The following is a 57,671-nucleotide window of genomic DNA, read 5'->3' on the forward strand; positions in this document are numbered from 1 at the left end:
GTGGTCGCCGTCTTCGGCGTCGTGCGGACCGGTGCGGCCTACGTCCCGATCGATCCGGCCTACCCCAGCGATCGCATCGCCTACATGGTCACCGATTCCGCTGTGCGACTGGGCATCACCGACACGGCGACCCGTCCGCGGCTCGGTGAGTCGTCCTGCGAGTGGCTCGAGCTCGATGCCCTGGACGACCCGGCGGTGTCCGGGGCGCGCATCGAGGACGACGAACGTCGTGCCCCGGTACGGCTCGACGATCTGGCCTACCTCGTCTACACCTCGGGCTCCACCGGCCGTCCCAAGGCCGTCGGCGTCACCCATCGGGGCGTCGCGAACTTCGTGGACGCGCTGGCCGAGGTGACCGGCACGCCCGCGCAGGCGCCCGACACGCGTGTCCTGCACGTCGCGTCGCCGAGCTTCGACGCCTCGGTGCTGGAGATGATGTGGTCGATCGCGTTGGGGCACACTCTCGTCGTCGCGCCCGCCGCCGAGTACGCCGGAGACGCACTCGGTCGCATCCTGGAACGCGACCGGGTGACCGACACCCTCATCACCCCCACGGTCCTCGCCAGCGTGGACCCGATGCGCGGGCGGTTCATCCGCAATCTCGTCACCGGTGGGGAGGCCTGCCCGCCGGAGCTGATCGCACGCTGGGCCGGCGAGGACTCGTCCCGCCGGATGTTCAACTTCTACGGGCCGTCGGAGACGACCGTGTGGGCGACCACCGGGCGTTCCGAACGCGACCGCCCGGTGACCATCGGCCGCCCGGTGCGCGGCTTCGCGGCCTACGTGCTCGACGGTCGCCTGCACCCGGTCCCGCAGGGCGTCGTGGGCGAGCTCTACCTGTCGAGCCCGGATTCCCTGGCGCGCGGCTACCTCGGGCGTCCCGACCTCACCGCGACGTCGTTCGTCGCCGATCCCTTCGCCCGCGAACCCGGTCGCCGGATGTATGCCACCGGCGACCTCGTGCGGATCACCGCGGCGGGCGAGATCGAGTTCGCCGGCCGCGCCGACCACCAGGTCAAGATCAACGGCCAGCGTGTCGAGCTCGGCGAGATCGAGACGGTTCTCGGTGACCAGCCGGGCGTCGGATCGGTCGTCGTACTCGGCGTCGACGACGACGCCCGACGCACCCGCCTCGTGGCCTACCTCGTCGGCGACGACACCGTCGCACCGACCGGCCTCGACGCCGACGCGGTGCTGGCCGGCGCCGCGGATCGTCTGGCCGGGCACATGATCCCGCATCATGCCGTCGTCCTCGACGAATTGCCGGTGACCCCCGGCGGCAAGCTGGACCGGCGTGCTCTGTCCGCACCGGAGTTCACCACGCCCGCCGATGGATACGTCGCACCCGCGACCACGGGCGAGGAGACGCTCGCGGCGATCATCGCCGGGCTCCTCGGCGTCGACGCCGTGTCGGTCACCGAGTCGTTCTTCGCGCTCGGCGGGGACTCGATCATGTCGATCCAGCTCGCGTCGGCGGCCAAGGCCGCCGGATTGTCGTTGTCGCCGCGGGAGATATTCGAGCAGAAGACCGTTCGCGGAATGGCGCGCGTGGCCGCGGCCGGCGATGCCCGTCCGCCGATGCTCGACGAACCCGACGGCACCGGGGACGTGGTGCTGCCGCCGATCGTGTCCTGGCTCGTCGAGGCGGCGCCGTCCCCGGCCGACCTCGCCGACTTCAACCAGTCGATGGTCCTCGCCGCGCCGGCCGGTCTGACCGCCGCACGCCTGGGCGAGGTGCTCGGTGCCGTCGTCGCCGCGCATCCGATGCTCTCCGCGCGGCTGACGATCGGCGACGGGACACCGGCTCTCACCACGGGTACGCCGTTCGACGCCGCAGCCTCGATCGCTGTCGTCGACGTGGAGGCCGCGGCGGGCTCGCCCGAGTTCACCCGGGCGCTGACCGCAGCCCATGCCGACGCGGCCCGACGACTCGACCCGGCCACCGGACGCCTCGTGGCCGCGACGATCGTCACCGACCAGGCCGGCGCCGGACGCGTCGTCCTCGTTCTCCATCATCTCGCGGTGGACGCGGTGTCGTGGCCGATCCTCATCGAGGATCTGCTCACCGTCCACGCACAACTCGACGCGGGCCTACCCGTGGCCGTGCGCGCCGAGGAGACCTCCCAGCGCGCGTGGCAGGCGGCACTCGCCGGACAACTCGGGGCACGCCGTGCCGAGGCCGCGTACTGGCTGGACCGGTCACCTGCAGACGTGACCGGCTTCGGTGCGCGGCTCGACCCCGAACGCGACCGTTACGGTACGTTGTCCTCGATCGTGCACCGCATCGATCCGGCGATCGTCGAGCCACTGACGACGACTGTCCCCGAGGCATTCTCGGCGTCGGTCGTCGACCTGCTGCTGGCCACGCTGGCGCGCGCCGTCCGGTCGTGGCAGCGTGACCACGCGATCTCCGACGACTCCCCGGTCACAGTGCTCACCGAGGGTCACGGTCGCTACGAGGACGTCCTGCTCGACGGCGACGACCCGCGCCGCGCCGACCTGTCGCGCACCGTCGGGTGGTTCACCTCCCTCGCGCCGCTGCTGATCGATCCCGCGGCCGACGTCGTGCACGCGGTCAAGGCGGCCAAGGAAGAACGACTCGGGATGCCCGGGCACGGCATCGGCTACGGGCTGCTGCGGTCCGGCGATGCGAACGAGCCTGACGAGGCCGCGGCGCACCTGCACTCGCGTCCGCTGCCGTCCATCGCGTTCAACTACCTCGGGACGCGCGGCCGGACCGGTCGCAGCGACGAGGCCCCCGGAACCGAGGTCACGACTCCGGCCGCCGAGACCGCTTTCCTGCCGGCTCCCGACGCCCCGTTCCTGCCGGCCACCGTGTCCGCCGGGGTCGCCGCGATGAGCGTCCTGACCGTCAACGCCAGCACGGGCACCTCGCCGCAGGGCCGGATGCTGTCCGCCGATCTGCAGTTCCCCGAGGCGATCCTGTCGCCCGACGACGTCGGCGACATCGCGCGCCGATGGACCGGGGAATTGGACGATCTGGTGCGGCTGGTCGCCGACGGTGCCGAGGTCGGCCAGTCGCCGTCCGACGTCCCGGGCGCCGACGTGACCCAGGACGACCTCGACACCGTGGCGCAGCGCTACCCGGGTGCGAGGGTCTGGGCGCTGTCACCGCTGCAGCGCGGCCTGTACTTCCAGTCCCAACTGGCCGGCCACGACGAGGTGGACGTCTATGTGACACAAGCGGTTCTGCACCTCGAGGGCGACGTCGACCTGGACCGGTTGCGCAACGCCGTCGTGGCGCTGCTCGATCATCACCGGACGCTGAAGTCCGGCTTCGTGCGGGTACCGAGCGGTGGCGTCGTGACGGTCGTCCCGCCGACGGTTCCGCTTCGCTGGCGTGTCGTCGATGCCGGGGCGTCGACCGAGGCGGAGCTGCGGGCGGCGGTCGACGAGGTGTCCGCCGCCGAGCGCACCGAACCGTTCGACCTGGCCGATCCGCCGCTGCTGCGGGCCGTGATCGTCCGGCACGCACAGGGTTCCAGTGTCGTCATCACCAACCACCACATCCTCTTCGACGGCTGGTCGGGGCCGCTGGTGCTGGCCGACCTGCTCGCCTTGTACGCCACCGGCAACCCGTTCACCGGCCGCGGGACCGGGGAACGGACGGACTTCGCCGACTATCTGGCGCGCATCGCCGAGACCGACGTCGCCGCCGGTCTGGAGGCATGGGGTCGCGTTCTCGCGCCGGTCGACAGCCCGACGCTGGTCGCCCCCGGCCTGACCGGGATGTCGGCCGACCCGCACGCCGGTGACACCGCCGCCGGAGACACTGCCGCCGGAGACACTGCCGCGCAGCACCTTCCGCGTGAACACCGGTGGGTTCTCGACACTGCGCTCGTGTCCGGTCTCGAACGCACGGCACGGCAGTCCGGTTCCACCGTGGCCACCGTCCTGCAGCTCGCGTGGGCCGTGTTCCTCTCGCGGCTCACCGACAATCGTGTGGTGACCTTCGGCGAGACGGTGTCTGGTCGACCGGCCGGTCTCGACGGTGTCGAATCGATGGTGGGCCTGTTCATCAACACCCTGCCCGCCGTCGTCGACGTCGACCCCGACGCGACCATCGGTGAGGTCCTCGGACGCCTGCAGGCCGACAAGACCGCCGTCCTCGACCATCAGCACATCGGCCTGCCCGAGATCCTCACGCACGTGGGCCGTCCCGCCCTCTTCGACACCCTGACCGTCCACGAGTCGTATCCCGTCGACAACGACTCGCTGGCCGCCGGTGCATCGAGTGCCGCTGTCGGGCTGGCGATCCGCGACGTCGAGGTGTCCGACGCAACGCACTACCCGCTCAACCTGGCAACCTCGCCGTCGCCCGCCGGGATCGCGGTCCGGCTGACGTATCTGCCCGACGCATTCGACGACGACGAGATCAACGTCTTCGCCCGCTCGCTCGTCCGCATCCTGCAGAGGATCGCCGACGACGCGCACTCCCGCATCGCCGACATCCCGCCGATGTCCGAGCAGGACCGGGCCGTCGTCGACAGGTGGGAGGCCGGCCCGCAACTGGCCCTCACCGGTTCGCACGTCGCCGACCTGCTGCTCGATCGCGTTGCCGCGTCACCGCACGACACCGCGGTGGCGACGACGTCGGGAACACTCACCTACGCCGAACTCGGCTCCCGGGTCAGCGTTCTCGCGCGTCGTCTCGTCGAGCTGGGTGTCGGCCCGGAAGTGGCGGTCGGGGTCTGCCTGCCGCGGTCGGTCGAGATGATCGTGGCCGTCCACGCGGTGCTCGTCGCGGGCGGTCAATTCGTCCCGATGGATCCGCAGGCCCCCGCGGACCGGATCGACTACCTCGCGCGGACCGCCGACGTCGCGGCCGTACTCGTCGCGGACGGTCCGGCACCCGCCGGGATCGAGGCACTGGGCGTCGGCGTGCACGTGCTCGCCGTCGAATCCGGCACCGTTACGGCCGATTCCGTCGAACTGTTCACACCGTCCGAACGACTGGCCGATGTCGCCGGCGACAACCCGGCCTACACGATCTTCACGTCCGGGTCGACGGGACGGCCGAAGGGCGTGACGGTGGGGCACACGACGCTGCGCGGGCACCTCGAACACGACCGGGCCGACTACGAGTTCGGTGCCGACGACGTGTTCCTGCAGGTGCTCGAGCTCACGTTCGACCCGTCGGTCGGCGAGATCCTGCGCCCGCTCGTCTCGGGCGGACGTCTGGTGGTCATGGAGCCGGGGGAGCACCGTGATCCCGTCGCGGTGCTGCGGTACCTCGTGGACTTCGGGGTGACCTCGGCAACGCTGGTGCCCTCGATGCTCGCGGTCCTCACCGAGGTCGCCGATCGCGAACAACTGCAGGGACTCTCGCGGCTGCGCTATCTGCACACCGGTGGTGAGGCGCTCCCGCGCAGCGTTGCGCGGACCGTCCGCGAACTCATCCCGCACGCACCCGTCAGCAACCAGTACGGCCCCACCGAGGCGACGATCTACGCGACCGTCGCGCGCGTGACGGGCGACGAGGTCACCATCGGGCGGCCCGTCGCCAACACCTCTGCGCTCGTGCTCGACCATCGGTTGCGACCGGTGGCACCGGGGTTCACCGGCGAGCTGTACCTCGGCGGCATCCAGCTGGCCCGCGGCTACACCTCGCGGCCCGCCCTCACCGCCGAACGCTTCGTGCCGAACCCGTACGGCGCGCGGGGTTCTCGCCTGTACCGGACCGGTGACCTGGTCCGCTGGCGAGCCGACGGCGAGCTGGAGTACCAGGGACGCACCGACTTCCAGGTCAAGCTCCGTGGCCAACGGATCGAGCTGGGGGAGATCGAGTCGGCCCTCACCTCGGCGCCCTCGGTGGTGCACGCCGCGGCCGCCGTCGTCGAGACCCCCTCCGGGCAGCAGCTCGTCGCCTACGTGGCTCCCGCGGACGTTGATCTCGATGCAGTGAAACGTTCGGTGGCACATGCTCTTCCGGAGTTCATGCGTCCCGGTATGTGGGTGGTGCTGGAGGAGATGCCGCTCAGCAGTGCCGGCAAGATCGTGCGGCAGCAACTGCCCGCCCCGACGGTCGACACCGTTGCGGTGGTGCCACCGGTCGGTTCGCGTGAGACCGCCGTCGCCGACGTCTTCGCGGGGTTGTTGTCGCTGTCGCCCGGCACCGTGGGCGCCACCACGAACTTCTTCGACATCGGTGGCAACTCGCTGTCGGCGATGCGTGCCGCGGCTCGCGTCGGCGACGCGCTGGGAGTCGAGGTGACGGTCCGCGACGTCTTCGAGGCGCCGACGCCGCGCCTGCTGGCCGAACGCCTCGGTGACCGCACGGGCGGACTCCCGCCGATCGTCGCGGCGACGCCGCGTCCGGACCGCATCCCGCTGTCGTATGCCCAGCAGCGGATGTGGTTCATCAACCGCTTCGATCCGACACTGGCGGCGTACAACATCCCCGCGGTGATGCGCCTGAGCGGTGATCTCGATCCCGCGGCGCTCGCCGCCGCGATCGCCGACGTCGTCGCGCGGCACGAGATCCTCCGCACCACCTATCCCGAGGCCGGTGGTCAGGCGGTGCAGCTCATCGCCCCGGTAACCGAGATCGCGGCACGACTCGATCACGAGTTCGTGTCGGCGACCGACGATCGCGATCGGGGCGAGGCCGTACTCTCTGCGGTCACGACCGGTTTCGACCTGACCGTCGACTGGCCGGTGCGGACCAGGCTTCTCGAGGTCGGGACCGACTCCGGGACAACGGAGTACATCCTCGCCGTGGTCCTGCATCATGTGGCCTCCGACGGCGAATCCCTCGGCCCGCTCGTCACCGACCTCACGACCGCCTACCTCGCGCGGGCGGCGGGAGAGGAGCCGCGGTTCGAGCCGCTGCCCGTCCAGTACGCCGACTACGCCATCTGGCAGCGCCGTGCCCTCGGCGATGTCGACGACGCGGCGTCGGTGATGGGTGCCCAGCTGGAGTATTGGACAGCGCACCTGGCCGGCATGCCGGACCTGCTCGAACTGCCGACCGACCGGCCGCGCCCGGCGGTCGCCTCACAGCGCGGCGCGCGCGTGGCGTTCACCATCCCGGCGGACGTCACCGCACGGATCGACATCGTCGCCGACGAGTTCGGGGTCACTCCGTTCATGGTGCTGCACGCGGCGCTGGCGGTCCTGCTCGGCGACCTGTCGGGGACGGACGACGTGACGATCGGCACGCCGATCGCCGGCCGTGGTGCCGAGGTACTCGACCCGCTCGTCGGAATGTTCGTGAACACGCTCGTGCTCCGCACCGCGCACGCGGGCGGTGACACGTTCGCCGATGTGCTGGGTCGGGTCCGTCGCGTGGACCTCGACGCCTTCGCGCATGCCGACCTGCCGTTCGAGACCCTCGTCGACCGGTTGAACCCGGTCCGTTCCGAGGCGTTCGCCCCGCTGACCCAGGTGTGGCTGACTCTGGACCAGAGCGTGGTGCCCGAACTCGCCGGACAGTCGCTGTCGGCCGATCTCGGCGACATCTCGGTCACTCCGCTCGACGTGGGTGAGGTGCCGGCGAAGGTCGATCTGCTGTTCTCGGTTGCCCAGGCCGGCGCGGGCGAGACATGGTCGGCTGCACTCCAATACGCCACCGATCTGTTCGCGGAATGCACCGCGGCCGGGTTCACGGCCCGCTTTGTCGGCCTGCTCGATGCGCTCACCGCGACCCCGAGCGCTCCGGTGGCCGCGGCGCCGATACTGCTGGCCGGCGAAGCCGAGTCGCTGGTGCCGGTGCGCGGCGGCGAGGCCGCCGACGCCGTGTTGCTCGGCGATCTGTTCACCGAGGCCGGCACGCGGTACCGGCGTCGTACCGCGGTGGTCGACGCCTCCGGCGCGACGTTGTCGTACTCCGCGCTCCACGCCCGGTCAAACCGACTGGCGCGCTGGCTGATCGGCCGCGGCGTCGGGCCGGAAACCCTCGTGGCACTGGCGATTCCCCGCTCCGTCGATCTCCTGGTCGCGATCTGGGCGGTCGCCAAGACCGGCGGCGGCTATGTCCCGATCGATCCGGACTACCCCGCCGAACGGGTGGCGACCATGGTGGAGGACTCCGGCGCCCGGATGGGTCTGTCGGTCACCGCCGTCGGGGAGTTGCCGGACGAGGGCTTCGAGTGGCTCCGTCTCGACGACACTTCGGTGGTCGTCGAACTCGACGCCACCTCCGACGCCACGGTGGAGCCGGGTGAGCAGGCCGGTCCGGTCCGCGCGGACAACGTCGCCTACGTCATCTACACCTCGGGGTCGACAGGTCGCCCCAAGGGTGTCACGGTGTCGCACACGGGACTACGGAACTTCGCCGTTGCGAAGTCGAGCGCGATGGAGATCGAGGACGGGGCGGTGGTGCTGGGGTTCGCGTCCCCGAGCTTCGACGCCTCCGTGCTGGAATACCTCCTCGCGACCATCAACGGTGGGACGCTCGTCTACCGACCGTCGAGCGCGGTCGGCGGCGCGGAGCTGCAGGAGTTCATGCAGCGACACGAGGTCGCCACGACCTTCCTCACGCCGTCGGTGCTGTCGACGCTCGACCCGGCCGCACTGCCGAGCCTGCAGGCGGTGTCCGCCGGTGGTGAGGCGGTCCCGCAATCGGTGATGGACGAGTGGGCACCGCACACCCGCATCCACAACGGCTACGGCCCGACCGAGACGACGATCATGATCGCGGTCGGCGAGGCGGCGACGCCAGGCGATCCCGTCCGCCTGGGCGGTCCGCTGCCCGGCGTCGAGTTCCTGGTGCTCGACGCACACCTGCGGCCGGTACCGGTCGGCGTGGCCGGGGAGCTGTACGTCCTCGGACCCGCCCTCTCGCGTGGCTACCTCGACAAGCCGGACCTGACCGCTTCCCGGTTCGTCGCCAGTCCGTACGCGGGGGCCGGACGTCGGATGTACCGGACGGGCGATGTCGTGCGGTGGCGCGAAACGCGTTCGGGCGCGCTCACCCTCGAGTACTCCGGTCGGAGCGATGACCAGGTGAAGCTACGGGGACTGCGCATCGAGCTCGGCGAGATCGAGGCGGTGCTGCGCGCGGTACCCGAGGTGCGTTCCGCGGTCGTCGTCGGCGTCGGTGCGTCGGGAACGCCGAGTTCGGTGGCCTCGAGCCTCGCCGCATATGTCGTCGGTGACGGTGTACAGGTGGACGTACTGCGTGGCCTGCTGGCCGCACAGCTTCCCGCGCACATGGTGCCCGCATCGATCACGGTGCTCGACGAGTTCCCGCTGACCCCGGTCGGCAAGCTGGACCGCGCGGCGCTGCCCGCACCCGAGGTGACCTCCAGCGAGTTCGTCGCCCCGGGCACCCCGGTCGAGCAGGCGATCGCCGATGCCTACGCCGAGATCCTCGGCGTCGAGCGGGTCGGAGCCTCGGACAGCTTCTTCGACCTCGGCGGCAACTCCCTGTCCGCCACCCGGGTCGCCGCCGCGCTGCGGGACCGCAACGGCTTCGACATCGAGCTCGCGTGGCTGTTCAACGATCCGACCGTGCGTGGTCTGGCCCGCCGCCTCGCCGAGGGCAACGCGGTGAGCAGCGACGTCGTGATCACTCTCCGCGGCGAGGGATCGCGGCCACCGCTGTTCTGCGTACACCCGGCCGGCGGCCTCGCCTGGTTCTATGGCGGACTGGCCCCGCACCTGCGGGACCGGCCGATCTACGGAGTGCAGGACCCGCACGTGGTGACCGGCGAACCGAGCGTCACCGACGCGCGGGCGCTGGCCCGGCGCTATGTCGAGGAGATCCGCCGCGTCCAGCCACACGGCCCGTACCACCTGCTCGGCTGGTCGGTCGGCGGAGTCATCGCGCACGCCATGGCCACCCACCTCGTCGACCTCGGCGAGGGGGTCGCGTACCTGGGCATCATGGACTCGCGACCGGAGGACGAGCCCGTGATCACCGGGCACGACCGTCCGTCGACCGACGGCGACGCGTCCGTGGACGTGGCCGGGGTGGCTACACCAGGATCGACCGTCGCCGAGACCATCGAACCCGACGCGTCGACGGTGGTCGACGTCCTCGGCGGCTGGCGCGATCTCTTCGATCTCGGCGACGACGTGCAGGCGTCCACCCCCGAGGAGGTCACCGCGATCATCCGTCAGCAGATCTCCGGGATGGGACTGCTGGCGGAGGATCAGGTGGAACGGATCATGGACAGCTTCGATTCCTCGACCCAGGTGGTCCTCGACTACCGGCCGGATGTCTTCGCCGGCGACATGCACGTCTTCACCGCGACCGAGGACAAGGACGACCCATCCCTGCTGGCCGGTGCCTGGCGCCCATTCGTCACCGGCGCGATCGACAACGTCGACGTCGCCACACACCACCTCGGGATGGCGAACGCCGACGCGCTGGCGATCATCGGGCCGACACTCGACGCCCAGCTGACGCAGGTCGACGGCGCCGGCGGCCGGGGACCGGAATGAGGGGATTTGCGTGACATCATCGACCTGACCTCGCCGCTGTCCCGGCCGAGAGCCGCTACGTTCGACAACAACAAAGCAGGCGGGTGACGACAGTCGCCGCGTCTATGGAGAAAGGACACCCATGACGAACCCATTCGACGACGAGGACGGCCGCTTCTACGTACTCGTCAACGACGAGAACCAGCACTCGCTGTGGCCGACCTTCGCGGACATCCCCGCCGGATGGACCAAGGTCTTCGGTGAGGACAGCCGTGCTGCGTGCCTGGAGTATGTGGAGCAGAACTGGACCGATCTACGGCCCAAGAGTCTCATCGAGGCGATGGAAGCGGACAAGAGCAGCGACGCCTGAGCTCGGTTCTCTGCCGACACTCGCGGTCGGCAGAGTGGGACTTGCTTGAATGTCGGGACAGTTGCATGTGGATAACAGGTAAAGAATCAACCCACTGGTGCCCTGTTGCAACTACAGTCGCAGCCGTAACATCGAAGTGCAGCATAGTTACGGGAATTGTTGTGGAATATCCCACACATGTTGAGCCAGTGTTCTACTACTTGAATGAGGTAGGGCACACTGGGTTGAAGGATCGCTAGGTACCAACGTCAGGGGAGGCGGGGACACAGCGGTCGACGCTCCACGGGCGGGAAGGCAGTAATCATGGACCAGCTACTTCTGGACGACATCCAGAACCGAGGGGCGATCACGCCCCATCTGACAGCTGTTCGGCTGGGCGATGACGCTCTCACCTACGGTGAACTCGCCGATCGCGTCGAAGACTACGGAAGCGTGTTGTCCGAATTCGGGATGTCGCCGACGTCGGCCTTCTACGCCGCCCTGATGCACTGCATGCCGTCTCTGGTGGACATCGACCCGGTGGACGCCCGGCTGCAGGTGATCGGCGAGATCCAGGCCTGGCTCGGACGCGAACGCGGCGAGGTGGCCTCGGTCAGGCCGCGGCTCCGGGCAGTCAGCTAGCCCCGACACACGAACACCACACAACGAGACCCGTCATCTGGCGGGTCTCGTTGTGTTTGTCTTCGAGCGGGAACTTCTGCGGTGCTAGCGGTCCTCGTTGCTCCCTAATCCGAAAGAACCGCATAACCCCTGCTCCCTAATCCGCAAGAACCGCATAACCCCTGGTCCCTGAGGTGCGAGGAGCGCAAGCGACGAACCTCGAAGGGCCTGGTGAGACACGTTGCGAGACCCTTCGTGGCTCGCTGCGCTCGCACCTCAGGGAGCAGAGGGGGGTCTTTCGTGGTCCACGACGGCCGCCACGCCGCAGATACTGAGGTGTGAGCGGCTCACTGGATCTCTGATGTGCGATCGGACCTCTCGTGCTCCCTGAGGTGCGAGCGGCCCTCTCTTGCTCCCTGAGGTGCGAGCGGCCCTCTCTTGCTCCCTGAGGTGCGAGCGAAGCGAGCCTCGAAGGGCTCGTGACCTTGCGTGGCCCGCCCTCCGAGGTTCGCGCCGACTACAGCCCTGCGAGGAGGAGGACGAGAAAGAGGATCGGGCCGCCGACGACCATGCTGCCGGCGCCGGTCACGATGCCGGTGATCGCGCGGCCGGTGCCCTTACGTTCTGCGGGGGCTCGTCGGACCTGTTTCACGGCGACCACACCGGAGACCACGGCGACCACGCCGAGGATCGCGCCCAGACCCAGAACAAGGGTCAAGGGAATCGAGATCAGGCCGGTGGTCAGCGCCAGCGATGCAGCCGGGGCGACGGGACGGCCGCCGACCGGCCGGGTCAGGTAGGGCGCGGGACGCGGCGGGAACACGCGCGCCGGCACGGGCATCGCAGCCAGGGGTGCGCGCTCCGCGTTCTTCAGGTCCCAGAAGTCGCCCACCGGCGGGAGCGCGGCATGTTCACGCGCGGGCATTCGGGTGTCGACGCGAGTCGCCGTACGCGGCGCGGGTCTTGCAGCCGTCTCGACCCTGGTCGGCAGCATCGGCGAGTCCGGCGCCGAAGCGCTCACGTCGAGTTGCGGGCCGATGGGTTCGGCCGCGGCCGGCAACTCGGTGTCGTCGAGATCGTTGACCAGCGGCCACCGCTCGTGGCGTCGGGTCACCGGCGGAGCGAACGGATGGGTGGGATGGTCGGTACGCACGTACACCTCCTCGCCGCTGCGCTCCGGGACGGAACCGCACCCGTTCGAGTGTAGGCGAGGAGGCGACGTGGGCCTGGGGACTAGTTACCTTCTTGCTGGCCGCTGCCCATGCTGATCAGCTGATTGATGGCGTCGCCGCTGAGCTTCCAGTCGCCGTCGACCTTCACGAAGGCGAGCTGGATGTCGACGGGCGTCGACGAGTGCGGACTCTTCACGGCGACGGTGGCCGTGGCCTTGTCATCCCCGTTCTCGGTGACCTTGGTGACCGTGAACGCATCCGGGGTGTAACCGGCTGCGGACGCGCCCTTCGCGAAAGCGATGGCGGCCGGCTTGGTGGCGGGGTTGGTGACATCGACGACCTGGTCGATCTCCTCGGCGGAGGTGTTCGGGTCGATCGCCTGGCGCAGTGTTTCCGTCGCGTCGTCGTTGTCGAGACCGGTGACCTCGTCGACTGCGTCGCTGGCAGCGGTCTCGACCTGGCTAGCGGCGGACTCGACCGCGGTCGACACCACACTCGTCGCCTCGTCGACGGTGTCGGTGGACTCCGAACAACCGGTGGCGACGAACAGAGCGGCCCCGGCGAGGGTGACCGCGGCGACGGACTTCCGGATCTTCATACGACTCTCCTCGATGCAATGGTGTCCGGCCCGCTCGCTTCGCTCCCGGCGCCGGTGCTTCTGTCGGCCCGCTCGCTTCGCTCCCGGCGCCGCTAAACTCCCGCGGCTACTCCGCAGTAAGCCAACACTAACTCACCGGGCTCCGGAATTAATCGGACCGCGGTCCGGTTATGGTGGGTGTAACCACGATCAGGAGGCGCGACATGCAGTTCGGACTCTTCAGCGTCAGCGACATCACCGCCGACCCCACCACCGGCACGACGCCGACGGAACACGAGCGGATCAAGGCGATCGTCGAGATCGCGAAGAAGGCCGAGGACATCGGACTCGACGTGTTCGCGCTCGGCGAGCATCACAACGAGCCCTTCTTCTCGTCGTCGCCCACGACGACCCTGGCGTACATCGCGGCGCAGACCGAGCGTCTGCAACTGAGCACCGCGACCACACTGATCACCACCAACGACCCGGTGAAGATCGCCGAGGACTTCGCGATGCTGCAGCACCTCGCCGACGGTCGTGTCGACCTGATGCTCGGGCGGGGCAACACCGGTCCGGTGTACCCATGGTTCGGGCAGGACATCAGGCAGGGCATTCCGCTCGCGATCGAGAACTACCACCTGCTGCACCGGCTGTGGACCGAGCACGTCGTCGACTGGGAAGGGCAATTCCGTACCCCGCTGACGTCGTTCACCTCGACGCCGCGCCCGCTCGACGGCGTCGCACCGTTTGTCTGGCACGGTTCGATCCGCAGTCCCGAGATCGCCGAGCAAGCCGCGTACTACGGAGACGGCTTCTTCGCGAACAACATCTTCTGGCCCAACGAGCACTTCCAGCGACTCATCAACTTCTATCGGGAACGGTACGAGCACTACGGCCACGGCAAGGCGAACCAGGCGATCGTCGGTCTCGGCGGACAGTTCTTCATTCGCCCCAAGTCGCAGGACGCGGTGCGCGAATTCCGTCCGTACTTCGACAACGCGCCTGTCTACGGACACGGCCCGTCGCTCGAGGACTTCTCGGCGCAGACGCCGCTGACCGTCGGTAGCCCCGCCGAGTTCGTCGACAAGACGCTGACCTTCCGAGAAACGTTCGGCGACTACCAGCGTCAACTGTTCCTCGTCGATCACGCCGGCCTGCCGCTCAAGACCGTGCTCGAGCAGCTCGACCTGCTGGGTGAGGTGTTGCCGGACCTGCGCGCCGGATTCGCCGAGGGGCGTCCCGCCGATGTGCCCGAGGCGCCGACGCACGAATCGCTCGTCGCCGCCCGAGACGCGGCAGGCGACGGTGTGGCGAAGGAGAACGTGGAGGTGTCGTCATGACCGCACTGCGGATCGTCGCTGTGAACGCGGGTCTGTCCGAGCCGTCGTCGACGCGACTGCTCATCGACCGGATGGTCGGGGCGGTCACCGAACAAATGGGGGAGGGGCGCGTCGAGGTCGAGATCGTCGACCTGCGTGACCTCGCCGTCGACCTCGGCCAGGCGATGACCGTTGGCTTCGCATCCGGTCGGGCGCGCGCTGCGCTCGATGCGGTCGAGGGAGCCGATGCCCTGATCGTGGCGACCCCGGTGTTCAACGCGTCCTACAGCGGACTGTTCAAGATGTTCTTCGATCTCGTCGACATCGATGCGATGGCAGGTAAGCCGGTGGTGATCGGCGCGACCGGCGGGAGTCCGCGGCACTCGATGGTGCTCGACCACGCATTGCGGCCGCTGTTCGCCTACCTGCGTGCCGTCGTTCTGCCGACCGGTGTGTATGCCGCGTCGGCGGACTGGGCCGGCGCGGACGGCGACACCACCTCGCTGAACGACCGGATAGCCCGTGCGGCAGGCGAACTCGTGTCGCTACTGACACCCCGGCGCGGCGCTGCGGTCACAGACGTGACCGTCGACGGCAGGCAATTGTCGAGTGCGTCCGCCGTGACCGACGGTCGGCGGCAGGCGGTCGAAGCCGCGGGGATCGCGAACTTCGCGAAGCTGCTCGGCACGGCGTGATCGCCTGACCGAGATACCGCCCGTGCTCCTTGAGGTGCGAGCGGGGTGATCCGCCCGGTGCTCCCTGAGGTGCTCAGCCCTTCGGGGCTCGTCGCTATCGCTCCTCGCACCTCAGTAGCTGCGGCCTAGCGGCCTTCGTGGACCACGAACACTCGTGAGTGTCCGAAATCCATGCTCCCTGAGGTGCGAGCGAAGCGAGCCACGAAGGGTCTCGCATCGTGTCTCACCAGGCCCTTCGAGGCTCGTCGACCTCGACGCGCTCCTTCGTCGCTTGCTCGGCCCGGCGGCTTGCGCTCCTCGCACCTCAGGGAGCAGGGGTTATGCGGTTCTTTCGGATTAGGGACCAATGGGTGTGTTGTTCTCTCGGATCAGGGTGCAGGGGGTTCGTCGCTTGCGCTCCTCGCACCTGAGGGGGCAGGGGATTCTCGCGGGACTTTCGGATCACGCGCCTCCAGAGATCAGGGGACCGCGCGACCGGGTGTGTTGCTGCGGGCCCGGAGCCGGGAGTGCGGCAGCGTCGGCGCGGGCAGGTGCTGGGTCGGGCCGACGTAACCGCGGACCTGTCCGAATCGTTCGCTGTGGGCTTCCCACTGGTCTCGGTAGGTGACGATCTCCTCGTGCGTGCGCCCGATGAAGTTCCACCACATGACGATGTCCTCGGAAAGCGGTGCACCGCCGAGGAATACGACGCGGGCATCGGTCTCGGCGACATTGGTCAGCGTGATCCGACGAGCGCCCAGTCCTACGTAACCCAGCTCGGTGCGGGACAGGGGTGCCGCGGCGTCGTTGCCGGCCACCGCGACGGTGCCGGTGTCGACGAGGATGCCGTGTTCGTGCTCGGGATCGACGTCGATGTCGACCGTGGCGCCGGGTGCGAAGTCCAGCTGCGCGCCGGTCAGCGGCGTGAACGTGTGGACCGGCGAGCGCGTACCGAACAGCTCTCCCAGGAAGACCTTGGCGGTGACCCCGCCGAGGTCGAGCTCGTCGGGCCGATGGTGCGCGAAGTCGCGTGGGGTGTCGGCGTTGTCGGCCGGCAGTGCGACCCACAGCTGGACCCCGTGCAAGGTGGTGGTGTCGGGTGTCGAGACCTCGGTGTGCGCGATGCCGTGTCCGGCGGTCATGAGGTTGATCTCGCCGGGGCGGACCATCGCATGGTTGCCCATCGTGTCCCGATGCTCGACCTCGCCGGTGAACAGCCAGCTGACCGTCTGGAGTCCGGTGTGCGGGTGCGGCGGGACGTCCATCCCGCCGCTGCTCGCGACGTCGTCCGGACCGTAGTGGTCGATGAAGCACCAGGCCCCGATGAGCGACCGGGCGCGTTGGGGGAGTGTCCGGTGCACTGTCATCGCGCGGGGGCCGCCCAACGGAACGTCGCGGGCGGTGAGTACGTCCATGTGGAGTAGGCCAGAACCCGCGGCGATGCCGGCGTCGGCATGGCACTCGACCTCGACGGGGTCCGTTTCCAGATTGCTCATGAGCTCATTGTCCGCCGCCCGCGGCCCGGGCGTCCTCCGGCCGGCGTCATCAGCGAGAACCTGCCTCGTCAGACGAGCGTGGGGTCCTCGAAACGCATCGTGATCCGATCGACCGAGCTCGACATCAAGGCGTGCCGGCCGAGGCGCAGGGACCGCAGTTCGTCGGCGATGGGATGGTCGCCGAGTGTGAGGCTCGCACCGCCGATCCGGGTGCGGGTGCCGGTGGTCGACGTGAGCCGCCACGGTGTCATCCGGGTGATCCCGTCGAGCTGTGAGTAGGCGTGCAACACGGTGTCGGCCGTGGAATCGGGGACCTTGACGCCCGGTTTGACGCTCAGTTCCGCGACCAGGGCGCCGTCGGAGACGAGGCGACCGTGCTTGGTGGCCGACGAGTGGTCGACGTCGAACTCGGCGAGGGTCTTGGGGAATCCCCAGATGCCGCGACCGGCGGCCAGGGTGAAGTCGCCGTCGACCGGGAGGCGGTGCACGAGCGCACGTGCGTCTCCCTTCAGCAGGGAGCGCAGTGCCCGGATCGGCGAGGCGGGCGGGGTCGTCGGGTCCTCCACGAGGAAGCACACCCCGAACTCGTTGTACGGTCCGAGGTCGCCGTCGACGTAGTCGACGAACACGACCATGCACATGGTGCGACCTGGCCGGATGCGCAGCGGCCGGAGTGTCCCCGGCTGCGCCGACTCGGCGTCGATGGCCCGCGCGACGGCTGCGGTGTCGGCGGTGAAACCGGCGACGAAGCACCGCGCGTGCCGGATCTCGACCGGCATCGTCACCGGAGTGCCGAGGACGTCGTGGGTCGAAGGTGCGCTCACCTGTTCTCCTTCTGCGTGTCGGGTCGGGATCGGTTGCCGGGCCAGGCCGGCATGCAGTCACGATTTCTAGAACGTGTTCTAGTCTCGCATGCGACCGTCTCGGGTGGGGTCGCTGTGGACGATGTCCCCCAGAATGTGGACACAACTGCATTCAGATTGGGACGGATCGTCGCTGGTGACGTCGACGACGAGGCGCGGTGTCCGACTCGTCGGATACGTTCGCTGAGTAAGCGATTGAAAAACACTGTGTAATTGCTGAGAACCGTGATTGCTGAGAACCGTCGACGCTGCGATGCCACCACAACGGTCGGGGTAGATGGCGGGGCCGGGTTCCGAGGGGGTGGGCGCGATGGCTGCAGAGGCTTCGGCGGATGGGGTGTCCCTCGTCCGTGTGGGGATGGTGGACGACCATCGCTCCCCGATCTGGGGGATCGAGCGTGTGCTCGACCCGATTGTGGACATCTCTCTCGTCTGCGCGGCCTCCACTGTCGACGCGGTGCTGGGCGGGATGCCTCTCGACGTCGTCCTGCTGGATCTGCGTCTCGACGACGGCACGACGCCACGCGAGAACGTCAACACGCTGTCGGCGGCCGGGGTCGCCACCGTTGTGTACACCTCCGGGGAGCATCCGTCACTGTTGAGATCGGCCGCGCGGGCCGGAGCGCTCGGCGTGGTGCTCAAGTCAGCCGACGAGTCGGTCATCATCGATGCGATCCGGGCGGCTGCCCGCGGTCGGGCGGTCCTCACCACCGAGTGGGCCGCAGCCATCGACGGTGATCCGGAGCTCGCCGCCGTGGATCTGTCGCCTCAGCTACAGAAGGTCTTGGCGCTATACGCATCCGGGGAGACCTCGGCGCGGGTCGGTGCCGCACTGGGGGTGTCTGCCGAGACGGTCAACGAGTACCTCAAACGGATCCGCCAGAAATACGCGGACGCGGGGAGGCCCACGCGCACCAAGGTGGACCTGTTCAAACGCGCCGTCGAGGACGGTTGGCTGCCGGTGCCGCAACGACTTCGACGCGCCACCGGGGTGGCGTCCGACGACTTTCGCGGACGCCGGCGGTGAGCGGGTGCGAACCGCGGACGAGTCGCAGTGGCGTGAACAAGAACTCGGACATGAGGAGGGAAGCATGGGGAACCGGGTGTGCGATCGCTTCGGGTGGCGCCGTGGTCCCCAATTCTGGGTCTACCGACCAGTACCTCGGCCGACCTACCGTTGGACAACGATGAGAACGCGTGGAGCGTGCGGCGTCGGGGACGTGAGTAATGCGCCGATCGAAAAGGGGATGGATCAATGACGGCGACGACAGAAATCTTCACGACGGGGGCGTCGTCGGCACCACGCCGTGCTGATGCACCGAACATGTTGGCGCGCAAGCCTGTTGCGCGTCTCGCCGACTATCGCGGCAATGCGGAGGTGGCGGCCGTGATCCAGCGACCGAGCCTCTCCGACCGCGAGGTCGAGGTGTTGCTGGCGTGGCTCGCCGCCGACTCCAAGGAAGACGCCGCGGGGCGTCTGTTCATCTCGGCCTCGACGGTGAGTACGCACCTTGCACGAATCCGTGCCAAATACACCGCCGTCGGTCGGGGCGCTCCGACCAAGACGCATCTGTTCGCGCGCGCCCTCCAGGACGGTTACACCGGCCTCGACTCGTGGTGAGTCCCCGGCCCGCGGGGGTCGGATCACGACCGGACGAGGGGTCGGATCGGTGTGTGAGCGGATGTCAGCGCAGGTCGCGTTCGATTCTCGGCCAGGTCTGGTAGAGGTCGTCCTGCCAGTAGCCCCATGAGTGGGTGCCGGTCGGCCGAAAATTGACGTGCACCGGGACGTCGAGGGAACGCATGCGCTCGACCATCTGGCGTGTGCAGATGTCGATGGCCACCTCTATCCCGCCGCCCAGGATCGCCTGATTAGCCAGGGTGAAGCCGTCGCCCCCGATGCTCGGGTCGGTCAGCTGCTCGTGGACGCCCGGTGCTCCGGTACCGGTGGTCATGTAGACCTTGCTGCCGCGGAGTTTCGCTGCGTTCAGGTACGGGTCGTTCGCGCGCCAGCCAGGGCCGTCGAGCGGTCCCCACATGTTGGTCATGTCGGCCTGCCCACGGTCCTCGACAACCAGCCGTATGTACTGCTGACCGGCAGGATCGCTGGTGCGGGCGCAGCCGCTGAAGGCGGCTACGGATCGGTACAGCCCAGGGGCGGCGATGGCCAGGTTGAGTACCGACGTCCCGGCCATGGAGATCCCGGCGATCGCGTTGACCCCGGTGGTGTCGAATTCGTCGTCGATGAGCGGCGGGAGTTCCTTCGTGAGGAACGTCTGCCACTTGTTGCGGCCGAGGACGGGGTCGTCCCGCTGCCAGTCGGTGTAGTACGAGTAGGCGCCGCCGATCGGGGTGACGACGTAGGTGTGCTTGTCGGCGAAGTACCGCTTGTAGGTGGTCCGTGCGTCCCAGGTCGCGGAGTCCTCGCCGCCGCCGGCGCCGTTGAGCAGGTACAGCGTCGGGGCCGGCCGTGAACGGTTCCGTGGGGTGAGGACCGTGACCGGGACAGTGCGGTTCATCGCCGCCGAGTGGACGAGCAGCGTCACCTGCTGCGGATCGTCGGTGTAGGTGTCGATGATGCGGGATCGGTCGGGGGCCGACGCCGGTGCCGCAGACGCCGGTGCCGCAGACGCCGGTGTCGCGGGAGCGGTCCCGAGGCCCGCGACGACCGCGCCCACCGTCACCAGACCCGCAATCAGTTTCCATCCGCCGGACCGTCCCTGCCGCTGTTCCCGACGACCGATTCCGTTCACACCGCACCCACTCGTTCTCGAGACGCACTCGTTCACCGACGCACCGACCGGCTCCTCAGTCTATGGATCGCCTGGGCTGTGGAGAACGCTACGACTGTCACCCGATGGAGTGAATCTGCGCTGGTCTACAGGGCGACCTGGGCGAGGATCGGCGTCGTCGGCTGCGGTGAGCCGCCGGCCGGCTCGATGGTCACCGCGAGCACTTTCGACCCGGCCACGTCGTTCACCACCACCGGGGCGGTGTCGTCGCCGGGGATCAGACCCGCGGGCACGGGTTGGGCGGCAGCACCCACCAACCACAGCTGGTAGGTGCTGTCGGCGGGGATCGGCGTGCGCAGATCCCGCAGGAGTGCGACCGCCTGGTCGGCGGACTCGGAGGTCACGACCGCGATGGTCCCGCGGTCGCCGGCGAGGGGTTCGACGCTCACCGACGCGTCCGCGGCGGTGAGCACCCCGAGTACCTCCCGCTGGGACTCGCTGAGCGCTGTCGTCGAGGTGGACGTATCGGGTGCGGTGGTGCGACCGATGAGCACGCCGGCTCCCAGCGCCACGGCCACGGTCACTGCTGCCGCCGCCAGGATCGCGGTCGCACGTGCCGGGCGCCGCGCGGTGCGATCGGCCCGGTGTTGCCCGTGCTGTGCGTCGCGGGGCCGCAGTTCGATGGGGGGTGGCGCGAGGTCGGTCTCTCCGGATCGGTCCGTTCCGGCCGGCGCCGCGGGGTGCGGCGCCATCGGCGCGCCGACCGGGGTCTGCAGACCGGGGTCGGAGCCTGCGGGCACGTACGCATCCGGGGTCAACGCCGCGCCCTCGAAGACGTGGTGCAGCACCCGGTCGCGTAGTTCCGGCGGCGCGTCGAGCGCGTAGGTGGTCGCGAAACCGGCCATCGCCGCCTGGATGTCGATGATCTGCGCGTCGTAGTCCGCGCGCTCCTGCGGTGCCAGGGCGGCGAGTTCTGACTCGACGCGAGTGGTCTCGTCGGGGGTCAGCGCACCGACGGCGAAGAGTTCGACGTGATCGTCGAGCCAGGTGGCCTCGCGGTCCCCGGATGTCGTATCGGGTGTGGTCATTGTGGGATCAGGCGTCCTCGTGCGTCCTCAGGCAGGTTCTCAACCGACGCAGGCCATCTCGTATCCGAGATTTGATGGTGGGTAGGGGGGTATCGGTGTGCCGGGCGACCTCGGGATAGGTCAGGCCCCCGAAATACGACATCTCGATGCAGCTCCGTTGCAGTTCCGTGAGCGTACCGAGACATGTTCGTAGCGTACGCGCCTCGTCGGTCTGCACAACGACCTCGAGCGGTATGTTTCGCGGGGTCTCCACGGACAACGCGCCGTAGTGCGACATCCGCTGTTGCTGCAGCTCTTCGGACCGCACGCGGTCGACGGCACGCCGGTGGGCGATGGTCATCATCCATGTGATGACCGAACCGCGCCCGGGCTGGTACTCGCCGGCCTTCTGCCAGTACTGCAGGTACGCCTCCTGGACGATCTCCTCGGCGTACTGGCGGTCCCGCACCACCCGGAACGCGAGTCCGTAGATGCGTGAACTCGTGCGGTCGTACAGATTGGAGAACGCGGTTCGGTCGCCCGTCGCTGCTGCGGCAAGCAACTCCCGCAACATCTGTGCTTCGCCCCCGCGTCCGTGGTGCGCGTCGGCGGCCGCGCTGCCATCGTCCGGTGTCACTGTTCCACGGTAACGAACACATGGGGATTTCTCGGCCTATCGTCGATCACGGGTATTCCGATCGCGGATTCGCGGATGACTGACTTGCAGGTCACCGGTTCGCGGACCGGCGGTACAGGATGAGCGAGGCAGGTATGCACACCGCCAGTATGACCAGGGCCGAACCCACCGAATACCCGACCGCATGGTCGGCGACCCATCCGGTGGCCTCGGGGAAGGTCGGCGGAGCCTCGTTGCCGAAGAGCTGGCGAGACGCGGTCGCCACGGCCGTCACCGGATTCCACTCGGCGATCGTGCGCAGCGGCCCCGGCAGGCTCTGGGCGGAGATGAATGCGCTCGACAAGAAGGTGACCGGGAACATCCACAGGAAGCCGATGCTCTGCGCGGCTTCGACATTCGGTGCGGCGAGGCCGGTCACCGCACCCACCCACGCCATCGCGAGTGCGAACAGTCCGATGATGCCGAAGGCGAGGGCGGCGTCGCCGGCGCTGCCGTACACCCGCCAGCCGATCGCCAGACCGCAGGCGACCATCACCGCGAGACCGACGATGCCCAGCAGCATGTCCGAGGTGACCCGACCGCTGATGACGCCCAGCCGGGACATCGGCAGCGACCGGAGCCGGTCGACGATGCCGTCGGAGGTGTCGTTCGCCAGGCCGACGGTGGTGAAGGCCGCGTTGAACACCACGGTCTGGGTGAAGATGCCGGCCATCAAGAACTCGCGGTAGGAGCCCCCGCCGAAGGTTGCGCCGAAGACGTAGGCGAACAGGAAGACGAACATCAGCGGCTGGATGGTGGCGCTGATGAGCAGGGTGGGAATTCGCTTGACGGTGAGCAGATTTCGCTCGACCAGTACTGCGGTGTCAGTGAGCATGAAGTCGATCCGTTCGGGTCGTCGTGGTATCGCGCGCGTCGTCGGCGCCGAGTGCGTTGCCATCGGCGTGCTCGGTCGACGCACCGTCGCGGCCGGTATCGGCGTCGTCGTCGAGCCGGTCCGTGCCGGGATGGGGGTTCCGCTCGGTGAGGGCGAGGAACACGTCGTCGAGGGTCGGCGTGGTGACGGTGGCGTCGACGACGTCGATGCCCGCGGCGGCCAGCGCCCGGACGGCGGCGACCGAGCTACGCGTCCCGTCGTCGACCGGGATCGACCACGTCGAGCCGCTGGTACCGGCCAGTTCGGCTGGGTTCGTTCCGGAGGAACCCGTACCGAGTCGTTCGGGCATACCGAGTCCGATCTCGGCGAGCGTCGTGGCGACGAGCTCGTCGTTCCGGCTGTCGTCCGAACGCACCGCGATGGTGAGGATCGATGCGCCGGTGGACGCCTTGAGATCGGCGGCACTGCCCTGCGCTCGGATGGTGCCGTGGTCGATGACGGTGATCTCGTCTGCCAGCGCGTCGGCCTCTTCGAGGTACTGCGTCGTCAGCAGTACCGTCGCGCCGTTTGCGACCTGTTCGGTGATGACCTCCCACATCTGCCGGCGACCGCGGGGATCCAACCCGGTGGTGGGTTCGTCGAGGATCACCAGGGACGGCCGGTTGATGAGGGCTCCGGCGAGATCCAGTCGCCGCCGCATACCGCCGGAGTAGGTGCGCATCGGCCGGTCGGCGGCGTCCTCGAGAGCGAGGTCGGCGATCAGTTCCCGTGCCCGCGCGGAAGCCTCGGCCCGGGAGAGTCCGTACAGCTGCCCGACCATCCGCAGGTTCTCGAAACCGGTCAGGTTCCCGTCGACCGCCGCGTACTGACCGGAGACACCGATGATCTTGCGGACCGCGCCGGGGTCGGCGATGGCGTCGACGCCGTCGACGACGACAGAGCCCTCGTCGGGCCTCATCAGGGTCGCGACCGCGCGGACGGTGGTGGTCTTGCCTGCGCCGTTGGGACCGAGCAGCGCGTGCACGGTGCCGGAGGGCACGGTCAGGTCCAGTCCGTTGAGGGCGTGGACGCGCCGACCACGGCCGAACAGGCCCGTACGGAACGTCTTTCGCAGTCCACGCAGCTCGAGTGCATTCGGCGCAGGGGTGATCGCGTCGAGTGCGCCGCGGGGAGCCGTGGCCGGTGCCGTGTCTGCCGTTGCCAAGTCTGCCGACATCGTGTCAGCCGATGTCGTGTCATCCATACTGTGCCGCCCCATGTGTGACCTCCCTTTCACTGTCCTGCGAACGTTCCATGGTGCGGATCAGGCTGGCGGGCCTCATGTCCCGCCAGTTCTCCTCGACATACTCGAGGCACTCGTCGTGTCCCGACGGGCCGAACACGACGTGCCAGCCGTCGGGGACGGGCGCGAAATCCGGCCACAGCGAATGCTGATTCTCGTGGTTGACGAGGACGCGGAAGGTCCCCTCGGTGTCGTCGAACGGGTTCGTCATGATTCCTCCTCCTGTGCTGCGATTCCCGGTGTGGCCGGGACTGCTTCGATTGCGGTCATCCACTCGGAGACGTTCTCCGGCAACAACATGCGTGCGTGGGTACTGGTGGCCTCGACCTCGACGACGCGACCGGTGACCTTGGTGTGCCAATCGGCGACGGCCGGTGGACCGTCGTGCGCGTCCACGGTCGCGGTCACGAAGGTGAGGTCACCGTCGAAGACCCGGGGTTGCCAGTTCCGCGCCAGCGGGGAAGCGTGCCGGAACACCTCGTGCACGGTCGTGAGCGTGTCCTCGGAGAGTCCGCCCAGTGCTCCACCCGCGGCCGAGATGACGCGGAACGCGTCCGCGACCGAGAGTTCGGCTGATTCGCCGGTGCCCGCTGCGGTGATCTCGTCGGGAACATCGAGCCCGAATTCGCGCATCAGTTCCGCGATCGACGCCTCGGTGTCGAGGTCGGGCCGTTCCGCGACGACGTAGCTGTCGAGCACGACGAGTTGCTCGACCGTCTCGCCTGCCTCCTGCAACTGCACGGCCATCTCGTGGGCGATGAGTCCGCCCAGCGACCACCCGAGCAGGTGGTACGGCCCCTCGGGAGAGACCGTTCGCAGCCGTGAGACGTATACCTCGGCGAGGTCGGCGATCGTGCGGGGGCACGGATCGCCGGCGAGTGCCGGATGCTGCAGGCCGTAGACCGCGCGGTCGGCGGGCAGGTGCGGCAGCAGCGAGGTGAAACTCCAGGACAGGCCGATCGCCGGATGCACCACGAACAGCGGTGCGGGGGCGTCGTACCCGGTGTGTCGCGGGGCTCGACGCAGCGGCAGGAGAGTGCCGAGACCCGACGCCGACGCCGACTGTCCGTCGCCCCCGTCGACGTCTGCGCCGCCGTCGAGCAGGTCGGCGAGTTCGGCGGGACTCGGTGCCCCGAAGAGGGTCTGCGCCGCGACGCGGTGCCCGGTGAGCTCACTCAGCTTGCTGGTCACCGTGGTGGCCATGAGAGAGTTGCCGCCCAGGTCGAAGAATCCGTCGTCGGCACCGACGGCGTCGACCTCGACCTCGAGCACCTCGGCGAAGACGCGGGCGATGGTCGCCTCGGTCCCGGGTGCCGGTGCTCTGCCCGATGCGGACACGACCGGTGTCGGCAGCGCCGCACGGTCGAGCTTTCCGGTCGGGGTCAGCGGGATGTCGTCGAGCACGGAGACCGAGACGGGCACCATGTGCCGCGGCAGGCGGCGCGCCACCCGGCGTCGCAGATCGGTGGGCTCGGGGTCGGACCCGCGCGTCGCGGTCACGTAGCTGCGCAGGGTGGCCTGTGTCCCGCTGCCGTCCACCAGCGTGACGGCGAAGTCGACGTCGGGTTCGGCGGCGAGTGCGTCGTCGATCTCACCCAGTTCGATGCGGAACCCGCGGACCTGGACCTGCGTGTCGCTGCGTCCCACATAGACGATCTGCCCGTCGCCGGTCCAGCGGACCAGGTCGCCGGTGCGGTACATCCGCTGGCCGGCGAACCGCGGCCCGGTGACCATGGGTGCGGGGACGAACCGCACCGCGGTGAGCCCGGGCCGGCGGTGGTACCCGCGGGTGAGCTGGACGCCCGTCAGGTACAGGTCGCCGGTGACGCCGGGCGGGACCGGGTGCAGTCGCTCGTCGAGGACGAGCGCGCCGACACCGTTGTTCGGCGTGCCGATGGTCAGCGGCGTGTTCGGGGTGAGCGAACGGCTGCCGGTCGTGATGATCGTCGTCTCGGTGGGCCCGTAGACGTTGATCAGCGTGCGCCCCGGCGACCAGCGTCGGACCAGGTCGGTTCCGTAGGCCTCGCCACCGACCGCGAGCACGCGCAGTGACGGCACTGCCGCGGGGTCCATGCTGGCGACCGCGGCCGGCGTGATGAACGCGTGCGTGGCCTGCCGCGCGTCGATGACGTCGCTGAGCGCGGTACCACCGTAGACGTGCGGTTCGACGATGGTCAGTGCCGACGAACCGGCCAGTGCGAGAAGCATTTCCAGTACCGAGGCGTCGAAACTCGGGGACGCGAAATGCAGTACGCGCGAAGTGGGTCCGGGATTCATGCGTTCAGCGAGCTCGTCGTGTACGGCACGCAGTCCGCTGTGCGGGACCAGGACACCCTTGGGCCTACCGGTGGAACCGGACGTGTAGATGATGTACGCCAACTGATCCGGGCGGATGGTCGACGCCCGCTCGGCATCGGTGATCGGTGCCGGCGACGAGTGCTTCATCCGGGTCCTGGTCGACGCGGCGTCGAGTACCAGGGTCGGTACGTCGTTGCCGGTCGAGCTCTCCTGGATGCGGTCCCAGGAGGACGAGGTCGTCACGACCAGTTGCGCGCCGCTGTCGTCGAGCATGTGCGCGATGCGGTCGGCCGGGTATTCCGGGTCGATCGGAACATACGCGGCGCCGGCCTTCACGATCGCCCAGATCGCGACGAGAGAGTCGAGGGAGCGGCCGATCGCCATGGCGACCACCGGTTCCCGGGACGACCGGACGTCGGGACCCTCGGTGCCCGAGTCGTCGTCCGTACGTGTGAAGGCGCCGACCCCACGCCCGAGCAGAACACGTGCGAGCCGGTTCGAGCGGGCGTCGAGCTCGGCGTAGGTGAGAGTCTCCGGGCAGTCGCCGTCCCCGGCGGGCTGCCCGATGGCGGCAACACCATCCGGGTGACGTCGCACGGCGTCGGCGATCAGCACGTCCAGCGTCGTCGGCGTCTTACCCCGCGGTCCCAGGGCGGGGGTGCGTTCGGCGACCTCGAGGGGGTCGGTGATACGGATGTCGCCGATCGCGCGCCCGGGATCGCCGAGCATTCCGCGCAGCACGCGCATGAGCCGCGTCCCCAGCATCTGGGCATCGTCGTGGCCGTATCGCGCGGCGTCGTAGGTGATCTGAACGGCGGCGTCGGTGTCGGCGTCGGTGACGCCCAGCCCGGTGACGGTGAACTGCAGGTCGAACTTGGCTGCGAGCGAATCGAATTCGGCAACCTCGGCGAGGAGCTCGTCGTCCATCCGGACGGCGGTCCCGGCCAGGGAGTCCGCGCCACCGACCGGGGTCGGTGCGGCACCGGCGAAGTCGTGCACCGACAACGCCACCTGGAAGATCGGGTGGCGTCCGTGCGCGCGTTCGGGATTGAGTGCGGTCACCATGTCGTCGAACGGGACGCCCCGGTGATCGAGGGCGTCGATGTCGGCGTCGCGGGTCCGGCGGACGAGCGCGGCGACGGTCTCCGCGCTGCGCAGGTGACTGCGCAACGGCACCATGTTCACGAACATGCCGACGACGCCGCTGTAGTCGCGGTCGACACCGGTCATCCCGGTGCGGTTGTCGACGGGGCTGCCGATGACCAGGTCGTCTCCTACGCCTAGACGGTGCAGCAGGATCGCGAGTGCGGTGTGCATGACGGAGAACGGTGTCGTCGACTGTTCCCGGGCGAAGGCGGTCAGGCCGGCCCTGGTGTGTGCCGGGAGCGGCAGGCTCACCGACCGCGCACCGGATTCGCGTCGCCGGCCCGATTGTCCCTGTCCGCCCGACTGCCACTGTCCACTACCGACTGGTTCGACCGTGCTCTCGGCGGGCGCCCCCGCGAGGTGCTCGGTCCAGAACCCCAGTTCGGCGGCGATCGCGGGCGCATCCGCGCTCTCGACGGCGTGGTCGCGGTAGTCGAGTTCGGCTGCGGCCCAGGCTCCGATGCGGCCGGCGCGTCGTTCGCGATAGGCCTGTGCCAGGTCGCCGACGAGGATCGGCAGCGACGCACCGTCGGCGGCGATGTGGTGCACGACGAGCATCAGGACGTGGTCGGCCGCACCGTCATCGGTGCCGGGATCGACGAGGAGTGATGCGCGTAGGGGCGCCTCGGTGGTCGGGTCGATGGGAGTCGACGCGAGGCGTGCGACCTCGCTCATGAGTGCGTCCGGGTTCGCGGGCGTGACCGGGGTCAACGCGCCGATGATCGCCTCGGGATCGTCGAGAACCCGGCCGGACGGTGTGCCGTCAACGGCCTCGAAGACCGTCCGCAGGCTCGTGTGTCGTGCGACGACGTCGATCAGCGCACCGCGGAGGGCGTCGACATCGACGTCTCCGGACAGTCGCAGGACGAAGGGCATGAGGTACTCGGTCGATGCGGGGTCGGCGGCGGCCATCGACCAGAGGCGACGCTGGACCGGCGCGAGCGGGAACGCATCCCGTCTAACCGGGCGGCTCGCCGAGTCGTCGGCGTCGGCCTCCCAATCCGCCGGCAGCCCGACGAGGTCCGCGAGGGCTTCGGCGGTCGGGTTGTCGAACACGTCCCGTACCCGCAGCCTGCCCTCGGTGGACAACCGGTTGATCCGACTGACCAGCGTGGTCGCCTGCAGTGAGGTACCGCCCAGCTGGAAGAAATCGTCCGTGGCACCCACCTCGGCCTGGGCGAGACCGAGGACGTCCGCGACGATGCCGACCAGTGCGGTCTCGGCGTCGCTGCGCGGCGCGCGGCCGGTGGCGGCCATGCTGCTCGCCGATGGTTCCGGCAGCGCCCGACGATCGAGTTTGCCGTTGCCGGTCAGCGGGATCTCGTCCAGCACGACGATCGCGGAGGGAACCATGTGGCGGGGCAGCCGGCGACGGACGGACTCGAGCACCGTCGCGGGATCCAGGGTTCCGGCGTCCGGAGTCTCGTGGCCGGGAGCCTCGGGGTCGGGAGTCTCGGAGTCGGGAGTCTCGGCGGGGTCTGACGTCGCGCCCGACCGGGTGACGTATCCGACCAACGTGGCCGATGCGCTCTCGCCGCGGACGACGGTGGTGGCGAAGTCCACTCCGTCCACGGCGGCCAGTGCGGCGCTCACCTCGTCGAGTTCGATGCGGAACCCGCGGACCTTCACCTGGTTGTCGCTGCGGCCGTGGTAGATCAGGGCGCCGTCGGCGCCGCGGTGGACGATGTCGCCGGTGCGGTACATGACGGTCCCGCCCCCGGTGGGCGAGGCCACGAATCGGCCGGCGGTGAGGCTCCGCCTGCCCAGGTAACCGCGGGCCACGCCCGGCCCGGCGAGGTAGAGCTCACCGGGGACGTGGTCGGGCAGCGGGCGCAACCGGTGGTCGAGGACGAGCGCGGTGCACTCGTGCACCGGGGTGCCGATGGTGATCGGCTCTCCTGCGCGCAGCGGCGCCGACATCGCGGCGACGATCGTCGTCTCGGTGGGGCCGTAGGAGTTGATGTAGCGACGGTCGGCGCCCCAGCGCGCCACCAGTTCCGGGGTACTCGCCTCGCCGCCCACTCCGAGGGTCCGGAGGTGGGGGAGCGGATGCGTTGCCGCGGCGGCGAGCGCCGACGGGGTGATGAACGCGTGGGTCACCTCGCGCTCGTCGAGGAACTCGACGAGCTCGTCTCCGCCGTAGATCGTCGTCGGCGCGACCACCATCGTCGCGCCGGACTCGACCGCGAGGAGGAACTCCAGCATCGAGGCGTCGAAAGACGGGGAGGCGAACAGCAGGGTGCGGTCACCGGGACCGGTTTCGTAGCGCTCACGCTGGGTCGCCGCGAACGCGGCCAGGCCACGATGGGTCACACTGACGCCCTTGGGCTTTCCGGTGGACCCCGAGGTGTAGACGATGTAGGCGACCGAGTCGACGTGCCGGACCGAGGGGCGGAACGCGGTGTGCTCCCCGGTGCCGAGGTCCTGCGGGGTCAGCCACCAGATGTCGTGCGGCACATCGCGACGGTGGTCGTCGCTGCTGATGCCGAGGATGGCACCGGAATCGGCGATCATGTGGGCGACTCGCTCGGCCGGGTAACGCATGTCGACCGGCAGGGCGGCGGCGCCGGACTTGGCGACGGCCCACGTGGCGATCACCGACTCCAGGCTGCGATCGACGGCGATCGCGACCACGTCTTCCGGCCCGACCCCGAGATCGCGAAGGGTGCGCGCCCAGCGCGCGGACATCCGATCGATCTCGGCGTAGGTGAGTGTGCGGTCACCGTCCTCGACCGCGACCCGATCGGCATGATCGATCACGGTGTCGGCGATGATGTCGGCGAGGTGCCTCGGCTCGACGGCATGGTCGCGGTTCTCCGGATCGGTCACGGCGGTGGGTTCGTCGATCACGGCGAGGTCGTCGAGGGGTGTCGACGGTTCCGCGGCGACCGCACGCGCGAGGTCGACGAACATCCGGGCCAGTTCGGTGACGCGTTCGGGACTGTAGACGTCGGTCGCGAAGGTGAACCGTGCGCGCCCGTTGCGGACCCGCAACTCCAGGTCGAATCGGGCGGCCGCGGTCTCGATCTCCTCGGCGACGATCTGCAGGCCGGGCAGGTTCACCCGGGTGTGATCCGGTTCGAGGGTGTCGGAGACGCCCGCGTCGAAGGCCAGGGCGATCTGGAACACCGGATGGCGGTCCGTACGAGGCGGATTGAGCATCGAGACGATCTGCTCGAACGGCATGTCGGCGGCCGACAGGGCTTCGAGGTCGCGGTTGCGTACCGAGTCGAGGAGCGTGGCGAATCCCTGGCTACCGTCGACCGGTGTCCGGAGGACGACGGAGTTCACGAACATGCCGACGATGTCGGCGAGACGGGGGTCGGCGCGGCCCGCGACCGGGGTGCCGATCACGATGTCCGACGCCGAGCCTTCGACGTGGACCTGTGGATCGGCGTTCAACCGGTGCAGCAGGGCAGCGAAAACCGCGTGCACGCACATGAACTCGGTCGCCCGGCCGCCGCCCAGATCGCTGAGCCGGCTGCGCAGTGCAGCGTCGAAGTCGACCTCGACCACACCCGCGGTTCGGGGGGTCCCGGCCGGCGCATCGGGCACCAGGATCGGCCCGACGTCGACCCCGTCGAGGTCCTGTCGCCACCACTCGGCCAGTTCGGGCCGGGTGTCGAGCTGGTCGGCCTGCCAGCGTAGGTAGTCGCGATAGTCCAGAGACGAGGGTGCGTCGGGGGTCGTGGGTGCGGCGGCGTCCACGGTGACCGAGCACAGTTCGGCATACGCGCGGGTGATGTCGCGGTGCAGCGGCACCATCGACCAGCCGTCGGCTGCGATGTGGTGGATGACGAGGGTCAGTTTGTGATGCGCGGCGTCGCCGTCGATCCGATGCAGGGCGACCCGCAGCGGCACATCGACGGTGAGGTCGAAGGGACGACGGGCCAGCGCCTGCGCCTGCGCCTGCCAGTCGGTGGCAGACGTCTCGGCGACGGTCAGGTCGGTGTGCACCTCGGCGGCGGGCCGCACGTCCAGGACCGGACGCCCGTCGTGCTCGGGATAGACGGTGCGGAGCATCTCGTGGCGGTCGACGGCGTACCGGAGGGCCCCCGACAGGGCATCCGCGTCGAGCTCGCCGCGAAGGTCCAGAGCGAAAGCGATGGCGTAATCGGCTGTCGACGAGCCGGTCTCGGCCTCGCCCGCGGGCTCGGCGCCGGCGTCGGGACCTATCGCCAGCTGATTGAGGAACCAGAGCTGCTGCTGCGCGGGTCCGGGGTGCGCGGGGCTGTCCGGATCGTGGCGCAGGTCGGGCAGGGTCCGCGCCTCGACGAGGGACTGCTCGCCCTCGTCGGCACCGACGAGCCGGGCGATACCGGCGACGGTCGAGTGGTCGAAGACCTCGCGGACCGGGATGCGATGCCCCGTGAGGTTTTCCAGGGCGCCGACGATCTGGGTGGCCAGCAGTGAGTTGCCCCCGAGATCGAAGAAGTCGTGATCGCGGCCGATGGTGCCCGGCTCCAGCTCGAGACGCTCGGCGATGAGATCGGCGACGGCCTGCTCGATGGGCGTGCGAGGTGCGATGTAGGCGACGTCGTCACCCATCGAGGCAGGCTCCGGCGCGGGCAGTGCCTTGAGATCGACCTTGCCGATGGGGGTCGTGGGGATCTCGTCGAGTTCGATGATCGCCGACGGGATCATGTGCCGCGGCAGGCGCTGCGCCAACCGATCCCGGACCGCGGCGGCCTGGCCGTGCTCGCCGTCCGTTGTCGTCACATACGACACGAGATGGGCGCGATCGCCTTCGCCGTGCGTGGTGGTGACCGCGGCACGGACCGCGTCGTCGGAGACGAGGGCCGCGTCGATCTCACCCAGTTCGATGCGATGCCCACGGATCTTCGTCTGATGGTCGGCGCGCCCGCGGAACTCGAGTTCATGGTCGGAGGTCCAGGACACGAGGTCACCGGTGCGGTACATCCGCTCGCCGGGATCGCCGTACGGGTTGGCGATGAAGCGTTTCGACGTCAGCGGCCGGACTCCGTGGTATCCCCGGGCGAGGTGCTCGCCGGCGATGTACAGCTCGCCGACGGCACCGGGGGCGACCGGACGCAACCGCTCGTCCAGTACCAGCGCGGAGATCCCGCGGATGGGCCGGCCGATCGTGAGCGTCGTGTAGTCGGGGCTGATCTGTGCCGACACCGCGGCGACCACGGTGGTCTCGGTGGGGCCGTAGGCGTTGAAGAGCTTCGGGCCGGTCGACCAGGTGCGCACCACCTCGGAGTTGGGGTGCTCACCACCGATGACGAGGGCCTGTAGGTCGGGGACGTCGCCCGGGGACATGGTCGTCAGCACCGACGGGGTGAGGAACGCGTGTGTGATCCGCGCGTCGCGCATCAGCTCGGCGAGCTCGGCACCGCCGACGATTCCCGGCGGGACGATGTGCATCGTCGAACCGGCCGAGACCGCCATCAGGATCTCGAGCACCGACGCATCGAAGCTCGGCGACGCCATGTGCATCGTCCGGCTCCCGGGGGTGATCCCGTACTGGGTGACCTGCTGTGCGCCGAAGTCGGCGAGTCCACGGTGACTGACCACCACACCCTTCGGTGTGCCGGTGGTCCCGGACGTGTAGATGAGGTAGGCGGGCTGGTCGACGTCGACGGCGCTGCGCCGCTCCGAATCCGACACGGGGGCGGGCGATTGCGCGTCGATACGGTCGCGGGTGGCCGGGTCGTCGATCACGACGGTGGTCAGCTCGCCCCCGGTGCGGGGATCGGATGAGCGATCGGTCACGAGCAGTCGCGCGCCCGAGTCGGTCAGCATGTGTTCGATGCGGCCCGCCGGGTACGCGGGATCGACGGGGACCCAGGCGGCTCCGGTGCGGGCGATCGCCCACATCGTGGTCATCCACTCGACACCGCGCGGAAGCGACACGGCCACATGGTGTTCGGGTCCGGCACCGCCGTCGATGAGCAGTCGCGCCAGCCGGTTCGACGCCGCGTCGAGTTCGCGGTAGGTCAGTGACCGGGTGCCGTCGGTGACCGCGACGCGGTGTGGCGCGGACTCCGCCGCCGCCGACAGGAGCCGGGTCAGGTGCTCGACCGGGCGGCGACCCGCACCGACGGCCGGCACGAGGTCGAGACGTTCGTGCAGGTCGAGGACCGGAAGGTCGCCGACGGGGGCGTTCGGGTCGGCGGTCGCCGCCTCGAGCATGCGGATCAGGCGCGACCCCAGTCCGGCGACCGTGTCCCGATCGAAGAGGGCGGTGGCATAACCGATCTCGAGTGTGAGTCCGGTCGGCTCGCCGGTCGCGCTGCGCACCTCGGTGAAGGTGAACTGCATGTCGAAGGTGGTGCGGCCGGTGTCCACGCGGGACGCGGTCGCCGAGAGCCCGGCGAAGTCCAGGCGGATCGCGGAGCGATCCTCCAGGGCCAGTGACACCTGGAAGAACGGGTGGACATTGCCGGAACGGACCGGATTGAGTTCGGTCACCAGCCGGTCGAACGGCATGTCGGCGTTGTCGAACGCGTTCAGGTCGGCGTCGCGGACCTTGGCCACCAGGTCGGCGAACGGCATGTCCTTGTCGACATCGGTGCGCAACGCGAGTGTGTTGACGAACATGCCGACGAGGTCGTCGACGTCGGCGTCGCCGCGTCCGGAGACCGGCGTGCCGATGATGATGTCCGAGGACTGTGCGAGCGAACGGAGAAGCGCCGCAACCGATGCATGGAGCACCATGAAGACGGTGGCATCGGAACCGGCGGCGATGGTGCGGATCGCGCCGTACGTGTCCCCGTCGATCGTCGAGGTCACCGACGACCCGGACCGGCCGGTGACCTCGGAGTCCCGGCTTCGAGGCCGGTCGAGCGGCAGTTCGGTCTCGCCCGGGGCCCCGGCGAGGTTGTCGCGCCAGAATTCGAGTTCGGCTGCGGCATGGGGGCTCTCGTCGAGCCAGGCGTGACGTGCGGCGCTGGTCTGAGAGTAGGTGACCGGCAGCGCGGCCCATGCGGGTTCGGTGCCGTCGCGACGGGCGCGGTAGGCGGTGGCGAGATCGCCGGCGAGGGGCGCCAGCGACCAGCCGTCGGCCGCGATGTGATGGACGACCATCGTCAGCCGGTGATCGTCGTCGGCGGTCCGGACCAGGCGCGCGCGAACGGGGATCTCGTCGGCGAGGTCGAACGGAAGTGCGGCGAAGTCGCGATCCGGGCACTGTGCGATGTCGGTGGTCGCGAGCACCGGTAGATCGACATCGACCGCGTCCGGGTCGGTTGCGACGATGCAAGCCACGCCGTCGATCTCGGCGACGACACTACGCAGCGGCTCGTGCCGACGGACCACGTCGACGAGGGCAGCCCGGAGTGCATCGGTGTCGAGCGCGCCGACGAAACGGACGGTGAACGGCATGTTGTAGGTTGCCGAGGACGCCGGGTCCAGTCGCGTCGCCAGCCAGAGGCGGTGCTGAGCCGGCGACAGCGGTACGGCCCCGGATGCGGTCCGTCCGGCGGTGTCGTCCGTGCCCGTGTCAGCCGCGGTCGACAGATGGTCGGCATCGACGCCGAGATCGGCGATCGTCGCGACGATGCCGGCGAGGTCGTCGGCGTCGAAGACGGTACGGATTCCGATCCGGTGGCCGGTGGTCCGGGACAGGCGCGATGCCATCCGAGTCGCCGAGAGCGACGAGCCGCCGATCTCGAAGAAGTTGTCGCCCAAGGAGACCGAGGCCGTACCGGCATCCGGGGAGTCGCCGGACACGGTGTCGTTTAGGTCCAGCACGTCGGCGACGGTGGCCACGACGAGGCGCTCGAGCGCGGTCCGGGCGGGTACGAACTCACGGTGGGTCCGCAGATCGGGCCGCGGCAGCGCGCGGCGATCGAGCTTGCCGTTGGAGGTGGTGGGCAGCGAGTCCAGGACCATGATCGCCGTGGGGATCATGTGATCCGGCAGCGCGCTGCGGAGGTCGGCACGCAGGTCGCGCTCAGCCGACCCGGTGCCGGTGACGTATCCGACGATCGTGGACTCACCGGCGACGAGGTCGTCCCGGATCACCACACCGGCGGCGGTGACGCCCTCGAGTCCGCTGAGGGCCGATTCGATCTCGCCGAGTTCGACGCGTTGGCCGCGGATCTTGACCTGTGAGTCGGTGCGGCCGAGGTACTCCAGTTCACCGGCGGCCGACAGGCGGACCAGATCGCCGGTGCGATAGAGCCGTTCGCCGGGAGCCGCGGGCGAGGCGACGAACCGCGATGCGGTCAGGTCCGCGCGGGACCGGTAGCCGCGGGCCAACTGCACGCCGCCGAGATAGAGTTCGCCGATCGCGCCCGGGGGTTGCGGCCGCAGGCGATGATCGAGCACGTGGACGCTGGTGTTCCACACCGGTGACCCGATGGGGATCACCGGGGCGTCGGAGCGGCAGTCGTCGTGGTGGGTGACGTCGATCGCGGCCTCGGTGGGGCCGTACAGGTTGTGGATCGGCGCGGCGGTCAGCGCCGCCGTGGCACCCACCGTCGAGGGAGTCAGGGCCTCACCACTGGTGAAGATCCGTCGCAGGCCGGTCAGTGTCGATGCGTCGTCGGCGTCGAGGGCAGCGGCGAAGGCGGCCAGCATCGACGGGACGAAATGCACCGTGGTGACCCCGTGTTCGGCGATCACGTCGCGCAGGTACCACGGGTCGCGGTGTCCGTCGGCGGTCGGCACGACGAGCGCGGCGCCGCTGGTGAACGGCCAGAAGAACTCCCACACCGACACGTCGAAGGTGGACGGTGTCTTCTGCAGCACCCGATCATCCGGTGTCAGCTCATAGCGGGACTGCATCCAGGCGAGGCGATTGACGATCGCGCGGTGGGTGATGACCACGCCCTTGGGCTTCCCGGTGGAGCCGGAGGTGAACAGGACGTACGCGGCTGTGTCGGGGCGCGGGGGCGCCGGCACGGGGGCGTCGGGGTCCTCGTCGGCGCGCAGGTCGGCCAGTACCTCGTCGGTGATGACGAGGTCGGGCGAGGCCACCTCGAGGATGTGCGCGAGCCGCTCGGCCGGCTCGGCCGGGTCGATCGGCAGGAACGCGCCGCCGGCGCGGACGACGGCGTGCAGCGCCACGACCTGGTCGGTGCTGCGGCCCAGTTGAACACCCACGACGCTCTCGGGGCCGATCCCACGACGCGCGAGTGCACCCGCGATCTGCGTTGCCGCGTCGGCGAACTCGCGGTGGGTGAGCGAGCGTCCGTCCTGCGCGTCGGTGACCGCGGTGTCGGCGGGGTGGGCTGCGGCGGCCTCGTCGAGTAGATCGACGAGTGTGATGTCGCCGTGCTCGACGCGGTCCCCGGTCATGCGTTCGGGCAGCGCGAGCTTCTCGTCTTCGGTGAGAACGTGCAGGTCCGACACCCTCGTCTCGACCGGTGCGGTGACGAAGGCCGTCACGAACTCGACGAGGCGCCGATGATGAGTGGTGATCTCATCGGCCGGGTAGATGTTCGGATTCGCCTCGAGGTCCAGGGTCATCCCGCCGTCGAGGCTGTCGTAGACATTGACCGAGAGGTCCTCGATCGGACCGGTGGACAGGACGTGCAGTTCGCCCTCCAGCGGACCGAAGTCGATGTGCTGGAAGAACAGCATGACGTTGACGAGTGGCCCGAAGAAGCCCCGTCGCGCGCCGGCCGCCCCGAGGATCTGGGAGGTGATGTCCTCGTGCCGGAACTTCTGGTGCTTGACGGCGACTTTGATCTCCGAGTTGGCCGAGGTGAGTAGATCGGCCAGCGTGGCCGTCTCGTCGTCGAGCGCGATACGCAGCGGGATGACGTTGGAGGTCAGGCCCGCCGAGGTGCGCAGGACGTCGCGATCGCGGGCTGCGACCGGCAGGCTCAGCATCGCCTCGTCGCGGTCGGTGTAGCGCGCGACGTAGGCGGCGACGGCGGCGGTGATGACCGAGGCAGGTCGGACCCGGTGGGTGCGGCCGAGCTCGCGGATGCGGGCGACAAGAGTGTCGTCGAGTACCGCCGTCCGGACGTCCGACAACGGCGCGGCAGACGCGGAAAGGCTGGTGAGAGTGGTCATTTCCGGCATGTCGGCCAGACGCGACGCCCAGTGCTCGCGGTCCTCGACGAATTTCGCCGACGCGCGGTACTCACGATCGAACTCCGCGATGTCGACCATCGACGCGGTGTCGGCGACCGGGGGAGGGGTCCCGTTCACGATCGCCGTGTAATGCGAGGCGACGCGCAGCATCATGTACATGGCGGCGTAGCCGTCGAATCCGATGTGATGACCGTGGCAGTACCAGATCGAGTGTCCGGGGCCGATTTTCAGCAGGTGGGTCTCGAGCATCCGGTCGGCGAACACGTCCGAACTGGCGCTTCGTCTGCGGTCGATCCAAGCCAGTGCAGCCGCGCGCGGATCTGCGGCGTCGGAGAAGTCCTGCCGCCCGAGCACCACACCCTGCGACGGGTCCAGGACCATCATCGGTTCGCCGTCGTCGGTCGGGATCAGCCGCAGCAGAGGGGCTTCGGTCTCCCGCTCGGTGAGCGTGACGGCACGCTGCATGATGTCGGGATCGACGTCGACCAGGGGGTCGTCACCGTCGTCGCCCTGCGGACCCGATGTGTCGCCGCGGAATTCGACGTACGCGTCGATGGTCATCGGCACGTCCGGCTCGAGCTGCTGGGCGTAGAAGATGCCGCGCTGTGCGGCGGTCATCGGGATCGTCAGGCCGGTGTCGATGTCGGTAGCAACGGTGTTCCGGACCGCGTCGTCTGTGGTCACGCGTGCCTCCCCTGTGAGTGCGCCCGCACGGCAGCGTCGAACCCTGATCGAGCGTGTGGATTCGAACTCCGGTCCGCCGAGCTCAGGGCGTGTGGCCCGGAGTCGAGGACTTGCCGTCAGGCCGCGGTTGTCGGACTGAGCTTCGGAGCCGAGGAGCATGGTGATCGTTTGGCTCACGATCGGCAGCCGAGATTCCCCCCGGTGCTGACACGCCCCCCGTGTTTCGCTCCCTGCCGGCTCGCGTTGGTGGCTCGCCGGTCGGGCTGTTGTCTGGTCGATCTGATCTCATGGGTGCTTCGCGTGGCGGTGCACCCCAGATGGGTCAATGCTCGAGAAACTTTCCCGACCCGGCGTGTTCCGAAACCCCGGACCGCCCCCGGGCGCCCCGATTTGGCCCCGACCTGGGCATTCCCCTACACTTGTGGGGTTGCCTGCGGCACTGATGTGTCGCGAATCGGCTCACGAACCCACTGGGTGGCGGAGTCCAGGTCTCACAGCCTGGCCAAAATCCCAGGCAGGCGTGTGTTTCGGTGGCAACAGACCGTGTGCGTCGGGTCGGAAATCCGCCGTACATAAGAAGCCAGGTCAAGGAGACTAACGAGTGATTCAGCAGGAATCCCGCCTGCGAGTCGCCGACAACACCGGTGCCAAGGAGATCTTGTGCATCCGCGTGCTCGGCGGTTCCTCGCGGCGCTACGCCGGCATTGGCGACGTCATCGTCGCCACTGTCAAGGACGCCATCCCGGGCGGCAACGTCAAGAAGGGTGAGGTCGTCAAGGCCGTCATCGTGCGCACCACCAAGGAGCGCCGTCGTGCGGACGGAAGCTACATCCGCTTCGACGAGAATGCCGCCGTCATCCTCAAGGGTGAGAGCGATCCCCGCGGTACCCGCATCTTCGGCCCGGTCGGCCGCGAGCTGCGTGAGAAGAAGTTCATGAAGATCGTGTCGCTGGCACCGGAGGTGATCTGACATGAAGATCCACAAGGGTGACACCGTGATCGTCATCTCGGGCAAGGACAAGGGCGCCAAGGGCAAGGTCATCCAGGCCTTCCCGAAGACCCAGCGTGTCCTCGTCGAGGGCGTCAACCGCATCAAGAAGCACACCGCCGCGTCGGCCAACGAGCGCGGTGCCTCCTCCGGCGGCATCGTGACCCAGGAAGCCTCGATCCACGTCTCGAACGTGATGGTCGTGGATTCCGACGGCAACCCGACCCGCGTCGGTTACCGCGTCGACGAAGAATCGGGCAAGAAGGTCCGGATCTCGCGCAAGAGCGGGAAGGACATCTGACATGACTTCTACCGAGAAGATTCAGCCGCGCCTGAAGACTCGCTACCGCGAGGAGATCAAGGACACGCTGAACAAAGAGTTCGAATACCCCAACGTGATGCTGATCCCGGGCGTCGTGAAGGTTGTCGTGAACATGGGTGTCGGCGACGCCGCCCGTGACGCGAAGCTGATCAACGGTGCCGTCGAGGATCTGGCCAAGATCACCGGTCAGAAGCCGGAGATCCGTCGCGCCCGCAAGTCGATCGCGCAGTTCAAGCTGCGCGAGGGCATGCCGATCGGTGCGCGCGTCACCCTGCGTGGCGACCGCATGTGGGAGTTCCTGGACCGGCTCGTGTCCATCGCGCTGCCGCGTATCCGCGACTTCCGCGGTCTGTCCGATCGCCAGTTCGACGGCAACGGCAACTACACGTTCGGCCTGAACGAGCAGTCGATGTTCCACGAGATCAACATCGACAACATCGACCGGCCCCGCGGTATGGACATCACCGTCGTGACGTCGGCCACCACGGACGACGAAGGCCGTGCGCTGCTCCGCGCCCTGGGCTTCCCGTTCAAGGACAACAACGTTAAGGACAACTGACATGGCAAAGAAGGCTCTGGTCAACAAGGCCAACAAGAAGCCCAAGTTCGCCGTGCGGGCCTACACCCGGTGCAACAAGTGCGGTCGTCCGCACTCGGTGTTCCGCAAGTTCGGCCTGTGCCGTATCTGCCTGCGCGACATGGCACACGCCGGTGAACTGCCGGGTGTGCAGAAGTCCAGCTGGTGACTCTCACCCCCCGGATTTCGTAGCACCGATGCGCTCATAGCGCGCATTCTCGCTACAGCTTCGCTGACAGCCCCACCTCGTTCACGCGAGGTGGGGCTGTTGCTGTCAGTGGGTCGCGGCCCACTCGTCGATCAGGCGCGGGAGCTTCTTCGCGTTGGAGCTGAGGGACCGCTGGTACGCGCGGATCGCCAGCCCGTCGGCGACCTTGCCGATCGCACCGCCGACCCCGGCGTTGCGGATGCGGTACGTGAGTTCGACGCCGCGGCGAACCTCGGCGAAGGTCGCCGAGATGGCGAACTCGAGCGGTGACTCCGTCGAGGAGAACTCGGTGGCCGTGTGTGCATCCACCCGGGTGAATTCGCCGGCCCAGTCGACTGTGCGTCCGAGCCCCTTCATCTGACCCCGCCAGACGGTTCCCACCGACACCGGCCCGGCGGTGACGGTCTCGACGCCGACGACGCCGGGTGTCAGCTCCGCGACGTGCTCGGGGACGAGGCAGAATTCCCAGACGGTGATGAGGGGCTGTCGGACGAGGACGGTCGCACTGGCTTCAGGCATGGCGTCGACGATACCCTTCGGCCGGTTTTCGTAGCGAAAGATGGGCTATGGCACCGCTTTTCGCTACGAGGGGGATCAGCGGCCGAGGATCCCGCCCAGCATGCCGCCCGCCCCGGAACCGGCCGCGCCCCCGCCGCCGGTGCCACCGACGAAGCCGCCGGGCGGCAGCTCGGACGGCTGCACGACGACGAATCCCCGTCCGGAGAACTCGAGGGTGAATCGTTCGCCGGTGCTGCGTCCCATGAGGGTGCCGATGTTGAACGAGTCGTTGGACTTCACCGACGTGCGCAGGCTCGACGACCACGCGACCGCGGCCTGCGGGTCGGCGTAGGTCGCGGCATCGACGTTGAGGACGACCGGGGTGCCGTCGGTGGTGATGGCGATCCGGCCCCGTCCGGTGAAGACGCAGTTGAACAGTCCGGCGTTGCTCATCGCGCCTGCGCCCTGCACACGGGCGATGTCATACGAGAGCGAGGAGTCGAAGGCGAGCACATTGGCGCCGTTGATGGTGAGGCCGTCGGAACCGTCGAGGTCGATGAGGTGCACGTCCGACGCGGCGTCGGCGAGGAACAGGTCGCCCTGCCCGGTGACCTTCATCAGCGGCACGCCCTCACCCGTCATCGCCTGGCGCATCATCCGGCCGAGACCGCCGGAGCCCAGCGCCTCGAACTTCAGGTTGCCCTGGTAGGCGACCATCGAACCGGTGCGGGCCATCACCTCGCCGGCGAGTCCGACCCGGCACATCTTGCTGCCCTGCTTCTGGATGCCCTGCCCGGTGACCTCGGCATGAGACGGCGCGAACAGATCGCTGTGCATGGGTACTCCCTGGGGTTGCGCGGTGACCGGTGGTCGAGGTGGGGCAGGTGGTGGTGGCGGCATGTTCTGCTGTGGCGCGGCGGAATTGCCGGCCGAACCCGTCGGCGGCCACGGTTGCGGGTCGGAGACGCGCGGCGGCTGATCGGGCGCGTGAGCGGGCTCGTCGTCGACGGCGATGCCGAAGGCGGTGGCCAGTCCGGCAAGACCTGCGTCGTAACCCTGACCGACCGCCCGGACCTTCCAGATGTCATTGCGCCGGTAGATCTCCAGGCACACGACGGCTGCCTCGCTGGTGAGTCCGGACGGGGTGAAGGTGAGTTCCACGCCGCCGCCGGTCATCGTTGCGGCGAGCGCTCCCGCGGTGGCGAAACTGGTGGGTCCGGTCCCGTCGAGACTTGCCGCGACGACCACCGTGGAGATCTCCCGCGGCAGGGCGGAGGTGTCGATCGAGATGATGTCGGCCGAGCCGTCGGAACGGTAGCCGACGCCGGGCCCGGTGGGCTGGTTGTAGAAGACGAGGTCCGCATCGGAACGGACCCGGCCGGCGTCGGTGAGCAGGATCGCCGAGGTGTTCACCGGTGATGCCGAGCGCACCGAGACGGTCACGGCCGTCGACGGCAGCGGACGGTTCTCTCCGGCGGTCAGCGTGAGCACGGTGTCCATTGTGCCAATCGCCGCCGCCGGCCGTCTGCGAAGTCGGGATCGCCCGTCACCGAGTGCGCGGTGTCGTCGAGCGGGCCAGTTCGAGGACCTCGTCCTCGGTCGGGGGGCTCGACGGATGGTAGGTGAGGCAGAGCGGCGTCTCGGCCCTGGTGAAACGGCCACCCTCACTCGCGATGTAGAAGGTCCCCGCCGGCAGCTTGCCGATGTCGGGAATCCTGCTGCCCTTGTTGGCGGCGAGCTCCTTGGCGCGGTCGATCTGTGTCGGATGGTTGAGGAGCCCGAATATCTGGGTCGAGGAGTTGGCCGAGATCTTGTTGTCGATGCCGGTGGGCGACTGCGTCGCGAAGATCAGGCCGAGGCCGTACTTGCGAGCTTGCGATGCCAGTGCGCTGGTGCTCTTCGACGCCGCGGTCATCCGCACCGACGGGGCGAAGTTCTGCGCCTCGTCCATGACGAGCAACCCGCCGAGCGGCCGATCGGCGGCCGGGTTCTTCTTGATCCAGGCGAACAACGCCATCTGCAGCTGGTTGACGAAACCGGCTCGCCGGTCATCGGTTCCGAGGCCGGCGAGATTGACGATGGACACACGGGCCCGGAAGCCGGCAGTGGGAGTGAGGAGGAACCCGGGATCGGCCGGTGCGGCGTCGCCCCCGAACACGGGATCGATCGCCATCGAGGCCTTCAGGTTCTCGGCGAGTTCGGCGCCGAGCCGGCCGGCATCGGCGAGGGTGCTGGCGTCGGAGGGCAGTTCGGTCAGCAAGCCGACATACGCCTGCAGGCTGCCGCCGCCGCGGCGTCCGAAGGCCTCCATGGACTGCTGTAGGACCGCCTGCTGCCGGTAGGCTTTCGCGCTGGTGCCGGTCGCGCGGGCGTGCGGGATCAGCGCGCCGACCGCGGAGTCGACCGCGGCGCGGAACTCGTCGGGGTTGCCGGCCACCGTCGTGAAGTCGGGCAGCGGTTGGAAACTCAACGGCCGCCCCGACGCGCGGCCCGGGGTGAAGACCGCGACCTCGGTGTCCTGCAGATAGCGTTTGGCGCGTTCGCGGTCCTCGGGTGTCCAGGGGCGCGGGTCGGTGTCGGGCCACGGTGTCCCCAGGCGGGCGAGGTCGTTGTTGACGTCCAGGACAATCGACGAGACTCCCTGCAGCGCAGCCTCTTCGACGAGGCGACGGATCAACACGGTCTTGCCCGAACCGGATCCGGCGAACAACGCGACATGCTTGCGCAGGGCGAGAAGTGAGACCGTCACCGCCTCACCGGTGGCGACACTGCGACCGAGGGTGATCGACTCCCCGACATCGGGTGTGGTGGTCCGCGCGTGTGATTCGGCGGTGTTCGGACTCGCCGCCTCCGACCGCGGGGCGGGGGAGCGGTGTCCTCGGGACTCGGCCTCGCGAAAAGCCGTCGAAGTCGACGTCTCGTCTGCCGTGGCGGATTCGGTCTGTGCCGGAATCGGATTCGAGTGGGAAGCCGGTGTCTGCGGTGCCGGTGCCTGTGCCGCGGGCACCTCGAGTGCCGGGCCCAGGATCTCGGTGATGAATCCGATCTCCGCCGCCGGATTGCGGGCGGAGATCCACTCACGGAGACGAGACGGCCGTTCGGCACGGAGCGCGGCCAGCGCACTCAGACGTTTGATGTCCCGCTCGGTCCAGGCGACGACCCGCCCGCCGCGATCGTGGAGTTCGGTGACCATCTGTCTGGTCTTGGGGCCGGTGGGCCAAGGGTCCCGCCGGAGAATCACCAGGGTGCGTTCGACGTCGCCGAGTGTGAAGCCGGAGGACGTCGTCGCACTCGACAGGCGGGTCTGGACAGCGCGCGCGTTCGACGCGGCGATCGCGCGGAAGCTCCACGACTGCTCGATGTCCCGGTTCGGGTCGACGAGTTGCCGGATGCGTCCGTGCAGAGGGCTTTTCGGGCCAGGCCGAGCGTCGAGCTGCCAGCGGTCGGCGTCCTGGGAGAGTGCCTGGATCCAGGTTGCGAGCCCTGCATGGAGGAGGGAGGGGACGATCCTGTCCTCGGTGTCGGGTACGAGCGCGGGTAGCGGGTCAGCGCGCGAGATCAGTTCCGCATAGCGCTGATCGATGTTCCCGAATGCGGAACGCTCCGACGAGCCGGGTGTCGACGACGATGTACGAACCGGCGGACTGTCGACCGCGGGAACCTCTGTATCGGAGACTGATTCGTCGAATCCAGGGAGTGTGGTCTGACCGTCCGCGGTGGTGGTGACCGTCGCGCGGCGCGCCGACGACGCCGGTGCGGTCCCGGAGAGATCGGTGATCTCGACGAAGGTGTCGCTGCGGAGCATCGCCGCGATCTGGCGATCCACGGTCACCATGAGTTCGCGTGGTGTGTAGTCGGTCGCCGTCGTCAGCGCGGTATCGGTGACCGGCCAGGTGGGGTGGGGCGGTGTGAATCCCACCCCGGCGAAACCGGGGGCGAAACGCCGGGCCAGGAGGAGCCGGCCGAAATCGGCGCTGGCGGGCCGTTGCAGGGTGGGTGGCAACCGGAACCGGTCGACCGCCGATCGCATGACGTGTCCGGCGAGGTACTCCCACGCCGCGGAGATCGACGAGACCACACACGTCGTTCGACTCATGGTCTCGCGCACGGACATGAGGCCGTGCGCCAGCTTCTCCACCTGGGATTCCTCGCCTGCCTCGGCGGTCTTGCCGGCTTCGATCAGGGTGTCGATCTGGTCGATCGCCAGCACCGCGGCGTCGTCGAACGCGATGATGCGCGAGATGTTCTCGACGATTTCCTGATAGCCGAGCCGTGCATTGCGGATACCCCACGCGGCGAGCTCGTCCGCGTCGTCGATGTCCAGGTGCAGGAACGCCTCGCCGAGGTCCTTGGCTGTGAAGTCGTCGGACTCCAGCAGTACGAGTGCGCGCAGGATGTGCTGGGAGCGGCGCCGGTGCCTGGAGTGGCGTGTGTAGACCCCGCGGATGAAGTCGTCGAGGGCGGCGGGGGTGAGCTGTGCGCCACCGGTCACCGCCGCACGCGTCTCGTCCGAGACCTCGGCGTCGATCGCGAGGCGGTGGAGAAGCTGGTTCAGTTGGGAGCGGTGCCGAGGAGTGGGCCGGCCGAGGTCCTCGATGATCGCGACGAGCACCGACCGCCAGAAGTCGGTGGCGTCGAGCAGCTTGACGAGGAAGAAGTAGCCGCCCTCGTCCTGGATGCGGTACCGGACCCGACCCAGGAGGTGCGTCTTGCCCGATCCTGCCGGACCGCGCACCGTGACCCCGATCGGACTGCCCGACGGCGAACGCCGGGCGTCGTCGAAGGAGCGGACGATGTCGACGATGGTGTCCTCGTGCAGCCCGCCGACGTGGAAGGGGTCGGCGGTGCCCCACACGTCGTCGGGGGTGTCGGCCCAGTTGAGCCGGATCGACTCCAATGCCTGACGGGCGTCGGCTTCCATCGGATCAGATCTCCTCGATCGCGAACAGGTGACACGGTTGGGTGCCCACCGTCACCGCGGCCGCCCGGTCGGCGGGGGTCAGCAGCGCCTGGTTCTCCTGCGGGATGAGGCTGACGCCGGGCTCACGCTGGAACCCGACCATCGTGGCGTCGAAGACCTCGACGCTCACATCGGGTAGATCGGCGCGCAGATCGGTGACGAGGACGAAGCCGCCCGCGGAGGAGACCCGAGCGCGGTAGGCCGCCGCGATCCGATCGCGAGGTTCAAGCGAGGCCGGGTCGGATGCCGGCGCGGCCTCGATCCGGGTGCCGGCCTCCTCGCGGTTCGGGCGCCGGGGTCGGCCGAAGACCTCGTGCAGGCGGAGGTCCTCGTCGTCGAGGTACCGGGCAAGGCCGGCGAGGACCGCGTACATGGCCTTCATCGGCGTCGTCGATCTCGTCGGCGGCGCGGAGGTCAGTTCGGCCGCGCACCACGCCCAGCCGCGGTCGGTCAGGGTGTGAAACCAGGCTCTGCGGGCACCGATTCGCGAGTCGACGAGGCCGAGCTCGTTGAGATGATCACGGGCCGGCTTGTCGAGCGTGGGTCCGAACTCTTTGAGTTCGGGGTTGGAGAGCTCACGTGACTCGGCCAGCAGGACGAACAGCGCCGCACTCTGGTTCGGCGTCAGCTGGGCGTGGTCCACGGATGCTCCTCGCGGGTCGAAGGGGGACGGGCAGGCGTCGGCCGTGACGGTGCTCGAGTGCGTTCGGCGACCGCGGCGGCCAGTTCTGCGACGACGAGGGCCGTGTCATCGAGAACGTGGTCGTTCGTGTATCGCAGAACGAGGTACCCGGCACGCTGAAGCATGTTGTCGCGACGTCGATCTCGCGCGTACTTTACCGGGCCGCGGTGATCCGCGCCGTCGACCTCCACGACGACCCGTTCGGTCGCCCAGAGCAGGTCGACGATCACCGCGGGGGTCAGCGGATCGAGGTCACGGGGACTCCGGTTCCACTGGCGGTCGCGCGCCCATGGCGCACTCGCGAGGGCTCGCTCGAGGGTCTGCTCGGCCACACTGTGCGGTGCCGGTCTACCCGACGGGCGGGACACGACGAGCACGGGCGCGGCCGACGCCGGAGACGGGTCGTCCGGCACATCGACCGGCCGGGAAGGGCTGGGACGCCGGCCGCCGGAGACCCCGATCCGGATCGCCGGCACCCGCGTGACGGCCGGCAGCGCGTCGGCGGTGAGCCACACGGTGAGGTTCGCGTGGTCCGCCAGCCACTCGTACGCGGCGGCCGCGGCGTGCTGCGCGCGTTCGGGGAGAGCCGCGTCGGCGCGTACCGCCAGGACGACGGAATCGCGACCGTACCCCCGTTTCAGGAGGAACGTCAGTGCGCCCGCCCGGGCGTCGTCGGCGGGACCCGATCCCGGTCGACGAGCACCGGCGGCCGCTCGTGTCAGGTGGACGACAGCAGGGGACGGGAAGCCGGCGTCGCGGCACAGGGCGCGCGCCATTTCCTCGGCGTCATCCGCGTCGATCGGCAGCCCGGACTCATGGCCCGCCAGCCAGACGGGAAAGAGTGCGCCGACGATGTCCTCGAGGGCGTCGAGGATCTCGCGGACGACCTCGCGAGCGGTGCGATCGGTGGGCCCGCGGTGGTCCAGGAACACCGGTAGCTCGGCAGACACCGAATCGAGGAGGTCGGACAGGGCGAGGCCGTCGACGTCGTCGACCCGTAACACGTGTCCGGATCGCACGGCCGCGTCGAGCGTGGACGGACGGATGCTCATTGATGCCGACCATATCGCCCGTAACCGACGTCGGCGCAACGGCCGGACCGCCGATAAATCAATGGCGCCCGCGCCCGTCGGCGCGCAACCATGGTCGGCATCGGGTCAACGGGTGCGCGACAGGAATGCACCCACACGTCGTCGGTGGTGCAATGCTCACTGCCGCAATGCGTTCGAGCGCAAGGAGGTCACCATGACCGCAACACTTCTGGCGATCGTGAGTGGCATCGTCCTGCTTGCCCTCGTCGTCCGCACCGTGATCGTCGCCGTCCGCGACGACCGTGGACGGATACCGCACCGCGCGGCGTATGACACCCGGCGTCCCACGCTCTGATGACCCGGGCTCCGGCTCACTCCGCCCGCTTCAGCACCGCCAGCACGGTCAGCAGCAGGATCTTGACGTCGAGCCAGAGCGACCAGTTCTCGATGTAGTAGTTGTCCCACTCGGCGCGGTCGGCAATCGAGGTCTGACCGCGAAGGCCGTGCACCTGCGCCCATCCGGTGACCCCGGCCTTCACCCGATGGCGTTCGCCGTACCGTCGGATCTGCACCTCGAACAGCGAGACGTACTCGGGACGCTCGGGCCGTGGACCCACCAGACTCATGTCCCCGCGGATCACATTGAGCAACTGGGGTAGTTCGTCCATCGACGTGGACCGCATGATCTTGCCGATCTTGGTGCGCCGATCGACGCCCTCGACACCACCTGGGGCGCTGCCCGCGGTGGGTCTGAACTTCTCTGCGTCGGGGTCCTCGGGTCGCATCGACCGGAACTTCAGGCAGTCGAACACCCGCGCGTTGCGACCCACCCGGGGCTGCGCGAAGAAGATCGGCCCGGGCGAGCTCAACCGGACCAACAGCATCAGCGTGAGGAACAGCGGTGAGATCGCGGCCAGGATCAGGGCCCCGGCCACCCGGTCCCCGATGTGTTTGGTGCGGAACTGCCACCCGCGCGGGTTGGTGTGTGGGACCGACATCAGCGGGAGGCCGCCGATGTGGTCCACGCGGCTGCGGCGTCCGACGACGTCGAACATCCGCGGCACGATCCACACCTTGACACCGTGCCGATGGGCGATCCGGACGGCGGCGGTGAGTCTTTCGACATTGGTGACCGCGAAGGCCACCACCAGGACCTCCGCCTTCGTGGCCCGGATCGCCTCGTCGAGTTCGTCCACGCCACCGAGTTGCGCGACCTCGTTGGTCGGACCCTCGTCCCGATCGGCGCGGGGTGGCGCGCCCGCGGCCAGGATGCCCACCGGACGCAGACCGTGTTCCGGAGCGGACACCATGCGGCCCACCACCTGGGCGGTGACCGGTCCGTCGCCGATGATCAGGGTGGGGGACAACAGGTGACCGTTCTTGCGCAGGTTCCGCTGGATGATGTCGCGGATCAGGCGGCCGAACGGAACCCAGAACAGCGCCGACACCCACACCTTGGTCACAGCGGCGCCGGGCCGGTCGTCGACCCAGGTCAGCAGTAGTACGCACAGCAGGATCATCGCGGCGATGGTGCACCCGGTCATCACCCTGCCGACCTCGTCGAGGAACCGGCGGTTCAGGCCCCGGCGATAGACCCCTCGTACCGCGAAGATGGCGATGAGGATCGGAACGTAGGCAACCAGTGTCCACAAGGGTGGATGCGCTCCGTCGCCATCGGTCACCCACCAGATCCCAAGGGCCACGGCGATCGACGCAGACAGCGCGTCGATCGAGACGGTCACCGCCGTGCTCAGTGGATCATCACGGATCAGCTCGTGAAAAGTGCGTCTCGTTCCGGCGGCCGCGGGCCCTGGGGCACGCGGCGTCGTCTGCGGGATCTCGGCCTGCGATACACGGGTCGACAAGTCCACTCCATCCGAAAAAGAACAGCCCCCGTGACGACGATTGTAGGTGCACCCGCCCGTCTGGTGTGCGCCTACCGGGCACGTGTTGGGCACCGAAAGCTCACTGCCAGGTCACGGCGGTTTACACAGCGCTCATCTACCGAAAATGAGTTCCTGGACCAGGATCGAGAGATCGGACATGAGCTGTACCTCCGCGGACGACCAGTGGTGCGGCTCGGAATCCCAGGCGCAGAACGTGCCGATCACCTGTCCGTTCTCGTCGGCGAGGGGAATGCCGAGGTAGGCGGTGACCTCACCGCTGACGGCGGTCGGATGATCGGCGAGGAGGGCGTGGTCGGCGATGTCGTCGATGATCAGCGGCGAACCGCTGACCACCGGGAGAACGCAGAGTGAGTTGACGAGGGTCCGGGTGCTGGGACCGTCGGGGCTCCCGGTGCGGAAGGCGATCGCCGCGGTCGCCTGCTCCTCCGGGGTGATGAGGTTGACGGCCACATGCGGAACGCCCACGGCGTCGATCGTGAGCCGGATGGTCTCGTCGAGGTTGTGGGTCGGCGGGTCGTCGAGCAGGCCGCTGTCCTTCAGCGCACGCATACGCTCCGGGTCGGAGAGAATCGCGTGGAGGGACTTCGCCATCTCGGGATTGCGTCCGCGCACCGCCTCGAGCACGGCGAGCAGGCCGGCCTCGGGCGAGGAGTCGAAGAGCGCGGCCAACTGGCCGGCGTCGGTGACCGTCCCGAAATCGGGAGTGGGGTCGTCGACAGGGTTCACCGTGTTCTCACCGTCCTCGGTGTTCGGACTCATCCTCACTCCTCTCGCTGCCCGGTCGGCCCGGAACGCACCCTGCTCACGGGCAGTTGTTCGGCGCGCGTCGTCCTGATTGCACTGCCATGACCCAGTCGGTCGCCGCGGAGCCGATGTCGAGTATGCCGTGCGGCTGATCTCGGACCCTGATCGCAGTGATTACATCACCCAGGCGGCATCCCCGGTCAATGGCCGCCGTGGTCCAGGGTGCCGGTATGACGTCGTCGGAGTCGCTGTAGGCGACGAGCATGGGCGCCGACGCCCGCCCCTGGGGCAGACTCACCTCGCGCAGCCACGTCCGGAGTCGGTCGGTGGCCGCGTCGTCGACGGGCCGGTAGTCCTCGGGCCGGGTCCGCTCGACAACGGCCTGCTTCTGCACGATCGCGGCGTCGTTGCACTCGAGGAACACCCCGAAGGCCGCACGTAGCGGGCCGCGCACATAGTCGTCGAGGACCAGTTCGGGATGGATCGTCTTCAGCCCCGTCAGCACGAGCGGGAGAAACGCGACCTGGTCGGGCGACAGGGTGCCGGCGGCCATCGCGTCGGCCAGCGGCGCGACGTCGAGCGCGGGACTCATGCTCACCGTCCCGCGCAGACGCAGACCTCGACCGTAGGTGGCCGCGATCTCGTTGGCGTGGAACATCGCATGGCCGCCCTGCGAGACCCCGAAGCCCCACCACTGGTCGCTGGTGCCGTCGACGACCGTCCGGGTCGCCCGGACCGAATCGATGATGTTGTTCGCGGCCGGCGCCGGGTCGAGGTAGCGGTGGGGCCCGGGCGTGCCGAGTCCCTGATAGTCGGTCTGCACGACGACGAAACCCTGCTCGAGCAGGGACGCGATGAGCCCGACGGTGCCCAGCAGGTTGCCGTAGAGCGAGGGGGCGCAATTGCCGGCGGTGCCGGTCGTCGGGTGCCCGACCGCCAGGATCTGCCGGCCGCCCGCGGGTGCGCGGCCGGGTGGCACGAACGCCGCGGCGGAGACCGGAATCAGCCGGCCATCGACCGGATCTGTGGACAGGTAGCGAAACCGCACGGTGCGATCGGCGATTCGCCGCAGTGCGATGTAGGCGTCGGTCTCCATGGGCGAGCCCACGAGATCGCCGGCCGATGCCCCGGCCGGTGCCGTGAGGTCCAAAGAGGTTCGCTCGGCCGACTGGGGGCTCGCGGACGACGAACACGCGGCAGCGAGCAGGGCGGTGACGACGAGAAGTGCCACGAGCACGGGCGCAGGCCGGCGCCCGATGTGCCGCGACGTCGCCTTCATGACCGGGTGAGCAGGTGATCCAGCAGCGAGACCGGATCCTCACAGAGGTGATCGAGCGCCGCTTCGATCACCGGACGTCCGACGAAGTCGCTGCAGAACGTGGCGGTGAAGCTGCGCGAGCCGTCGATCTCGCTCACGAGCATGCTGGCCGCGTCCGGGCCGTCGGGCTCGACATAGGCGAAGAGGTGATGTGATGCCGCCGCGGGTTCCCAGGGCAGATCGCCGAAGATCCCGATCCGCCCCAGATCGCTGACCGAGAGTCGCAACCGGTCGGGAACCTCGACGCGGCGCGGGGCTGTCTCCTCGACCGGCGTCGAGGGACGCAGACGCATCCGGAGTTCGCCGGATGCCAGGATGGCGGCGGGCCAACCCGACTCGGCGACCGCGCGGATGCGGTCACCGATCTCCATCGGCGTCGCGCCGGTCGGAAAGCGCAGCGGGATGCCCACGGCGAAGTTCCCATGGTCCTCGGCGTGTTCGGCGTCGAGATAGCGGCGACAGTCGAACAGGATCTGGGTGCGGTCGTCGAGGGCGACTCCCTGCGCGGACAGGGCCGCGCGCCACAGAGCGACGGTCACCGCCGCCGACGACATCCGGATACCCGTCTCGGCGATCGCGCGCTTGAGTTCGGCGGTCTGGCCCGCGCGCATCGCACCGGTGACGGCACAGCGGGTGGCGCGCCAGTCGGTGATGGTGCGCAGGGGTGCGTCGACGGGCGTCGCACTGTTGGCGGCGCGCAGACGCGCGATGTCACGGATTCGCCGCGGATGTCGGAGCACATGCCGGCGCAGTGCCTGCCAGGCCGCGTCGGACGGCAGCGACCGTTCGAACCGTTCGGTCATCGGGAACTCGTGGCGGCTGGCCACACCGGCGATCTGCTCGATCCCGAGGCGGCCGTCACCCATGCCGTGGGTGTGGTCGATGACCAGCCACTGTCCGCACACCAGCACCTCGAGCCGAGGCAGCGGTTCGGGCCGGCTGCGCAGGCGCGTCATGATGTCGCCGACCGGCAGTTCACCCAGGTCGGGACGTTCGTGGACCTGCGGAGAGGTCTCGACGTCGTGCACCCAGGCGGCCGACGCCGGGTCGGGGACGAGGCTGAGTCTCGACCTCGGCGTCCACGCCTGGGTCAGACGAGCGCGGATGAGGTCGAGATCGAGTGGCGACATCGGGCCTGTCACCGAGATCGTGCGCGACGTCGCCAGTGCGCGGTCGAGGACGGAGGCGCGCTGGAGTCCGGCTCCCGCGGAGTTCCTAGAGCGCGGCATCGACGACCTCCCGCATCTCGTCGCGGAACCGTTCGCGCCGGAATCGCTCGGCCCAGGCGCGGATGGCGGATCGGTCGTAGTCCTCGACGGCGAACTCGCGCAACGACGTCGCCAGTCGTTCGACGATCTCCTCATCGGTTCCCGGTTCGATGAGCAGCCCGGTCGAGCCGGGCACGACGGTGTCGAGCGCGCCGCCTTCCCCGAGCGCGATGACGGGTGTGCCGGTGGCCATCGCCTCGACGGGCACGATGCCGAAATCTTCGATCCCGGGCATCAGAACCGCGCGAGCGCTGCGGTGCAGGTTCAGCAGGGTGTCGTGGGGGACGCGGCCGAGGAACGTCGTTTTCGGCCCGGCGAGTTCTCGGCACTGCTGCATGGCCCGCCCGTCCCCGGCCACCACGAGCCGGACGTCGGCGCGGGCGGCGGCCGCGATCGCGAGGTCGGGTCGCTTGTATGGGACGAGCCGGCCCGCGAGGAGGTAGAAGTCCTCGCGGGGCACGGCGGGATCGGGGGTGAACCCGTCGAGGTCGACCGGCGGGTGCACGACGACCGAGTCGCGGCCCCAGTGCTCGCGGATGCGCTCGGCGACCGCTGAGGAGTTCGCGACGACCGTGTGCAGGCGGGGCGCCGCGCCGACCTCGCAGCGCCGGGCCACCACGGACAGCGCCGAGAGAATCGCGGCGCCGGCGGCCCCGCCACCCTCGCCGGCCCGCAGCGACGGGTCCCACGCCCAGCGGGCCGGGCTGTGCACGTAGGCGATGACCGGGGCCTGAGTCGCGTGTACCACCTGCGTGGCGAAGGCGTGATGACTGGTGACCACGGCGGAGACGTCTCGCAAGGGCATCCGCCGAAACGCCAGCGGCATCAGCGGGAGCAGCGGCGCGTAGGTGCGTTCGCCGAGCAGGCGGTAGGCGCGATTCAGCGACGAGGTGATCGGTGGGGAGTCCAACCCGGCCGGGATACCTGCCTCCCGGGCGATCGGCGCGTGCACCTCGACATGCGGCCACGTCGCGGCGAGTTGTTCGACGACGTGCTCGGATCCGGCTATCTCCGTGAGTCGTTCGTGGACGACGGCGATGCGGTCACCGGGCATTGCTGCCCACATCTCCCGGAGCGGTGCGCAACCGATCGGAGTCGGGTCGCGGGGTGGGGCCGGGTGTCGGGGCGGGGTCGGGTGTCGGGGTGGAACCCGTGTCGTCGTGCGACGGCGAAGGTGTCATGGGTGGCGCGGCCTCGGTTCTGGGTGCGGCGGTTCTGGGTGCGGCGGTGTCCCCGGCACTCTCGCCCCCGGAACTGTGGTCAGGGGCCGATTCGGCGGGGGTGGACAAGGCAGGCGCGGAAGGCTGCTTCCCCGTGCGCTGCACGATCAGATGGCGAGTCGACCCGATGGTCGCGAGCTGGGACAATGCCCGATCGGCGACCTTGCGGTCACGCCCGGAGGACGACACGACGACAACCGCGAGCGCGAGGTCCCCGGGATCGACGCGCTGCCACCAGGCGTCGGCGAGGGGACGCTGGGTGACGCGGAGACGGTGTCCGGTCGCCGCGTCGTCGCCAGGTGGGACGAGGTCGCCGATCAGGCGACCGGCGTCGACGTGCTCGCCGGTGAGGACCAGTGCGACCTCGGCCCGCCGATGGCGTTGTGCGAACGCGGGTAGCAGGGTCGAGGGCAGCGCCGGTTCGCCACGCCGCCCGTAGGTGAGCTGGGCGCCGTGGCGATGCGCCGCGCGGCGGGCCCAGATCGGGTTCGGCCTGCGGCCGACTCGCCCACGGAACAGCACGAGCAGTTCGGCCGCGATGATCGTCGCGGCGATGGCGGCGACCGCACCCTCCTGCGCGGGCTTCGGGGTGACGGGTACCTCGCTCGCCGACGGTGCCGCGAGGATCGTGAGCGTGTCCGAGGACGAGTTCTGCAGGCGTGTCAGCTGAGAGTCGAGATCGGCGAGGGTCGCGTCGGATTCGACCTTCGCATCACTGCGGTCGGGCAGCGCGCGGTTACGGACGCGCTCGGCGGTCACCTGCGCACGCAGCTGGTCGATCTGCCGGGTGATGTCGCGGGCATGGGTGGAGAGGGAGGCGGCGGAGATGGCCGTGACCATTGCACGGGCGACGTCCTCGGCCTGTTCGCTCGTGGGCGCCGTGGCGGTGAAGTCCATCAGTGTGGGCGCGGTTCCCGGAGCCGTGGTGACGTGCGAACTCAGCTCGCCCGTGGTCCACCCGGTGTCGACCTGGGTCAGGACCTGCTGCAGGACGTTCTCGTCGGTGGACAACGCCACGAACGGGGCACGCAGCTGTTCGACGAAAGCGTCGCCGGGGATGATCGTGCCGGCGGGCGTGATCTCGGCGACGACGGTGGCCGAGTACTCCTTGGGCACCAGCGCGGTCCGCAGCGCGAACACTGACGCGCCGACGAGGATACCGATGAGGATCGCCGGGACTGCGACGCGCACGAGATCGCGGAAGTGCCCGAACAGGTCGATGGAGGGCGGCGCATCGCGTCGCCCGGTGGCATCGAAGCTGGAGGTCACACGTAACTCCTGTGGTGTCGGATGCCCCCCGACCATCCCCGGACATTGCAGTGCTCGATCAGCTGTCAGTTCACCATAGCCAACGATGTGGGCGACGGTGGTCGACGCAGATGGGCGTGGCGTGTGCGAGAACGGCTTCGGCCGTCACCGCGACGCCAGCATCGAGTACGCCTGCTTGGGAGACCAGTCGCGGCGTACCAGGCCGAAGTTGTGTTCGAGATTGTTCGGGTCGGTGCCCGCGTCGCGCAGCGAGTACACGAACAGCGGCCCGAGCCAGGGCGCGTCGGTCTGGGCGCCGATGGCGACCGCGATGCTCTGCGCCTGTACCTCTTCGGACACCGCGTTCGCGCCGGTGCCGGTCGGCGCGCCGAACTCGGTCATCCAGATCTTCTTGCCGCCGTCACCCCCGGCGACCATCACGTCGCGCATGTCCCACATCCGGGCAGCGGTGCTCCACGATGCCGCCGCAGGATCGTTGGGCAGGGCAGGGTAGGTGTACGGGTGCACGCCCAGCGCGTCGAGTGACCGGTTGAACCCGCCCTGATAGAGGTTGCGCACGAAGGTCAAGGGCGCGATGTCGCGGCCGTTGTCGGTGCCGGGCGCGAGTCCGCCGGAGATCACCGCCGCGCCCGGGACGGCGCTCTTGATGGCCGCATACGACGCAGCGAGCAGGCGGCCGTACTCGGCCGAGTTCGTGCGCGGCAGCCAGTAGCTCGCCAGGTTCGGCTCGTTCCAGATCTCCCAGACCGCTATCGAGTCGGCATACCGTTGCGCGGCCGCAGCCGCGAAGGACGCGAAGACGTCGGGGTCGGCGGGCCGGTAGTGACTGTTGCGCGGGAAGTCCGAGGCACGCGCGGCCCACAACGGGGTGTAGGTCACCAGACCCAGCGGGCACATGCCGTGGGCGACGATCGCATTGACCACGCGATCGATGGGGGCCCAGTTTCGTTGTCCGCGCCGCGGTTCGACGACCGACCAGTCGACGTCGAGACGCACCGCCCACATGCCCAGGTCCTGGGCGACCGACAGCTCTCGGTTCAGGTCCGCGTCGGACGCACCGAGCAACGAGGCGCCCGGTGACGCCGCGATCTTGCGATCGCCGCCCGCGAGTGAGCACGCGGCCGGTGCCGAGTGGGCGTCGCTGCGGACCCACACGATCGCGGCGAGGGTTGCGACGAGGATGCACACGTACGCGAGTGCCGACCGAGTGGCCCGACCGTGCAGGGACGGTGTCATGGATGGTGCCTATCTGACGAGACGCGCAACGCGCGCGGCAGGTGCCGGCCGCGGACTTCTCCTCAGCCGGACAACAACTCGTCGAGCATACGCGGTAGGGTCGCCGACTTGTCGTGTCCGTCCGCGATACGACGACGTGCCCGGCCGGTCAACGAACGGCGGAGGTCGACGTCGGCAAGGACGCGGCCGATCGCCGACGCCAGTGCGGCGGGATCCGACGGGGGGACGAGCACGCCGGCGCCGCCTCGCAGGAACTCGGTCGTGCCGCCGTGATCGGTGCCGATAACGGGCTTTCCGTAGGCCATGGCCTCCAGGACCGACAGCGGCCCGGCTTCGGGTGTCACGCTCGCCGAGATCACGACATCCCACCGCTCGAGTGCGGCCCGGAGGTCGGTGTGACCGAGGAATCGGACGCGTCCGGCTAGGTCGGGTTGGGCGGCCCGATCCCGGAGCGCGGCAACATGATCGGCGTCCCCGGGGAATGATCCGCCGGCGAACTCGACGTGGACGTCCGGGAGTTCGGCGACGGCGTCGAGTGTGACGGCATGCCCCTTCCACGGCGTGAGCAGTGCCAGCATTCCGACGACCGGTGGATCGTGCAGGTCGGTGGGGAGCGCCGGGACCGGCCAGGTGACCCCGTTGTGCGCCACCACGACCGGCAGGCCGAGTTCGACGAGGGGAACCGCCGTGGCCTCCGACACCGACACCGCGCGCCGGACCACGGGCGCGCTGACGCGGACGACCGCGCGTTGCCTGCCCGACGACAGGGTGTCGTGGACGAGCCAGGAGATCCGGTTCGCGGGTCGTGCGATGCGGGCAGCGGGGAGCGCGAACAACGAATTGACGATCGTCGAGGTGCCGGGCGACCGTGACACCCGTCGCAAGATGCGTCCGGCCCGTGTCCAGTCGCGCACGAGCCGACCGGCACCCACGAGACGCGCCAGGCCGCGTTCGCCACTGAGTCCGAGTGGGGGGATGGCCACATGGTCCACACCGGTCGGGAGCCGGCCGGGCAGCGGACCGTCGGGACAGACGACCCGCACCGGGTGCCCCCGGTCGACCGCGACGTCGATCAGATCGAGCATCACTTTCTCCGCCCCGGAGACCTGGCCTGTGTGCGCGACGAAGACGATCGTGCGCTCGGGTGCGGAACCGGTCATCGGACCACCTTCGTGTGTCGGCCGGGAGGCGTGGCCACCGCCCGGATCAGCAGGACTGCGGGGCCCGCGACGATCAGTGCGGCGATGGCCGA

37 protein-coding genes (1 of these 37 running past the window's edge) are annotated in these 57,671 nt (G+C 69.1%); 12 read left to right on the top strand and 25 right to left on the bottom strand.

Annotated elements, in window-relative coordinates; genetic code table 11:
* The 3 genes from ACFW3F_RS15995 to ACFW3F_RS16005 all read left to right on the top strand — a co-directional run.
* The coding region (locus ACFW3F_RS15995; RefSeq protein WP_388058990.1) for an amino acid adenylation domain-containing protein at positions 1–10,410 on the top strand (10,410 nt) is incomplete at its 5' end.
* A 121-nt stretch (positions 10,411–10,531) separates the two neighbouring features.
* Complete coding sequence (locus tag ACFW3F_RS16000) at positions 10,532–10,759, top strand: MbtH family protein (protein WP_004020535.1); 228 nt, start codon at positions 10,532–10,534, stop codon at positions 10,757–10,759.
* Between the two features lie 303 nt (positions 10,760–11,062).
* Positions 11,063–11,380 carry a hypothetical protein gene (locus tag ACFW3F_RS16005; protein ID WP_388058993.1) on the top strand — a complete coding sequence of 106 codons (318 nt, stop codon included), beginning with the start codon at positions 11,063–11,065 and terminating at the stop codon, positions 11,378–11,380.
* A gap of 496 nt (positions 11,381–11,876) precedes the next feature.
* Here ACFW3F_RS16005 and ACFW3F_RS16010 read toward each other — a convergent pair whose 3' ends face one another.
* Complete coding sequence (locus ACFW3F_RS16010) at positions 11,877–12,512, bottom strand: DUF4190 domain-containing protein (RefSeq protein ID WP_388058995.1); 636 nt, start codon at positions 12,510–12,512, stop codon at positions 11,877–11,879.
* Between the two features lie 80 nt (positions 12,513–12,592).
* Entirely contained in the window at positions 12,593–13,129 is a 537-nt protein-coding gene (locus ACFW3F_RS16015) for a DUF4878 domain-containing protein (RefSeq protein ID WP_388058997.1), read from the bottom strand.
* A 203-nt stretch (positions 13,130–13,332) separates the two neighbouring features.
* Here ACFW3F_RS16015 and ACFW3F_RS16020 point away from each other — a divergent pair, with 203 nt between their 5' ends.
* Together ACFW3F_RS16020 and ACFW3F_RS16025 are read left to right on the top strand one after the other, a co-directional pair.
* Complete coding sequence (locus ACFW3F_RS16020) at positions 13,333–14,448, top strand: LLM class flavin-dependent oxidoreductase (protein ID WP_388058999.1); 1,116 nt, start codon at positions 13,333–13,335, stop codon at positions 14,446–14,448.
* Positions 14,445–15,122 carry a CE1759 family FMN reductase gene (locus ACFW3F_RS16025; RefSeq protein WP_388059001.1) on the top strand — a complete coding sequence of 226 codons (678 nt, stop codon included), beginning with the start codon at positions 14,445–14,447 and terminating at the stop codon, positions 15,120–15,122. Before ACFW3F_RS16020 ends, ACFW3F_RS16025 begins: the two co-directional genes overlap by 4 nt.
* A gap of 458 nt (positions 15,123–15,580) precedes the next feature.
* Here the strand turns inward: ACFW3F_RS16025 and ACFW3F_RS16030 are convergent, their stop codons facing one another.
* On the bottom strand, positions 15,581–16,597 hold the full coding sequence (locus tag ACFW3F_RS16030) for a pirin family protein (protein ID WP_388059003.1): 1,017 nt from the start codon (positions 16,595–16,597) through the stop codon (positions 15,581–15,583).
* Between the two features lie 68 nt (positions 16,598–16,665).
* Positions 16,666–17,421: an acetoacetate decarboxylase family protein gene (locus ACFW3F_RS16035; protein ID WP_388059005.1), complete on the bottom strand. Its 756-nt coding sequence runs from the start codon at positions 17,419–17,421 to the stop codon at positions 16,666–16,668.
* A gap of 349 nt (positions 17,422–17,770) precedes the next feature.
* Here ACFW3F_RS16035 and ACFW3F_RS16040 point away from each other — a divergent pair, with 349 nt between their 5' ends.
* Together ACFW3F_RS16040 and ACFW3F_RS16045 are read left to right on the top strand one after the other, a co-directional pair.
* On the top strand, positions 17,771–18,487 hold the full coding sequence (locus tag ACFW3F_RS16040) for a helix-turn-helix transcriptional regulator (RefSeq protein ID WP_388059007.1): 717 nt from the start codon (positions 17,771–17,773) through the stop codon (positions 18,485–18,487).
* Positions 18,488–18,715: 228 nt separating this feature from the next.
* Entirely contained in the window at positions 18,716–19,081 is a 366-nt protein-coding gene (locus ACFW3F_RS16045) for a response regulator transcription factor (protein ID WP_388059009.1), read from the top strand.
* 64 nt (positions 19,082–19,145) lie between these two features.
* Here ACFW3F_RS16045 and ACFW3F_RS16050 read toward each other — a convergent pair whose 3' ends face one another.
* From ACFW3F_RS16050 to ACFW3F_RS16080, 7 genes are all read right to left on the bottom strand, one after another.
* The gene (locus ACFW3F_RS16050; RefSeq protein ID WP_388059011.1) at positions 19,146–20,213 is read right to left on the bottom strand and encodes an alpha/beta hydrolase; all 1,068 of its coding nucleotides are present in this window, start codon (positions 20,211–20,213) and stop codon (positions 19,146–19,148) included.
* A 125-nt stretch (positions 20,214–20,338) separates the two neighbouring features.
* Complete coding sequence (locus tag ACFW3F_RS16055) at positions 20,339–21,280, bottom strand: anti-sigma factor (protein WP_388059013.1); 942 nt, start codon at positions 21,278–21,280, stop codon at positions 20,339–20,341.
* Positions 21,281–21,287: 7 nt separating this feature from the next.
* Positions 21,288–21,896 carry an ECF RNA polymerase sigma factor SigK gene (sigK, locus tag ACFW3F_RS16060; protein WP_388059015.1) on the bottom strand — a complete coding sequence of 203 codons (609 nt, stop codon included), beginning with the start codon at positions 21,894–21,896 and terminating at the stop codon, positions 21,288–21,290.
* A gap of 91 nt (positions 21,897–21,987) precedes the next feature.
* Entirely contained in the window at positions 21,988–22,770 is a 783-nt protein-coding gene (locus ACFW3F_RS16065; RefSeq protein WP_388059017.1) for an ABC transporter permease, read from the bottom strand.
* Positions 22,760–24,028: an ABC transporter ATP-binding protein gene (locus tag ACFW3F_RS16070; protein ID WP_388059019.1), complete on the bottom strand. Its 1,269-nt coding sequence runs from the start codon at positions 24,026–24,028 to the stop codon at positions 22,760–22,762. The genes ACFW3F_RS16065 and ACFW3F_RS16070 overlap by 11 nt, the downstream gene beginning before the upstream one ends.
* Positions 24,006–24,263, bottom strand: a complete 258-nt coding sequence (locus tag ACFW3F_RS16075; RefSeq protein WP_388059021.1) for an MbtH family protein — start codon at positions 24,261–24,263, stop codon at positions 24,006–24,008. Before ACFW3F_RS16075 ends, ACFW3F_RS16070 begins: the two co-directional genes overlap by 23 nt.
* On the bottom strand, positions 24,260–38,191 hold the full coding sequence (locus tag ACFW3F_RS16080; protein ID WP_388059023.1) for an amino acid adenylation domain-containing protein: 13,932 nt from the start codon (positions 38,189–38,191) through the stop codon (positions 24,260–24,262). The genes ACFW3F_RS16075 and ACFW3F_RS16080 overlap by 4 nt, the downstream gene beginning before the upstream one ends.
* Positions 38,192–38,792: 601 nt before the next feature.
* Between ACFW3F_RS16080 and rplN the strand changes: the two genes are divergently transcribed.
* The 4 genes from rplN to ACFW3F_RS16100 are packed head-to-tail and all read left to right on the top strand — an operon-like array spanning position 38,793 to position 40,247.
* Positions 38,793–39,161 (top strand): 50S ribosomal protein L14, encoded by a 369-nt coding sequence (gene rplN, locus ACFW3F_RS16085; RefSeq protein WP_004019493.1) that lies wholly within the window; start codon positions 38,793–38,795, stop codon positions 39,159–39,161.
* Position 39,162: 1 nt separating this feature from the next.
* Positions 39,163–39,480 (top strand): 50S ribosomal protein L24, encoded by a 318-nt coding sequence (gene rplX / locus ACFW3F_RS16090; RefSeq protein WP_388059025.1) that lies wholly within the window; start codon positions 39,163–39,165, stop codon positions 39,478–39,480.
* A 1-nt stretch (position 39,481) separates the two neighbouring features.
* Positions 39,482–40,060, top strand: coding sequence for a 50S ribosomal protein L5 (rplE, locus tag ACFW3F_RS16095; protein ID WP_388059027.1), 579 nt, complete (start codon positions 39,482–39,484; stop codon positions 40,058–40,060).
* Position 40,061: 1 nt separating this feature from the next.
* Positions 40,062–40,247, top strand: a complete 186-nt coding sequence (locus tag ACFW3F_RS16100) for a type Z 30S ribosomal protein S14 (protein ID WP_004019490.1) — start codon at positions 40,062–40,064, stop codon at positions 40,245–40,247.
* A 105-nt stretch (positions 40,248–40,352) separates the two neighbouring features.
* Here ACFW3F_RS16100 and ACFW3F_RS16105 read toward each other — a convergent pair whose 3' ends face one another.
* The 5 genes from ACFW3F_RS16105 to ACFW3F_RS16125 all read right to left on the bottom strand — a co-directional run bounded on the left by ACFW3F_RS16105 (position 40,353) and on the right by ACFW3F_RS16125 (position 47,478).
* Positions 40,353–40,805, bottom strand: coding sequence for an SRPBCC family protein (locus ACFW3F_RS16105; RefSeq protein WP_388059029.1), 453 nt, complete (start codon positions 40,803–40,805; stop codon positions 40,353–40,355).
* Positions 40,806–40,880: 75 nt separating this feature from the next.
* On the bottom strand, positions 40,881–42,284 hold the full coding sequence (locus ACFW3F_RS16110) for an AIM24 family protein (RefSeq protein WP_388059031.1): 1,404 nt from the start codon (positions 42,282–42,284) through the stop codon (positions 40,881–40,883).
* 46 nt (positions 42,285–42,330) lie between these two features.
* Positions 42,331–45,705: a helicase HerA domain-containing protein gene (locus ACFW3F_RS16115; protein ID WP_388059033.1), complete on the bottom strand. Its 3,375-nt coding sequence runs from the start codon at positions 45,703–45,705 to the stop codon at positions 42,331–42,333.
* Between the two features lie 4 nt (positions 45,706–45,709).
* Positions 45,710–46,387, bottom strand: a complete 678-nt coding sequence (locus ACFW3F_RS16120; RefSeq protein ID WP_388059035.1) for a MarR family transcriptional regulator — start codon at positions 46,385–46,387, stop codon at positions 45,710–45,712.
* A complete protein-coding gene (locus ACFW3F_RS16125; RefSeq protein ID WP_388059037.1) occupies positions 46,369–47,478 on the bottom strand; it encodes a DUF559 domain-containing protein in 1,110 nt (369 codons plus the stop codon). The genes ACFW3F_RS16120 and ACFW3F_RS16125 overlap by 19 nt, the downstream gene beginning before the upstream one ends.
* A gap of 193 nt (positions 47,479–47,671) precedes the next feature.
* Here ACFW3F_RS16125 and ACFW3F_RS16130 point away from each other — a divergent pair, with 193 nt between their 5' ends.
* Positions 47,672–47,812, top strand: a complete 141-nt coding sequence (locus tag ACFW3F_RS16130) for a hypothetical protein (protein WP_388059039.1) — start codon at positions 47,672–47,674, stop codon at positions 47,810–47,812.
* A gap of 16 nt (positions 47,813–47,828) precedes the next feature.
* On the opposite strand, the gene ACFW3F_RS16135 is transcribed toward ACFW3F_RS16130, so the two are convergent.
* The 9 genes from ACFW3F_RS16135 to ACFW3F_RS16175 all read right to left on the bottom strand — a co-directional run.
* Positions 47,829–49,322, bottom strand: coding sequence for a sugar transferase (locus tag ACFW3F_RS16135; protein ID WP_388059041.1), 1,494 nt, complete (start codon positions 49,320–49,322; stop codon positions 47,829–47,831).
* A 132-nt stretch (positions 49,323–49,454) separates the two neighbouring features.
* A complete protein-coding gene (locus tag ACFW3F_RS16140) occupies positions 49,455–50,123 on the bottom strand; it encodes a GAF domain-containing protein (RefSeq protein ID WP_388059043.1) in 669 nt (222 codons plus the stop codon).
* Between the two features lie 43 nt (positions 50,124–50,166).
* Positions 50,167–51,387, bottom strand: a complete 1,221-nt coding sequence (locus tag ACFW3F_RS16145; protein ID WP_388059045.1) for a lipase family protein — start codon at positions 51,385–51,387, stop codon at positions 50,167–50,169.
* Positions 51,384–52,655: a hypothetical protein gene (locus ACFW3F_RS16150; protein ID WP_388059047.1), complete on the bottom strand. Its 1,272-nt coding sequence runs from the start codon at positions 52,653–52,655 to the stop codon at positions 51,384–51,386. The genes ACFW3F_RS16145 and ACFW3F_RS16150 overlap by 4 nt, the downstream gene beginning before the upstream one ends.
* On the bottom strand, positions 52,642–53,748 hold the full coding sequence (locus ACFW3F_RS16155; protein WP_388059049.1) for a glycosyltransferase: 1,107 nt from the start codon (positions 53,746–53,748) through the stop codon (positions 52,642–52,644). Before ACFW3F_RS16155 ends, ACFW3F_RS16150 begins: the two co-directional genes overlap by 14 nt.
* A complete protein-coding gene (locus ACFW3F_RS16160; protein WP_388059051.1) occupies positions 53,738–55,183 on the bottom strand; it encodes a hypothetical protein in 1,446 nt (481 codons plus the stop codon). The genes ACFW3F_RS16155 and ACFW3F_RS16160 overlap by 11 nt, the downstream gene beginning before the upstream one ends.
* Positions 55,184–55,327: 144 nt before the next feature.
* Positions 55,328–56,419: a beta-xylosidase gene (locus ACFW3F_RS16165; protein ID WP_388059053.1), complete on the bottom strand. Its 1,092-nt coding sequence runs from the start codon at positions 56,417–56,419 to the stop codon at positions 55,328–55,330.
* A gap of 62 nt (positions 56,420–56,481) precedes the next feature.
* The gene (locus ACFW3F_RS16170; RefSeq protein ID WP_388059055.1) at positions 56,482–57,579 is read right to left on the bottom strand and encodes a glycosyltransferase family 4 protein; all 1,098 of its coding nucleotides are present in this window, start codon (positions 57,577–57,579) and stop codon (positions 56,482–56,484) included.
* Positions 57,576–57,671: the final stretch of an oligosaccharide flippase family protein gene (locus ACFW3F_RS16175; RefSeq protein ID WP_388059057.1), read on the bottom strand. Its footprint extends 1,530 nt past the window's final position; the window shows 96 of its 1,626 coding nt (coding positions 1,531–1,626); the start codon falls outside the window, past its right edge; it ends in the stop codon at positions 57,576–57,578. Before ACFW3F_RS16175 ends, ACFW3F_RS16170 begins: the two co-directional genes overlap by 4 nt.

Source organism: Gordonia sp. NPDC058843, from assembly GCF_042743165.1.
GTDB lineage: Bacteria > Actinomycetota > Actinomycetes > Mycobacteriales > Mycobacteriaceae > Gordonia.

What these genes read in the sequence shown, in the direction of transcription:
- ACFW3F_RS16170 (WP_388059055.1), bottom strand. Translation starts at nt 57,579, where the DNA reads ATGACCGGTTCCGCACCCGAGCGCACGATCGTCTTCGTCGCGCACACA.
- ACFW3F_RS16040 (WP_388059007.1), top strand. Translation starts at nt 17,771, where the DNA reads ATGGCTGCAGAGGCTTCGGCGGATGGGGTGTCCCTCGTCCGTGTGGGG.
- ACFW3F_RS16065 (WP_388059017.1), bottom strand. Translation starts at nt 22,770, where the DNA reads ATGCTCACTGACACCGCAGTACTGGTCGAGCGAAATCTGCTCACCGTC.
- ACFW3F_RS16045 (WP_388059009.1), top strand. Translation starts at nt 18,716, where the DNA reads ATGACGGCGACGACAGAAATCTTCACGACGGGGGCGTCGTCGGCACCA.
- ACFW3F_RS16110 (WP_388059031.1), bottom strand. Translation starts at nt 42,284, where the DNA reads ATGGACACCGTGCTCACGCTGACCGCCGGAGAGAACCGTCCGCTGCCG.
- ACFW3F_RS16150 (WP_388059047.1), bottom strand. Translation starts at nt 52,655, where the DNA reads ATGCCGCGCTCTAGGAACTCCGCGGGAGCCGGACTCCAGCGCGCCTCC.
- ACFW3F_RS16075 (WP_388059021.1), bottom strand. Translation starts at nt 24,263, where the DNA reads ATGACGAACCCGTTCGACGACACCGAGGGGACCTTCCGCGTCCTCGTC.
- ACFW3F_RS16000 (WP_004020535.1), top strand. Translation starts at nt 10,532, where the DNA reads ATGACGAACCCATTCGACGACGAGGACGGCCGCTTCTACGTACTCGTC.
- ACFW3F_RS16145 (WP_388059045.1), bottom strand. Translation starts at nt 51,387, where the DNA reads ATGAAGGCGACGTCGCGGCACATCGGGCGCCGGCCTGCGCCCGTGCTC.
- ACFW3F_RS16165 (WP_388059053.1), bottom strand. Translation starts at nt 56,419, where the DNA reads ATGACACCGTCCCTGCACGGTCGGGCCACTCGGTCGGCACTCGCGTAC.
- ACFW3F_RS16155 (WP_388059049.1), bottom strand. Translation starts at nt 53,748, where the DNA reads ATGCCCGGTGACCGCATCGCCGTCGTCCACGAACGACTCACGGAGATA.
- ACFW3F_RS16055 (WP_388059013.1), bottom strand. Translation starts at nt 21,280, where the DNA reads ATGACCACACCCGATACGACATCCGGGGACCGCGAGGCCACCTGGCTC.
- ACFW3F_RS16070 (WP_388059019.1), bottom strand. Translation starts at nt 24,028, where the DNA reads ATGGGGCGGCACAGTATGGATGACACGACATCGGCTGACACGATGTCG.
- rplX (WP_388059025.1), top strand. Translation starts at nt 39,163, where the DNA reads ATGAAGATCCACAAGGGTGACACCGTGATCGTCATCTCGGGCAAGGAC.
- ACFW3F_RS16015 (WP_388058997.1), bottom strand. Translation starts at nt 13,129, where the DNA reads ATGAAGATCCGGAAGTCCGTCGCCGCGGTCACCCTCGCCGGGGCCGCT.
- ACFW3F_RS16030 (WP_388059003.1), bottom strand. Translation starts at nt 16,597, where the DNA reads ATGAGCAATCTGGAAACGGACCCCGTCGAGGTCGAGTGCCATGCCGAC.
- ACFW3F_RS16130 (WP_388059039.1), top strand. Translation starts at nt 47,672, where the DNA reads ATGACCGCAACACTTCTGGCGATCGTGAGTGGCATCGTCCTGCTTGCC.
- ACFW3F_RS16105 (WP_388059029.1), bottom strand. Translation starts at nt 40,805, where the DNA reads ATGCCTGAAGCCAGTGCGACCGTCCTCGTCCGACAGCCCCTCATCACC.
- ACFW3F_RS16025 (WP_388059001.1), top strand. Translation starts at nt 14,445, where the DNA reads ATGACCGCACTGCGGATCGTCGCTGTGAACGCGGGTCTGTCCGAGCCG.
- ACFW3F_RS16115 (WP_388059033.1), bottom strand. Translation starts at nt 45,705, where the DNA reads ATGGAAGCCGACGCCCGTCAGGCATTGGAGTCGATCCGGCTCAACTGG.
- ACFW3F_RS16020 (WP_388058999.1), top strand. Translation starts at nt 13,333, where the DNA reads ATGCAGTTCGGACTCTTCAGCGTCAGCGACATCACCGCCGACCCCACC.
- ACFW3F_RS16140 (WP_388059043.1), bottom strand. Translation starts at nt 50,123, where the DNA reads ATGAGTCCGAACACCGAGGACGGTGAGAACACGGTGAACCCTGTCGAC.
- rplE (WP_388059027.1), top strand. Translation starts at nt 39,482, where the DNA reads ATGACTTCTACCGAGAAGATTCAGCCGCGCCTGAAGACTCGCTACCGC.
- ACFW3F_RS16125 (WP_388059037.1), bottom strand. Translation starts at nt 47,478, where the DNA reads ATGAGCATCCGTCCGTCCACGCTCGACGCGGCCGTGCGATCCGGACAC.
- ACFW3F_RS16100 (WP_004019490.1), top strand. Translation starts at nt 40,062, where the DNA reads ATGGCAAAGAAGGCTCTGGTCAACAAGGCCAACAAGAAGCCCAAGTTC.
- ACFW3F_RS16005 (WP_388058993.1), top strand. Translation starts at nt 11,063, where the DNA reads ATGGACCAGCTACTTCTGGACGACATCCAGAACCGAGGGGCGATCACG.